Annotated in this window: 55 protein-coding genes (1 of these 55 cut by a window edge); 29 read left to right on the top strand and 26 right to left on the bottom strand. The window is 61.1% G+C overall.

From position 1 onward, the window contains the following. The 6 genes from AC3WKX_RS19175 to AC3WKX_RS19150 form a co-directional block, all read left to right on the top strand. Positions 1-751: the 3' portion of a UDP-glucose dehydrogenase family protein gene (locus tag AC3WKX_RS19175; protein ID WP_003211357.1), read on the top strand. 593 nt of this gene lie to the left of the window's left edge; only the last 751 of its 1,344 coding nucleotides appear in the window; its start codon lies beyond the left edge, outside the window; its stop codon occupies positions 749-751. A 179-nt stretch (positions 752-930) separates the two neighbouring features. Further along, positions 931-1,215, top strand: a complete 285-nt coding sequence (locus AC3WKX_RS19170; protein ID WP_102605791.1) for a hypothetical protein — start codon at positions 931-933, stop codon at positions 1,213-1,215. 85 nt (positions 1,216-1,300) lie between these two features. Next, entirely contained in the window at positions 1,301-2,413 is a 1,113-nt protein-coding gene (locus AC3WKX_RS19165; RefSeq protein ID WP_143495494.1) for a polysaccharide export protein, read from the top strand. A 14-nt stretch (positions 2,414-2,427) separates the two neighbouring features. Then, a complete protein-coding gene (locus AC3WKX_RS19160; RefSeq protein ID WP_032899416.1) occupies positions 2,428-3,087 on the top strand; it encodes a YjbF family lipoprotein in 660 nt (219 codons plus the stop codon). Continuing rightward, a complete protein-coding gene (locus tag AC3WKX_RS19155; protein WP_102605792.1) occupies positions 3,084-3,851 on the top strand; it encodes a capsule biosynthesis GfcC family protein in 768 nt (255 codons plus the stop codon). Before AC3WKX_RS19160 ends, AC3WKX_RS19155 begins: the two co-directional genes overlap by 4 nt. Beyond that, positions 3,848-5,938 carry a YjbH domain-containing protein gene (locus tag AC3WKX_RS19150; protein WP_102605793.1) on the top strand — a complete coding sequence of 697 codons (2,091 nt, stop codon included), beginning with the start codon at positions 3,848-3,850 and terminating at the stop codon, positions 5,936-5,938. The genes AC3WKX_RS19155 and AC3WKX_RS19150 overlap by 4 nt, the downstream gene beginning before the upstream one ends. A gap of 262 nt (positions 5,939-6,200) precedes the next feature. On the opposite strand, the gene AC3WKX_RS19145 is transcribed toward AC3WKX_RS19150, so the two are convergent. The 5 genes from AC3WKX_RS19145 to AC3WKX_RS19125 form a co-directional block, all read right to left on the bottom strand. Continuing rightward, entirely contained in the window at positions 6,201-7,595 is a 1,395-nt protein-coding gene (locus AC3WKX_RS19145; protein WP_087694227.1) for an undecaprenyl-phosphate glucose phosphotransferase, read from the bottom strand. A 220-nt stretch (positions 7,596-7,815) separates the two neighbouring features. Next, a complete protein-coding gene (locus AC3WKX_RS19140; RefSeq protein ID WP_008435430.1) occupies positions 7,816-8,505 on the bottom strand; it encodes a winged helix-turn-helix domain-containing protein in 690 nt (229 codons plus the stop codon). Between the two features lie 32 nt (positions 8,506-8,537). Further along, complete coding sequence (locus AC3WKX_RS19135) at positions 8,538-9,293, bottom strand: YuxH family protein (protein WP_102605794.1); 756 nt, start codon at positions 9,291-9,293, stop codon at positions 8,538-8,540. Further along, positions 9,286-10,014 (bottom strand): winged helix-turn-helix domain-containing protein, encoded by a 729-nt coding sequence (locus tag AC3WKX_RS19130; protein WP_003211381.1) that lies wholly within the window; start codon positions 10,012-10,014, stop codon positions 9,286-9,288. Before AC3WKX_RS19130 ends, AC3WKX_RS19135 begins: the two co-directional genes overlap by 8 nt. A gap of 291 nt (positions 10,015-10,305) precedes the next feature. Further along, a complete protein-coding gene (locus AC3WKX_RS19125) occupies positions 10,306-11,157 on the bottom strand; it encodes an AraC family transcriptional regulator (RefSeq protein ID WP_008435424.1) in 852 nt (283 codons plus the stop codon). Positions 11,158-11,266: 109 nt separating this feature from the next. Here AC3WKX_RS19125 and AC3WKX_RS19120 point away from each other — a divergent pair, with 109 nt between their 5' ends. Then, positions 11,267-11,677 carry a hypothetical protein gene (locus AC3WKX_RS19120; protein WP_003211385.1) on the top strand — a complete coding sequence of 137 codons (411 nt, stop codon included), beginning with the start codon at positions 11,267-11,269 and terminating at the stop codon, positions 11,675-11,677. On the opposite strand, the gene AC3WKX_RS19115 is transcribed toward AC3WKX_RS19120, so the two are convergent. Next, complete coding sequence (locus tag AC3WKX_RS19115) at positions 11,671-12,666, bottom strand: LacI family DNA-binding transcriptional regulator (RefSeq protein WP_102605795.1); 996 nt, start codon at positions 12,664-12,666, stop codon at positions 11,671-11,673. The genes AC3WKX_RS19120 and AC3WKX_RS19115 overlap by 7 nt on opposite strands. A 167-nt stretch (positions 12,667-12,833) precedes the next feature. Here AC3WKX_RS19115 and AC3WKX_RS19110 point away from each other — a divergent pair, with 167 nt between their 5' ends. From AC3WKX_RS19110 to glsB, 5 genes are all read left to right on the top strand, one after another. Further along, entirely contained in the window at positions 12,834-13,964 is a 1,131-nt protein-coding gene (locus AC3WKX_RS19110) for a Gfo/Idh/MocA family protein (protein WP_173883054.1), read from the top strand. A 14-nt stretch (positions 13,965-13,978) separates the two neighbouring features. Beyond that, on the top strand, positions 13,979-15,031 hold the full coding sequence (locus tag AC3WKX_RS19105) for a sugar phosphate isomerase/epimerase family protein (RefSeq protein WP_102605796.1): 1,053 nt from the start codon (positions 13,979-13,981) through the stop codon (positions 15,029-15,031). Positions 15,032-15,073: 42 nt separating this feature from the next. Next, complete coding sequence (locus AC3WKX_RS19100) at positions 15,074-16,300, top strand: nucleoside permease (protein ID WP_102605797.1); 1,227 nt, start codon at positions 15,074-15,076, stop codon at positions 16,298-16,300. Positions 16,301-16,404: 104 nt separating this feature from the next. Then, positions 16,405-16,890 (top strand): DUF2199 domain-containing protein, encoded by a 486-nt coding sequence (locus AC3WKX_RS19095; RefSeq protein WP_102605798.1) that lies wholly within the window; start codon positions 16,405-16,407, stop codon positions 16,888-16,890. Between the two features lie 187 nt (positions 16,891-17,077). After that, positions 17,078-17,986 (top strand): glutaminase B, encoded by a 909-nt coding sequence (glsB, locus tag AC3WKX_RS19090; RefSeq protein WP_003211397.1) that lies wholly within the window; start codon positions 17,078-17,080, stop codon positions 17,984-17,986. A gap of 115 nt (positions 17,987-18,101) precedes the next feature. Here glsB and AC3WKX_RS19085 read toward each other — a convergent pair whose 3' ends face one another. After that, entirely contained in the window at positions 18,102-18,449 is a 348-nt protein-coding gene (locus AC3WKX_RS19085; RefSeq protein WP_003211399.1) for a DUF6124 family protein, read from the bottom strand. Between the two features lie 562 nt (positions 18,450-19,011). Between AC3WKX_RS19085 and AC3WKX_RS19080 the strand changes: the two genes are divergently transcribed. Continuing rightward, positions 19,012-19,698 carry a M24 family metallopeptidase gene (locus tag AC3WKX_RS19080; RefSeq protein ID WP_102605799.1) on the top strand — a complete coding sequence of 229 codons (687 nt, stop codon included), beginning with the start codon at positions 19,012-19,014 and terminating at the stop codon, positions 19,696-19,698. 62 nt (positions 19,699-19,760) lie between these two features. Here the strand turns inward: AC3WKX_RS19080 and AC3WKX_RS19075 are convergent, their stop codons facing one another. The 4 genes from AC3WKX_RS19075 to AC3WKX_RS19060 are packed head-to-tail and all read right to left on the bottom strand — an operon-like array spanning position 19,761 to position 23,219. Continuing rightward, complete coding sequence (locus AC3WKX_RS19075) at positions 19,761-21,026, bottom strand: NAD(P)/FAD-dependent oxidoreductase (protein ID WP_102605800.1); 1,266 nt, start codon at positions 21,024-21,026, stop codon at positions 19,761-19,763. Continuing rightward, entirely contained in the window at positions 21,023-21,775 is a 753-nt protein-coding gene (locus AC3WKX_RS19070; protein WP_102605801.1) for an amino acid ABC transporter ATP-binding protein, read from the bottom strand. Before AC3WKX_RS19070 ends, AC3WKX_RS19075 begins: the two co-directional genes overlap by 4 nt. Beyond that, entirely contained in the window at positions 21,772-22,440 is a 669-nt protein-coding gene (ehuD, locus tag AC3WKX_RS19065) for an ectoine/hydroxyectoine ABC transporter permease subunit EhuD (RefSeq protein WP_003211406.1), read from the bottom strand. The genes AC3WKX_RS19070 and ehuD overlap by 4 nt, the downstream gene beginning before the upstream one ends. Next, the gene (locus AC3WKX_RS19060; protein ID WP_102605802.1) at positions 22,437-23,219 is read right to left on the bottom strand and encodes an ABC transporter substrate-binding protein; all 783 of its coding nucleotides are present in this window, start codon (positions 23,217-23,219) and stop codon (positions 22,437-22,439) included. The genes ehuD and AC3WKX_RS19060 overlap by 4 nt, the downstream gene beginning before the upstream one ends. Before the next feature lie 215 nt (positions 23,220-23,434). Between AC3WKX_RS19060 and AC3WKX_RS19055 the strand changes: the two genes are divergently transcribed. Beyond that, on the top strand, positions 23,435-24,214 hold the full coding sequence (locus tag AC3WKX_RS19055) for an IclR family transcriptional regulator (RefSeq protein ID WP_008435411.1): 780 nt from the start codon (positions 23,435-23,437) through the stop codon (positions 24,212-24,214). A 213-nt stretch (positions 24,215-24,427) separates the two neighbouring features. Here AC3WKX_RS19055 and AC3WKX_RS19050 read toward each other — a convergent pair whose 3' ends face one another. Both AC3WKX_RS19050 and AC3WKX_RS19045 read right to left on the bottom strand, forming a co-directional pair. Then, on the bottom strand, positions 24,428-25,672 hold the full coding sequence (locus AC3WKX_RS19050) for a saccharopine dehydrogenase family protein (protein ID WP_003211412.1): 1,245 nt from the start codon (positions 25,670-25,672) through the stop codon (positions 24,428-24,430). A 29-nt stretch (positions 25,673-25,701) separates the two neighbouring features. Then, entirely contained in the window at positions 25,702-26,799 is a 1,098-nt protein-coding gene (locus AC3WKX_RS19045; RefSeq protein WP_102606000.1) for a carboxynorspermidine decarboxylase, read from the bottom strand. A gap of 184 nt (positions 26,800-26,983) precedes the next feature. Between AC3WKX_RS19045 and AC3WKX_RS19040 the strand changes: the two genes are divergently transcribed. Continuing rightward, positions 26,984-27,646, top strand: a complete 663-nt coding sequence (locus AC3WKX_RS19040) for a DUF2268 domain-containing putative Zn-dependent protease (RefSeq protein ID WP_102605999.1) — start codon at positions 26,984-26,986, stop codon at positions 27,644-27,646. Between the two features lie 218 nt (positions 27,647-27,864). Here the strand turns inward: AC3WKX_RS19040 and AC3WKX_RS19035 are convergent, their stop codons facing one another. The 4 genes from AC3WKX_RS19035 to AC3WKX_RS19020 all read right to left on the bottom strand — a co-directional run bounded on the left by AC3WKX_RS19035 (position 27,865) and on the right by AC3WKX_RS19020 (position 31,218). After that, positions 27,865-28,338, bottom strand: a complete 474-nt coding sequence (locus AC3WKX_RS19035) for a GNAT family N-acetyltransferase (RefSeq protein WP_102605998.1) — start codon at positions 28,336-28,338, stop codon at positions 27,865-27,867. Beyond that, positions 28,331-28,723: a GFA family protein gene (locus AC3WKX_RS19030; protein WP_003210231.1), complete on the bottom strand. Its 393-nt coding sequence runs from the start codon at positions 28,721-28,723 to the stop codon at positions 28,331-28,333. The genes AC3WKX_RS19035 and AC3WKX_RS19030 overlap by 8 nt, the downstream gene beginning before the upstream one ends. A gap of 75 nt (positions 28,724-28,798) precedes the next feature. After that, positions 28,799-29,887 (bottom strand): polyamine ABC transporter substrate-binding protein, encoded by a 1,089-nt coding sequence (locus AC3WKX_RS19025; protein ID WP_102605997.1) that lies wholly within the window; start codon positions 29,885-29,887, stop codon positions 28,799-28,801. 29 nt (positions 29,888-29,916) lie between these two features. Further along, positions 29,917-31,218 carry an NAD(P)/FAD-dependent oxidoreductase gene (locus AC3WKX_RS19020; RefSeq protein ID WP_003210227.1) on the bottom strand — a complete coding sequence of 434 codons (1,302 nt, stop codon included), beginning with the start codon at positions 31,216-31,218 and terminating at the stop codon, positions 29,917-29,919. A 117-nt stretch (positions 31,219-31,335) separates the two neighbouring features. Here AC3WKX_RS19020 and AC3WKX_RS19015 point away from each other — a divergent pair, with 117 nt between their 5' ends. The 6 genes from AC3WKX_RS19015 (at position 31,336) to AC3WKX_RS18990 (ending at position 39,990) form a co-directional block, all read left to right on the top strand. Then, entirely contained in the window at positions 31,336-32,226 is an 891-nt protein-coding gene (locus AC3WKX_RS19015) for a LysR substrate-binding domain-containing protein (RefSeq protein WP_003210225.1), read from the top strand. A gap of 21 nt (positions 32,227-32,247) precedes the next feature. Continuing rightward, on the top strand, positions 32,248-33,093 hold the full coding sequence (locus tag AC3WKX_RS19010; protein ID WP_256579837.1) for a LysR family transcriptional regulator: 846 nt from the start codon (positions 32,248-32,250) through the stop codon (positions 33,091-33,093). A gap of 389 nt (positions 33,094-33,482) precedes the next feature. After that, complete coding sequence (gene metE / locus AC3WKX_RS19005) at positions 33,483-35,771, top strand: 5-methyltetrahydropteroyltriglutamate--homocysteine S-methyltransferase (RefSeq protein ID WP_102605995.1); 2,289 nt, start codon at positions 33,483-33,485, stop codon at positions 35,769-35,771. A 247-nt stretch (positions 35,772-36,018) separates the two neighbouring features. Then, positions 36,019-36,516 (top strand): sigma-70 family RNA polymerase sigma factor, encoded by a 498-nt coding sequence (locus tag AC3WKX_RS19000; protein WP_102606001.1) that lies wholly within the window; start codon positions 36,019-36,021, stop codon positions 36,514-36,516. After that, the gene (locus tag AC3WKX_RS18995; protein WP_102605994.1) at positions 36,513-37,460 is read left to right on the top strand and encodes a FecR domain-containing protein; all 948 of its coding nucleotides are present in this window, start codon (positions 36,513-36,515) and stop codon (positions 37,458-37,460) included. Before AC3WKX_RS19000 ends, AC3WKX_RS18995 begins: the two co-directional genes overlap by 4 nt. 88 nt (positions 37,461-37,548) lie before the next feature. Beyond that, entirely contained in the window at positions 37,549-39,990 is a 2,442-nt protein-coding gene (locus AC3WKX_RS18990; RefSeq protein ID WP_102605993.1) for a TonB-dependent receptor, read from the top strand. A gap of 187 nt (positions 39,991-40,177) precedes the next feature. On the opposite strand, the gene AC3WKX_RS18985 is transcribed toward AC3WKX_RS18990, so the two are convergent. Beyond that, entirely contained in the window at positions 40,178-41,236 is a 1,059-nt protein-coding gene (locus AC3WKX_RS18985) for a HoxN/HupN/NixA family nickel/cobalt transporter (RefSeq protein WP_102605992.1), read from the bottom strand. Between the two features lie 127 nt (positions 41,237-41,363). Here AC3WKX_RS18985 and AC3WKX_RS18980 point away from each other — a divergent pair, with 127 nt between their 5' ends. Further along, positions 41,364-41,888 (top strand): DUF924 family protein, encoded by a 525-nt coding sequence (locus AC3WKX_RS18980; RefSeq protein WP_102605991.1) that lies wholly within the window; start codon positions 41,364-41,366, stop codon positions 41,886-41,888. Here AC3WKX_RS18980 and AC3WKX_RS18975 read toward each other — a convergent pair. Next, positions 41,885-43,315 (bottom strand): alpha/beta hydrolase family protein, encoded by a 1,431-nt coding sequence (locus AC3WKX_RS18975; RefSeq protein WP_102605990.1) that lies wholly within the window; start codon positions 43,313-43,315, stop codon positions 41,885-41,887. The two genes, AC3WKX_RS18980 and AC3WKX_RS18975, sit on opposite strands and share 4 nt — an antisense overlap. Positions 43,316-43,485: 170 nt before the next feature. On the opposite strand from AC3WKX_RS18975, the gene yfcF reads away from it, so the two are divergent. Then, positions 43,486-44,118 carry a glutathione transferase gene (gene yfcF, locus AC3WKX_RS18970; RefSeq protein ID WP_102605989.1) on the top strand — a complete coding sequence of 211 codons (633 nt, stop codon included), beginning with the start codon at positions 43,486-43,488 and terminating at the stop codon, positions 44,116-44,118. 33 nt (positions 44,119-44,151) lie between these two features. Continuing rightward, positions 44,152-44,883, top strand: a complete 732-nt coding sequence (locus AC3WKX_RS18965; RefSeq protein ID WP_003210205.1) for a GntR family transcriptional regulator — start codon at positions 44,152-44,154, stop codon at positions 44,881-44,883. A 15-nt stretch (positions 44,884-44,898) separates the two neighbouring features. Here AC3WKX_RS18965 and AC3WKX_RS18960 read toward each other — a convergent pair whose 3' ends face one another. Beyond that, positions 44,899-45,162: a hypothetical protein gene (locus AC3WKX_RS18960; protein WP_008435390.1), complete on the bottom strand. Its 264-nt coding sequence runs from the start codon at positions 45,160-45,162 to the stop codon at positions 44,899-44,901. A 143-nt stretch (positions 45,163-45,305) separates the two neighbouring features. Here AC3WKX_RS18960 and AC3WKX_RS18955 point away from each other — a divergent pair, with 143 nt between their 5' ends. Next, complete coding sequence (locus AC3WKX_RS18955; RefSeq protein ID WP_023658765.1) at positions 45,306-45,944, top strand: hypothetical protein; 639 nt, start codon at positions 45,306-45,308, stop codon at positions 45,942-45,944. Between the two features lie 29 nt (positions 45,945-45,973). Beyond that, positions 45,974-46,315, top strand: coding sequence for a hypothetical protein (locus tag AC3WKX_RS18950; RefSeq protein WP_003210199.1), 342 nt, complete (start codon positions 45,974-45,976; stop codon positions 46,313-46,315). Positions 46,316-46,470: 155 nt separating this feature from the next. On the opposite strand, the gene AC3WKX_RS18945 is transcribed toward AC3WKX_RS18950, so the two are convergent. Continuing rightward, positions 46,471-47,220 carry a creatininase family protein gene (locus AC3WKX_RS18945; protein ID WP_102368837.1) on the bottom strand — a complete coding sequence of 250 codons (750 nt, stop codon included), beginning with the start codon at positions 47,218-47,220 and terminating at the stop codon, positions 46,471-46,473. 86 nt (positions 47,221-47,306) lie between these two features. Then, the gene (locus AC3WKX_RS18940; protein WP_023658766.1) at positions 47,307-48,020 is read right to left on the bottom strand and encodes a murein L,D-transpeptidase catalytic domain family protein; all 714 of its coding nucleotides are present in this window, start codon (positions 48,018-48,020) and stop codon (positions 47,307-47,309) included. Positions 48,021-48,057: 37 nt separating this feature from the next. Here AC3WKX_RS18940 and AC3WKX_RS18935 point away from each other — a divergent pair, with 37 nt between their 5' ends. Continuing rightward, on the top strand, positions 48,058-49,620 hold the full coding sequence (locus AC3WKX_RS18935) for a L,D-transpeptidase family protein (RefSeq protein WP_102605988.1): 1,563 nt from the start codon (positions 48,058-48,060) through the stop codon (positions 49,618-49,620). Here the strand turns inward: AC3WKX_RS18935 and AC3WKX_RS18930 are convergent. Together AC3WKX_RS18930 and AC3WKX_RS18925 are read right to left on the bottom strand one after the other, a co-directional pair. After that, positions 49,617-50,117, bottom strand: coding sequence for a P-loop nucleotide/nucleoside kinase family protein (locus AC3WKX_RS18930; protein WP_102605987.1), 501 nt, complete (start codon positions 50,115-50,117; stop codon positions 49,617-49,619). The genes AC3WKX_RS18935 and AC3WKX_RS18930 overlap by 4 nt on opposite strands. Positions 50,118-50,162: 45 nt before the next feature. Beyond that, positions 50,163-51,221 carry an alginate lyase family protein gene (locus AC3WKX_RS18925; protein WP_008435376.1) on the bottom strand — a complete coding sequence of 353 codons (1,059 nt, stop codon included), beginning with the start codon at positions 51,219-51,221 and terminating at the stop codon, positions 50,163-50,165. A gap of 130 nt (positions 51,222-51,351) precedes the next feature. Between AC3WKX_RS18925 and dapF the strand changes: the two genes are divergently transcribed. Then, positions 51,352-52,185 (top strand): diaminopimelate epimerase, encoded by an 834-nt coding sequence (dapF, locus tag AC3WKX_RS18920; RefSeq protein WP_102605986.1) that lies wholly within the window; start codon positions 51,352-51,354, stop codon positions 52,183-52,185. On the opposite strand, the gene AC3WKX_RS18915 is transcribed toward dapF, so the two are convergent. Together AC3WKX_RS18915 and AC3WKX_RS18910 are read right to left on the bottom strand one after the other, a co-directional pair. Continuing rightward, entirely contained in the window at positions 52,154-53,329 is a 1,176-nt protein-coding gene (locus AC3WKX_RS18915) for a PAS domain-containing sensor histidine kinase (protein ID WP_102605985.1), read from the bottom strand. The genes dapF and AC3WKX_RS18915 overlap by 32 nt on opposite strands. Continuing rightward, a complete protein-coding gene (locus AC3WKX_RS18910; protein WP_102605984.1) occupies positions 53,316-54,134 on the bottom strand; it encodes an alpha/beta fold hydrolase in 819 nt (272 codons plus the stop codon). Before AC3WKX_RS18910 ends, AC3WKX_RS18915 begins: the two co-directional genes overlap by 14 nt. 127 nt (positions 54,135-54,261) lie before the next feature. On the opposite strand from AC3WKX_RS18910, the gene AC3WKX_RS18905 reads away from it, so the two are divergent. After that, a partial coding sequence (locus AC3WKX_RS18905; RefSeq protein ID WP_102605983.1) for a TPM domain-containing protein occupies positions 54,262-55,357 on the top strand: 1,096 nt, incomplete at its 3' end.

Raw genomic sequence — 55,357 nt, 5'->3', positions numbered from 1 at the left:
CATCACGATGGACATCAGGAGTGCCGAGCTGACCAAGTACGCGGCCAACTGCCTGCTGGCCACCAAGATTTCCTTCATGAATGAAATGGCCAATTTCGCCGAACGCTTGGGCGCCGACATTGAGGCGGTTCGTAAAGGCATTGGCTCCGATCCACGGATCGGCTACGACTTTATCTACCCAGGCTGCGGTTATGGCGGCTCGTGCTTCCCGAAAGATGTGCAGGCGCTGGAGCGCACCGCGTCGTCGATCGGCTATCAGGCAACGCTGTTGTCTGCCGTCGAGGAAGTCAACAAGCGCCAGAAGCAGCACCTGTTCGGGCATATTCACCACCACTTCGGCGGCCAGCTGGAGGGCAAGACCTTCGCCATCTGGGGCCTGGCCTTCAAGCCCAATACGGATGACATGCGCGAAGCCTCGAGCCGCGTGTTGATCGAACAACTGCGCAGCGTGGGTGCCCGGGTCCAGGCATTCGACCCCGAAGCGATGGCCGAGACCCAGCGCATTTACGGGATGAACGAAGACCTGTTGCTGATGGGCACCAAGGAAGCGGCGTTGCAAGGTGCCGATGCGCTGGTGATCGTGACCGAATGGCGGGAGTTCAAGGCCCCGGACCTGGACTTGATAAAAGAAAAACTGAGCACGCCGGTGATCTTTGACGGCCGCAATATATTTGATCCGCAGCGTATGAAAGCCAATGGTTTCGAGTATTACGGTATTGGTCGCGGGTTATCGGTACGCCCCGTTGTTTAATCCTGACGATTATTAACATTGGTGGTTTGAGCTATCCACAAGTGAGATGATTTCGAGGAGGTTAAGTGCGTGATCCAACAGGATCTTTGCGCAGTTTGCATAGCCTGTTTATCTCCGTTCCATCACTACGCCCTTATTGCATTATTTGATAAGGGGTAAATATCGAGAAGGAGTCTGATATGAGGAAAATACTGTTGGCCGGCGTGCTGGCCTTTAGCAGTACTGCGGCATTGGCGGCAGGTGAAATCGCGAGCGAGGCCTTGAGCGATGCGGCCGGCGCGAGCGAGCCCCTGTCGTTGAGCACCCCGCTCGTGGGCGGCGTGACGCTCGGTGAAACCGTCGGGGTCGGTACCGCGGTAGTCGGCGCTGCGGCGGCGGCTTCCAACTCGGGCGGCAGTTCCAATGGCGGTACTTCCGGCACCGGCGGCACCACCGGTACAGGCGGTACCACCGGTACCAACTAATAACCCGCAATGTGTGTTGTTCAAGATCACCCGGAACTTCTGGGTGATCTTTTTTAGACTCGCCCTCGACTAGCGTAGTGCCATTATGATTCGTAGGTTACCTGTTCTTTTGCTGGCAAGTTTCAGCTTGCACGGCTGCATGTTTTCGCCTGGTCAACATATGGACACCAGTCAAATGTCCAGTGAGGGTTCTTCCGAAAGTACTCGGGTAGAGTTGATTCCCATCACCCCCAAATTGATTGCCATGGATGCCGCCACGCATGTTCGTGAATCGGTGCCGGCGGAACTGTTGTCTTATGTGCCCGGTGGCTATCGCGTCGGTGCCAATGACCTGTTGTTCATCACGGTTTGGGACCATCCCGAGTTGACGGCACCGTCCGGGCCGCAACAGCAGATCGACGCCAACGGGCGCCTGGTTCGCCCCGATGGCACGTTGTTTTATCCGTATATCGGCAACGTCCCGGTGGCCGGCAAGACCATCGAAGAGCTGCGGGCCTTTATCGCCGGGCGCTTGTCGCAATTTATTGAAAGCCCACAGGTCGACGTCAGCGTCCTGCGGTTTGCCAGCCAGACAGTGGTGGTGACCGGGGCGGTGATCAAGGCCGGGCAACAGCCGATCACCACCACGCCATTGAGCGCCGTCGAGGCCATTGGGGCCGCCGGTGTCGACCCCACGAATGCCGACCTCTCGAGCCTGACCCTGACGCGCGACGGCCGTGAGTACACGCTTGACCTGGACAGCCTCAATCGCCAGGGCTCGCAACTGCAGGGCATCTACCTCAAGGGCGGCGACCGGTTGTACCTGCCCTATAACGACCAGAAACGTGTCTACCTGATGGGCGAAGTCAATCAGCCCCGGGCCCTGAGCTTCAAGGGCAAGTCGATCAACCTGACCGATGCCCTGGGTACCGTAGGCGGCTTGAACCAGACCACTTCCAATGGCAATGCGGTCTATGTGATTCGCGGCGTGGACAACCTGGAAGCCGAACCGGCCAAGGTGTTCCAGCTCGATGCCCAGTCACCGTCCGCGCTGGTGCTGGCCACCCGGTTCGACTTGCAACCCCAGGACATCGTGTACGTCGGGCCGGCCGGCGTGACGCGCTGGAACCGCCTGATCAGCCAGTTGCTGCCGACCGCCAGTGCCATTGGGATTGGTGCCCGATCGGCCAATGACCTCAGTGAAGTCAACAGCAGATAAGGCGTTATCCCGTGGTGAAAATGTTGCCTACCAGCGCCTGCCTGTCGATGGCGCTCTTGTTGTGCGGGTGTAACCCGTTGATGAGGGCGTCGTGGTACACCCTCGAAACTTCTGTGACGGGCCCGGCCCCGATCAACGTGACCCGCGCCCAGGTCGACGCGGTGCCATACCCGCAGATCCTGGTGACCACCGCCGTCAGCGAGGGCGTGATGGCCATGGCCCGGCGCCGGGGCGACCTGCAGTTCTGGGTCGCTTCCGGCAAGCAAGTGGTGATGATGCGTGACGGCCTGGTGGTACGCACTGTCGGGCTGGGTGTTTCCCTGGATGGCACGCGTTTCAGTGGCGAATCGCCGTTCAAGCGCGGGCTCCAGCATCTGCCCGACGGTTACACCGGCACACGCTGGATCGACCTCTACGACGGCAACCGAATCGGTATCGCGGTCAACAGCCGTTTCAGCAGCCACGGTATCGAGACCCTCCGCATTCTGGACAAGGATTACGCCTTGCTGCGCATCGACGAGCAGGTGGACGCTCCCACCTTGAATTTCCGCGCCACCAACCATTATTGGGTCGACCCGCAGGATGGTTTCATCTGGCGCAGCGAGCAGCATTTGACGCCCCGGTTGGCCCTGAAAATCGTGCAATTGCGTCCCGACCGGGAGGCAGCCCGATGAAGTGTTCGAAGCTTTTATGGCTGGGCCTGTTGCTGATCGGCCCCGGCACTGGCCAGGCGGCCGTTACAGTCAGTGGCGATGTGCGCAGCCCTGGCGCCTTCGAAGTCAAGCCGGGTGCGCGTTTGCTGGACGTTATTCGTGTGGCCCAACCCAATGCAGAAAGCTACTGGTTGGGCGCCGCGTGGCTGCACCAGTCGTTGGTGAGCACGCAGGAACGCTTGAAGGCAGGGGTTTTGTTCGATCTGAAACTGCTGCAACGAGGGGCCTTGCTGGATGACCGTGGCTCCCGGGCGGACTTGAGTGCGCGTCTGTATCGACAGGTCGAACAGTTGCCGGTCACCGGCCGCCAGGTGCAAGTGCTGGACCCGATCGCCGTGGAGACGGGGTTCGCGCGCAACGCATTGCTGGATGACGGGGACCGGCTTGTCTACCCGCTGAGGCCGTCCACCGTGCACGTGCTCGGCGCGGTCGCGCAGTCCTGTGATGTGCCGTACCGGGCCATGCGCGAGGTGCGGGATTATGTTGGCGACTGCACGGTCCTCGATGACGCCGAGCGCGATGACCTGTGGCTGATCCAGCCCGACGGCCAGGTACGGCGCGTGGGCGTGGCGGCGTGGAATCGCGAGGACGGCGTGGTGGCGGCCCCCGGCAGCAGGATCCTGGTGCCGATCCGCAGCGACGACCTTGAGACGCCGACCCCTGATCTCAACCAACAACTGGCCGAGTTTTTCGCCACTCAACCGTTGGCTGAGGTGAACCCTTGAATTTACGTTTTGCGGCTGTACTGCTGTTGCCTTGCGGGTTGGCTCACGGTGACCCCCGTTACACCCAAAATGATTTCGGCGGCGTGGGCCTGCTACAGACCCCCACCGCACGCATGGCCCCGGCGGGAGAGTTGAGCGCCAACGCCAACCGCACCGATCCCTACTCGCGCTACAGTTTTTCCCTGCAACCGTTTGATTGGCTGGAGGGTTCGTTTCGTTATACCGCCATCAGCAACCGCAGGTACGGCGCCGAGGCGTTGAGCGGAAGCCAGAGCTTCAAGGACAAGGCCATCGACTTCAAGGCGCGGCTCTGGGAGGAAAGCCGGTGGGCACCGCAGGTGGCTTTCGGTGCCCGGGACATCGGCGGTACCGGGCTGTTTTCCAGCGAATACTTTGTCGCCAACAAGCGCCACGGCAACCTGGATTTCAGCCTAGGCATCGCCTGGGGCTACCTGGGAAACCGAGGCGACTTCGGCAACCCGCTGTCGGTGTTCGGCAGCAAGTTCAACGACCGGCCCAAGAGCACTGCGGTCGTCGCCAGGGCAGGGGACGTGAACTCCAACGCCTATTTCAGGGGCCGCCCTTCGTTGTTCGGCGGGATCGCCTATCAAACGCCCTGGGAACCCCTGAGCCTGAAACTCGAATACGAGGGCAATGACTACAAGAACGAGCCGTTGGACAACCCGATCAAGCAGGACTCGCCGGTAAACATTGGCGTGGTCTATAAGCTGGCTGACAGCGTCGACCTGAGTGCGGCCTGGGAACGCGGGAATACCGCGATGTTCGGCATCACCCTGCACACCAACTTTGTCAGCCGCAAGGCACCGGTCAAGACCTATGACCCGCCCGCCGAACCGTTGCCGGCGCGCATGCCCACCACCCCGGCCGACCAGGTCAACTGGGCCAACGTCGCCGACAGGCTGCAGCAGAATGCCGGCTACAAGGTGGAGCGCATTGCCCGGCGCGGCTCGGAATTGATGGTGTATGGCGAGCAGCAACGCTACTTCTATTCAGCCAAGGCCGTGGGACGCGCCAGCCGGATTCTCGACAACAGCGCCAATCAGGATATCGACTGGTTCACCCTGGTGAACAAGCGCTATGACATGCCCATCGAAGAAACCAGCGTGCCCCGTGCCACCTTCCGCGCCGTGGTGAACAACCAGCAACCGTTGACGGACCTGCACCGTAATACCGAGGTCAATCCGGCGGTTGCCCATCGGGAAACCACGCTCTACAGCAGACAATCCGAGCCGTTCAACTATGGCCTCGGCCTGGGTTACAAGCAGAACATCGGTGGCCCCGACGGCTTGCTTTATCAGTTCACTGCCGACGCCGACGCGGAGTACCGTTTTACCCGCAATACCTGGTGGAGCGGCTTGCTCAGCGCCAACCTGCTGAACAACTACGACAAGTTCACCTACGACGCACCCAGCGGGTTGCCGCGAGTACGCACCGACCTGCGCCAATACATGACCACGTCCGATGTGACGATGCCGAACTTCCAGGTCAACCATACGCAGCGCCTGGACCGCGACCTGTATGGCATGGTCTACGGCGGCTACCTGGAGTCCATGTACGCCGGGGTGGGCGGCGAGGTGTTGTTCCGGCCGGCGGGCAAGCACTGGTCAGTGGGCGCAGACCTGAACTTCGTGCGCCAGCGTGATTTCAACCAGGGCTTCGGCCTGCGGGATTACCAGACCATCACCGGCCATGTCACCAGCTATACCGAGCTGCCCTATGACACCCTGGCCGCCGTCAGTGTGGGGCGTTACCTGGCGCGGGACTGGGGCACCACCGTCGACATCTCGCGCCAGTTCAAGAACGGCGTGAAGTTTGGCGGCTGGGTGACGCTGACCACCGCCTCGAAGGAAGAATATGGCGAAGGCAGCTTCGACAAGGGTATCTATATTTCCGTCCCCTTCGACGAATTGATGAGCACCTCGACGATGCGTCGGGCCAACGTCGTATGGGCGCCACTGACCCGTGACGGCGGCGCACGCCTGAACCGCGGCTATTCGCTGCAGACCATGACCGACGGGCGTGACAGCGAGTTGTTCTACAACAACTTCGAGAAGATCACTGAGTGACGGTGCGGCATCTGCCGACCAGGTTGTCGACTGCCCGGCGTTGAATGCGCCGGGCAGTCGCCACGCCGAACGCTACAGCGCCAGGTGCAATGCCGGCGCGCAACACTTGCCTGACTTTCCTCTTTGATGACTATGCGAATGGCCCGGGCCGGGCGTTGCTGTGGGCGCTATCGTTGCGCCTTGCGGGGAGTGGTGGCGGGGAGGGCGCAAAGCGCGCCTGGTGCCCCGCGCCGCCGATGCAGCGGCACGGGGAAGGGCGGGGTCAGTAGATGTCTTTGGACAGCAGGGTAAACGGCGTCTTGAACAGGATCTTGATGTCCAGCCACAGCGACCAGTTGTTGATATAGCGCAGGTCGATATCGACGCGTTGCTGCATCTTCTCCAGGGTCTCGGTTTCACCCCGGCAGCCATTGACCTGCGCCAGGCCGGTGATGCCGGGCTTGATGCGATGCCGCGCCATGTACGCGCGAATCTTGCCCGAGTAGTAGTCATTGTGGGCGACGGCATGCGGGCGTGGGCCGACCAGTGCCATATGCCCTTGCAGCACGTTGAACAGCTGGGGCAGCTCGTCGATGGAGGTGCGGCGGATAAAGCGCCCTACGGGGGTAATGCGTGAGTCGTTGCGGCTCGCCTGGCGCACTTCGTGGTCGTCATGCACGCGCATCGAGCGGAACTTCCAGACCTTGATCACCTCGCCGTTCCAGCCGTGACGATCCTGCTTGAAAATTACCGGGCCGGGAGAGGTGAGTTTGATCAGCAGGGCGAACAGCAGCAGCAACGGGCTGAGCAGGATGATCGCCAACAGGGCCAGGCTCTTGTCCAGCAGCGACTTGCTCAGTGCGGCGGTCGGCCGGCTGGTCAGCGGGCTTTCATTGAGGAAGATCGCGGGCAATCCATCCACCTCGGCCACGCTGTGGTTGAGCAGCAGCATGTTGTTGAGGTCGGGCACCCAGATCACGTCCACGCTGATCTCCAGCAGGTTGAGGTACAGCGCCTCGATGTGGGTCGCTTCCTGGAGAGAGTGAGTGATGTACAGGCGGCGGATACCGTGCTGGCGGATCAGCGCGGGAAGATCGGGCAAGTCACCGAGGATCTGAGGCTGGGTGCCGGCCTGGGGGGAGGTGGTGCGGGGACCTACGAGACCGACCAGAGGGGAGCGTTTTTGCCTGGCGAGAGTATTGGCCAAGTCGGTTGCAAGTTTTCCCGTACCAATAATCAGCGATTTCTGGCGCTCATGTAGTTGCCGGTGGTAGTACCTGGATAGACTGTGAATGGGAATGTAGCAAAGGGCTAGTATTGGATAGCTGACAGCAGCCCAGAGTAGCAGGATCTCGAAGGGAAACAGCGAACTGGCATTACAGGCTATGCCGACCGCGAACAATATGCCCAGGGTCAATAACCAGCCGGTGAATAATCGTCCCAGCCCAACAAAAAAGTCATCTTTTTTGCTATAGACGTCACATAACATGTAGGCCGGTATAGAGGCCAGTATTGTAATGGCTGCCAATATCCGGTAATGGGATTCCAATTGCCCGGTCTTGAAAAGTACCAGTGAAAACAAAAGTACAACGACCACACTCAGGGCAATTGCCCACTGTCCCCAAAAGGTCAGGCCTTTGGGTGTAAGGTTACGATGCATTCTTCTGTTGTTAAGCATACTTCTGCTCCCTGTGGTATCCACTCACGTGCTGGCAGGTTAAAGCGAGGCGTGGTTTTAATGACTATCAAATGGCAGGCGCACGCGTAGGCGTGCGTATTGATAGTAATAAATGGCAGGGAGCAATGGCTGACGACTTATAACGCGGTCATGTTGTTATAAAATGGCAGATAGAAAGGCGTTCTAATAGGCAGGGTGAATTGTAATTTTTATGAAATAATTATTGTTCTGTGACGTTTGCGCGACTGCTCAGCGGGCTTTTTATTTTTTGTGTCAGGCAGTAGCCACGGTTACGCACCGCGCGGAACAGGCGTTCGCCATCATTCACGCGCTTGAACTTGTCCTGCAATCGGCTAAGGCACATTTCAAGCCCGCGATAGAGGTCGGGCTCACGTCCGATGTTGCGGATAAGTTCTTCCTTGCTGACCACACGTTCTTCATGGTTCAGCATTTTCTTGATCAATGCCGACTCAATAGTGGTCAAGGAAATGCGTAGCCCACCTTTCACCAGCGCACGATCTTGCTGGGTAAGTAGCCAGACATCGGGGCCGCGTAATGCAGAGGATGAGTTAACTGTTTCCGTGGTGGTGTTATTCAGGTCCGGGTGTGTGACGTCTGATTTTAGAGCCGTGATGTTAGGTTTTTTTGATGCGTCGTAAAGTTGTCGGGTCAGTCGATTACTGGCTTCGTAAAGTCTTTTGGCGGCGACATAGTTACTGAGCCACAGATTGAAATTCTGCTCTTTGGTAACGGCGTAGGAACTGGTCGAAGCGTCCGATGTTTTTTCCACGGTTTCGATCAGCGGCCCGCTGTCGACGTCGTAATGTAAAAATGCCACATTTGGCGTGAAATCGTGCAGTGCGATTGACGGGTACGTCGATGTAAATGTGTGTTTCTTGAGAGAACTCATGGCATTCACCGATTCCAGGAAAGTACGGGGGTTCATAAACTATCAGCAGGGGAGAAGTAGGGGCCCTGAAAATAGTCAAAAGGCAAGCGTCTGGCGAGAAGTGCGCTGTCGGCGTGCTCGACGTTGTCGGCGATGAAGGAGACCCGGGTGGTGCTCATCAGCCCCAGCATCTGGTCGTAAAGCCGGTCGAACAGGCCCGAGCGGGTGTTCAGACTGAGCCTGAGGGCCGAGTCTGGAAAAGGCATTTTTATATAGTCATAAAGACTCAAGTCGATCAGCAGGTCGGTGTCTTTTGTATTTAATGTGTAATTGTTATAGGCAAGCTTCAGGTTGCTCCGGTCTTTCAGGCTATACAGTTGACGGATCATGCTCCGGCGTTCCAGCGGGCCCGGAAGGGTGTCCAGTGTGTTTTCAACGCTGACAATGAGTTGTTGTCTGTTTTTTTCCAGCGTGTGTGAAGTATCGATAATTTCCTTGAGCAGGTCCTCATTCATCAACAGCGATTGCTCAATTCGGAAAAACTTGTGGAGGCCCGGGCTTTTATCCGCGCGCAAACGTTTACTTGTGCGGGCAAATGAACTCGGCCTGGCATGTTGCAGGGCTTCGCTGTAGGCGTCTTTAAGTTGTTCGGAATAAAACGGGCAGGCGTCATCACGCGGGCTGTCGAGCGCAGGCTCGGCGTGGACGCGGATCTCACTGCCCCACAGCGTGCAACTTCGTTCAAGTATCGCTTGCCGCGAAAAGGTGAAGCAGGCTGACGCCTCACGTAATAAGGTTCCGCTATTCACGGTTCGACCGCTCCCTGACGGGGTGGATATGATTAACCGAAGCCAGCCCTCTGCTTAGTTTGTAGCCGTAACCGCGAATGCTCTGAATTATATTGCTTCCGTAATGTGATTTTATTTTGCCACGTAACCGGCTAATCGATTTTTCGAGGGCCCTTGAATCATAAAATCGGGGATTCAGCCCCATTACCACGGCGATTTCATCATGGCTGAGCAATCGATTATGAATGAGCGCTTCCAGTACTTTCATTTCGACAAAGGACACTTCGAGCTTTTTGCCACCCCCGTAGATGCACATGCGATCCTGATCGAGTAGCAAATCAGTATTACTTAGCCAGTATGTCTCGCTGAGGAACGCGGCAAACAGGGCAAGTTTTTTCTCGGGCGAGCTCTCGACGACCTTTATGCAGTAATCGGCGCCTGCGAGATAATATTTGGTTTTGCTTAGTGTAGTGGCGAAGGTGACAACCAGGAAAATGGTGCTGCCAGGATTTTCCGATCTGGTTTTTTTAATGATGTCCAGCGTTTGGGTGCTGGCAGAGGGGGTGTCGATCTCTATGATGATGGCACGGTAATGTCCATGGCTTGCATAGGGACCGATTAGTTGGCCGTAGGAGCGTGTATCGACTTTTAGATTTTTCGGTACAGTACGAACTATAAGCTCGCTGAAGTCCTCGGATTTCGATGGGGTCCGTGCAATAGCGAGGACGTTGGAAAAATGCATCACGTTGCTCCCTTTTCCGGCATGCGAGGCCGTCAATTCAATCGCTGCAGGCGTTTAGATGTTAATCGAATTGAATACGCCAAAACGTGACAAATTTTAACATTCGGCACTTTATTTGCGGGGGGTAAGGCGGATTTCAGGCGGGTGTTGAGAGCGGGTTTGTGGACCGGAGTACTCATATGCTAGTGCAAATTTTTTAGTGTGCGATAAGTATTTTAGGCGGGTTGATTTTTTTTGGCTGGAATGATTTAAGCCTTCTAGTCCCTTAGCTCTAAAAATGCTTATACGTGACTATTTATAATAATCCAGCAAGGCGATAGCGGGCGTCGTGTGCTGGGGGATGCTCGCGCGGTCGGCCAGGTAGCGCGCCGGCGGTTGGCCGATGGCCTTGCGGAACATGGTGATAAAGCCGCTGGCGTTTTCATAGCCGAGGTCCAGCGCCACCGTCTGCACACTTTCGCCTTTCGCCAGGCGCTGCAGTGACAGGATCACATGCAGTTGCCTGCGCCAGCGGCCGAAACTCAGGCCGATCTCCTCCAGCAACAAGCGCGTCATGCTGCGTTCGCTCATGCCGATGCGTACGGCCCATTCGCCCAGGGTGGCCTTGTCGCTGGGGTTGGCCAGCAAACTGTCGGCCAGGCGCCGCAGCCGAGTGTCCCGGGGCATGGGCAGGTGCAGGGCCTCCACCGGTGCCAGTGCCAGTTCGTCCAGCAGCGTGGCCACCAACCGGCCCTGGGCGCCCTCGGTGTCGTACAGCGGCGGGAAGCTGACGGCCTTGCTGATCAATTCGTGTAACAACGGCGATACCGCCAGGGTGCAGCATTGCCGGGGCAGGGCGCCGGCAGCGTCGGGGTCGACCAACAGACAGTAGACATCCGCTGCCCCCGACCCGCGCGCGGCATGGGAAAGGCCGCCCGGAATCCACAACGCGCACTGGGGGGGCACGATCCAGATACCTTCTTCGATGACGCAATGAATCACCCCGCGCAATGTGTACATCAACTGGCCCTTGCGGTGCTGGTGCGGTGCGTGCTCCCAACTCGCAGAGGTGCTTGAAGCGCTCACTGCAACCACCGCACGGGGAATTGCATCGGCGAGGGCCGGGCGCAAGGGGTCACGGGTTTCGAGGCGGTGGTTGTACATGGCGGCGCGGCGTCTTGGCTGGAATGCGAAACATTCTGGCCATTCTGTGCAATGGCGTCCAGTGATGGCATGGCTATCATGAGAAACATTCTCGTTAAAGGAGCTTCCCATGCAACTCGACAGTTCAACATTCCCCGTGGTGAAAATCGTGTTTGACGCCCCCAGCGACACTCCCCCGCAAGATACCTTTGGCGCGTTCGAGGCCTTGTTGCAGCGCGAGGAACCCTTCGTCCTGCTGCACGAGAAAGCCGTGGATGAAAGCACTCACGAGCATTCACACGAAGAACGCAAACAGGCCTCGATCTGGATGAAGAAGCACAAGGTGGCCCTGCGTACTTTCGTCAAAGGCATGATCCAGGTGGAGCCCAGCGCAGCCAAGCGCCTGGCGCTCAAGCCGTTTGCCGTGATGTTCGGCAAGGCGTGGGGCTACCCGTTGCTGGTGGTGGAATCCACGGATCAGGCCTGGGCATTGGCGCGGGACGTGCTGGATACCCAGGTGTCGGATGTGGCGCACTATTGAGTGTGGGGCGCTGCCGTGCTGCCGCGTACTGTGAGTTCGAACGGCACTACAACCTGACGCTCCGACAGCGGCGTTTTCTCGATCAGTGCGATGAGCATCTCGACCGCCTTGCGGCCGAAGATTTCGGCAGGCTGGGCAATGGTGGTCAGGGGCGGGTCGCAGTAGGCCGCGAAGGGGATGTCATCAAAGCCCACCAGGGAAATATCCTGGGGCACGCGCAGGCCCTGTTGCTTGATGCGCTTCAAGGCGCCGATGGCCATTTCGTCGTTCTCGCAGAACAGCGCAGTGGGCCGCTTGGGCAGGGCGAGCATGTTGCCTGCGCCCTCGAAACCGGCGTGCAGGGTGAAGTCGCCGTGGCAGATAAGCGCCGGGTCGCGGGGGATGCCCGCCGCGAGCAAGGCATCTTCATAACCGGCCACGCGGTCACGGGTCAGTGGGCTGCTTTTCGGGCCTTTGATCAAGCCGATGCGGCGGTGGCCGAGGTCGATCAAGTGCTGGGTCATGGCCCGGGCGGCGCCACGGTTGTCGAGGCTGATGGTGGGGTGGCGACCGTCCTGGATCACCTCGCAGGCGTTCACCAGTGGCGGTGAGTCGCTGCAGTCGCTGAATGGGTCTGAGGCCCGCAACTGAATCACACCGTCGGCCTGATGGGCGTGGACCAGTTCGGCGAACTGTTTTTCGATTTCTGCCTGGCCCTGGGTGTCGCACAACAGCAACCGATAACCCGATGCCTGCGCCGCTTGCTGTGCACCGCTGATGACCCGAGCGAAAAACGTGTTGGCAATCGCCGGCACCAGGATCACCAGGTTGCCGGTGCGCCGCGAACGGAATTGCACCGCCATGCGGTTCGGCCGGTAGCCGGTCTGTTCCACGGCGGCGTTGACCTTGTCGCGGGTCTCGGGCAACACGCGTTCAGGGCTGGCCAGGGTCCTGGACACGGTGGCCACCGAGACCCCGGCCAGCCGGGCGACTTCACGAATATTGGACAAGACCACCTCGTTATCAGAACAGCAGCCTGCAAGTTTACCGCAGTCGGGGTTTGACACCGCGAGCAACCAGGCCTAAATTTCCGGCACGATGTAACCGGTTACATCATGATCGGTAATTGCCCATAAAGAGAAGACTTGCGATGACGGTTGCTGTGCAAAAAATAAGAATGGGCTTTGTTGGCGGCGGCGAAGGCGCCTTCATCGGCCAGGCTCACCGCCAGGCGGCGGGGCTGGATGGGTGTTATGAACTGGTGTGCGGTGCCTTCAGCCGTGAGCCCGAGAACAACCGGAGCACCGGCAATGCGCTGGGCCTGCCCGCGTCCCGCTGTTACAGCGAATGGCAGCAGATGCTCGCCGCCGAACAGGCACTCCCGGCCGAGCAGCGCATGCAGCTGCTGGTGATCGTCACCCCCAATCATCTGCATGCACCGATTGCGACCCAGGCGCTGCAGGCGGGCTTCCACGTGTTCAGCGAGAAGCCGGCCGCGCTCAATCTTGCTGAAGTGCAGGCGCTGGCAGACGTTGTCAAAAACAGTTCCGGGCTTTATGGGCTGGCACACACCTACCTGGGTTACCCGATGGTGTGGCAGGCCCGCGACATGGTGCGCAATGGCCTGATCGGCGCGTTGCGCAAAGTGATCGTCGAGTACCCACAAGGCTGGCTCAGCCAGGACGTGGCCGGGCAGGGCAACAAACAGGCGGACTGGCGCAGCCGGCCCGAGCTGTCGGGACTGGGCGGCTGCATCGGCGACATCGGCACCCACGCCTTTTCCCTGGCCGAGTTCATCGCCGACCAACCGATCGAACAGCTTTGCGCGAACCTGGGCATCCATGTACCCGGCCGGCAACTGGATGACGATGCCGCCATGCTGTTCAAGATGGCCTCCGGCGCGAGCGGCGTGCTGATCGCCAGCCAAGTGTGTGCCGGTGAAGAGAACCCGCTGAAGATCCGCCTCTATGGCGACAAGGGCGGCCTGGAATGGCGCCAGGAAGAACCCGCCAGTCTGATCCATCGTTCCCTCGACCAACCGCTGCGCATCCTGCGTTCCGGCGTCGGCCAGCCCTGGCTGTGCGACGCGGCATTGCAGCGCATGCGCCTGCCCGCCGGGCATCCCGAGGGTTACCTGGAAGCCATGGCCAACCTCTACCGCGACTTCGCCAAGGCCATTCGCCAGGGCACCGAGGCCGAAGGTGTACCCGGCATCGAAGTCGGCGTGCGCGGCATGGCCTTTATCGAAGCGGTGATCGCCAACCATCGCGGCGAGGCGAAGTGGACCACCCTGGCGAACCACCCATGAAGGAGACTACAGACATGCGCGGCCCAGGCATTTTTCTCGCCCAGTTCATCTCGGACGAAGCGCCTTTCGACACCCTGGCCAACATCGCCCAATGGGCGGCGTCCCAGGGCTACAAGGCGATCCAGTTGCCCACACTCGGCACCCGCTACATTGACCTGGCCCGCGCTGCAGAAAGCCAGGCCTACTGCGATGAACTCAAGGCGACCTGCGCCCATGCCGGCGTCGAAATCAGCGAGCTATCGACCCACCTGCAGGGCCAACTTGTGGCCGTGCACCCGGCATTCGACACGCTGTTCGACGACTTCGCCCCGGCCCATCTGCGCGGCCAGCCCCAGGCACGGACCGAGTGGGCCATCGACCAATTGAAACTCGCCGCCCGCGCCAGCCAGCGCCTTGGCTTGACGGCCCACGCGACCTTCTCCGGCGCGCTGCTCTGGCCGTACATCTACCCCTGGCCACAACGCCCCAGCGGCCTGGTGGAGCAAGGCTTTGCCGAGTTGGCCAAGCGCTGGCTGCCGATTCTCGATTGCTTCGAGGCGGCCGGCGTCGACCTGTGCTACGAAATCCACCCCGGCGAAGACCTTCACGACGGCGCCTCTTTCGAGCGCTTCCTCGAAGCCGTCGACCACCATCCCCGGGCCAACATTCTCTACGACCCCAGCCACCTCCTGCTGCAGCAAATGGATTACCTGGGCTTCATCGACCGCTACCACGCGCGCATCCGCATGTTCCACGTCAAGGACGCCGAGTTTCGCCCCGACGCGCGCTCCGGCGTGTATGGCGGCTACCAAGGATGGGTCGACCGCCCTGGCCGTTTTCGCTCATTGGGCGATGGCCAGATCGACTTCAAATCGATCTTCAGCAAGCTCACCCAATACGACTTCCACGGCTGGGCCGTGCTGGAGTGGGAGTGCTGCCTGAAGGACGCGCAACAAGGCGCGGCAGAAGGGGCGGAGTTCATCCGCCAGCACATGATCCGCAAGACCAGCAAGGCATTCGATGACTTCGCCGGCGTGACATCCGACGAGCGATCCAACCGACGGCTGCTGGGCCTTCCCGACGCCTGAACAGCGCCTCTGCCCCAAAATAACAATAAAACGGTGACCACAATGAAAGCGCGACTGAGCGTCATGATGTTCCTGCAATTCTTCATCTGGGGCGGCTGGTTCGTCACCCTCGGCACCTTCCTCGCCAGCAACCTGGGGGCCAGCGGCGGGCAGATCGGCATGGCGTTTTCCACCCAGTCGTGGGGGGCGATCATCGCCCCGTTTATCATCGGCCTGATCGCCGACCGCTACTTCAACGCCGAGCGCATCCTGGCGGTGCTGCACCTGATCGGCGCGGTGCTGCTGTACCAGCTGTACCGCGCGCCGGACTTCGTCGGCTTTTATCCCTACGTGCTGGCATACATGGTCATCTACATGCCGACCCTGGCACTGGTGAACTCGGTGGCCTTCCGGCAAATGAGCGACCCGGCCCAGGAGTTTTCGCGCATCCGTGTGTGGGGCACCCTGGGCTGGATTGTTGCGGGGCTGGTGATCAGCTTTGTGTTCGCCTGGGATTCGCAGCAGTCGATCACCACGGGCGCGTTGCGCAACACCTTCCTGATGTCTGCCATCGCGTCAGTGGTGCTGGGTTTCTACAGCTTCACCTTGCCGCGTACCGCGCCCTTGAAAGCCGAGGCGGGCAAGGGTGATATCAAGCAACTGCTCGGGCTGGATGCGCTGGGGTTGCTCAAGGATCGCAGCTACCTGGTGTTCTTCATCGCCTCGATCCTGATCTGCATTCCCCTGGCGTTCTACTACCAGAACGCCAACCCGTTTCTCGCGGAAATCGGCGTGACCAACCCCACGGCAAAAATGGCCATTGGGCAAGTGTCCGAGGTGCTGTTCATGCTGCTATTGCCGCTGTTCATCCAGCGTTTTGGCATCAAGGTCGCCCTGTTGGTGGGCATGCTGGCGTGGGCGCTGCGCTATGCGCTGTTCGCCTACGGCAATAATGGCGAGCTGGTCTTCATGCTGTTTACCGGGATTGCGCTGCATGGCATCTGCTATGACTTCTTCTTTGTCTCGGGGCAGATCTACACCGACGCGAAAGCGCCGGAGCGCTTCAGGAGTTCGGCGCAGGGGCTGATTACCCTGGCTACGTACGGTGTGGGCATGTTGATTGGGTTCTGGGTGGCGGGGCAGGTGACCGACCACTATGTGGCGGCGGGTGGCAGCCATGACTGGCGCAGCATCTGGTTGTTTCCGGCGGGGTTTGCGCTGGTGATCTTTTTTTGTTTTTCGCTGGCGTTCAAGGGGCGGGAGCGTGTGGCAGCAGAGCCGGCTGATTGACGCATGGCGCCCGCAAAGCGGCGTTGCGCAGCGTTGGTATCGCGCTAGAATGGCCCGGCGCAGCGAGTCGACTGTGCGGCCAGAACGTTTGAAGGAGACGCTAATTGCTGTGCAACCAGTGCGAAGAAGAACACCGGATTGACGAGATGGAGCTGGCGTTTCGACGTCCTGATGCCGTTATGGCGCTATCGCAAGACGACAGAGAGAGTGGGGTCCAGGAGAACAATGACCTGGCCATCATCGGCGGTAAGCAATTTTTCATTCGTGCGTTGCTGCCATTGCCGGTGCTGGGTCGCGAGGAGGTTTTTCACATCGGTATTTGGGTCAGGATCGAGCAGTTGGATTTTGAGCGGGTTTACGAACTCTGGGATGACCCGCAGCAATCAAGCGAACCACCGTTTTCGGTGACGATTGCCAATGACATCCCGGATCTGCCTGCAACATGTGGGCTCCCCGCCATGCTGAACCTGACTGACCCGGCTAACCGGCCAAAGGTGACGCTGATCGCGAGTAACCATCCGCTGTCGCTTGAGCAATGCCGAGGCATTACGGCGCATCGTGCACACGAATATGTGGTGTGGACACGTTGACGCCACTGCCAGTAGAGACCATAAGAAACGCTGCGACCGAATGCCCGACTCTTCATGGATCGACCAACAGTTAAAGTCTGAATAAACGAAGACCTCGTTGTGCGCGCCTGCGCGTTTCTACCCCCTGGGTTTCAGGTATCCTCCGCGCCCGCCAATCACTATTTTCCAAACCATGCCAGAACACAACATGCAGGCCCTGTTGGAGTCGATCCTCGACGAAGTCCGTCCACTGATCGGCCTCGGCAAGGTCGCCGACTACATCCCCGCGCTCGCCGACGTGCCGGCCCAGCAACTGGGCATTGCCGTGTATGGCAATGACGGCTCGTCCTACTGCGCGGGCGATGCCCACACCTTGTTCTCCGTACAGAGCATCTCCAAGGTATTCAGCCTGGTGCAGGCCATCGACCATGGCGGCGAAAGCATCTGGGAACGCCTGGGCCACGAACCTTCGGGGCAGCCGTTCAACTCCATGGTGCAGCTGGAGTTCGAGCGTGGGCGGCCACGTAACCCGTTTATCAACGCCGGTGCGCTGGTGATCTGCGACATCAACCAATCGCGCTTTGCCGTGCCTATTTTGTCCATGCGTGATTTTGTGCGGCGGCTGTCGGGCAACCCACAGATCCTGGTCAACAGCGTGGTGGCCGAATCCGAAGCCCAGCACGGTGCGCGTAATGCGGCCATGGCGTACCTGATGAAGTCCTTCGGCAACTTCCACAATGACGTGGATGCAGTGCTGCACAGCTACTTCAACTATTGCGCATTGCAGATGAGCTGCCTGGACCTGGCCAAGGCATTTTGCTTCCTGGCGAATGAGGGGGTGTGCACCCACAGCGGCGAGCAGATTCTGACGGCGCGCCAGACCAAGCAAGTGAACTCGATCATGGCCACCAGCGGGCTGTATGACGAGGCGGGGAATTTTGCGTATCGCGTTGGCTTGCCGGGCAAGAGCGGGGTAGGCGGCGGGATTCTCGCGGTGGTGCCGGGGCAGTTTACGGTGTGCGTGTGGTCGCCGGAGTTGAATGCGGCGGGCAATTCCCTGGCGGGGATGAAGGCGTTGGAGTTGTTGAGCGAGCGTATCGGATGGTCGGTTTTTTGAAGAGACTTGATCGCTCCCACGCTCTGCGTGGGAGCGCTGCCCTGGACGCTCTGCGTCTGCCTTTGTGACGCGGAGCGTCACAGTCTGCATTCCCACGCGGAGCGTGGGAACGAGCTCAGCGCGGGCTGGTTTGCGCGCATCGATCCAGCGCTTTGTCGACCAGCATCTGCACACCTTCCAGCATCCGGCAAATGCCCAGCGCCACGTTGCGCTGGGTACCATCGACTTCGAAGGCCAGGTGAGCGGCGATGACATTGATCGACGCCAGGTCTTGCGAGGCATTGGCCAGCAAGGTTTCCGTGTCCAGGTCCGTACGCACGGTAAATAATCCATCGAACGGTAGCTCGGTGGGTTCAGGCGGTTGGGGTTGGGCGTCAGGTTTCAGATAGTGGTGAATGGCGCGGTAAGCGGCTTCTTGAAGCCGGTCGGTGTGCGGTGGGGGATTGGGGCTGTCTTTAATCATGGTGAAGCTCCTTTGTGAATGGAGCTGCCACGATTCGCGGTCAAACGATTAGGGTGGCAGCTATACGCGGGTTGACCGACCGGCCCAAAGAACAAAACCGGCATACCCGAAGGTATCCCGCGCACAGCTGCCGCGACACAATACATCAGGCGTAAAAAAAACGCCCAAGATCGGTTTTGGCGCAGTTGTTCTATGGTTGCGGACGGTCAAATCCGGTCGCTGAATTGGCAGCGACTGCGGGAGGTTAGTCAGCCCGGGTCCGACCGACAACCTGAAACAGTTGTCGGAAAAATCCGAGCATGTCTCCCTCAGTCAGAGACGGTCCATGTTGCCCAATCGTGTCGTCCAGGCCCCGCCAAGTCGGTGCTCCGGCTATTGATCGCTCCCACGCTCTGCGTGGGAGCGCAGCCCTGGACGCTCTGCGTCTGCCTTTGTGACGCGGAGCGTCACCGTAGGCATTCCCACGCGGAGCGTGGGAACGAGCTTAAAATCCGAGTGCGTCTCCCTGTCGAGGAGAGTGCTGCTACCATCGACGCAATCCCTCATCAGTCAGAGACAATCCATGTTGCCTAATCGCGTGGTCCAGGCCGCCGCCAAGTCGGTGCTGCAGCAGCTCGTTACGCGGATCACGCCACAGTCCACCGAAGCCTCCATCGCCGAAATGGCGACGCAGATGCTCGCGTATTCCGGCTATCCGCAGACCTGGTATTACGACTGCCCGGCCTTTGTATTGCTGGGTTCGCGCAGTGCGCTTTCGGTGTCGGGACGCGACTATCGGCCCAGTGATGAAGCCGTTGGTTTACACAATCTGATCACGGTGGATTTGAGCCCGAGAGCAGGCAATGTGTGGGGCGACTGTGCCCGCTCTTTCTATGTGGAGGAGGGCGTGTGCCGGGCGGTGCCGGTGGGGGCCGAGTTCAGCAGGGGTCATGAAGTCGAGCACCTGCTACACGCGATGATGCGCACATTCGCCCGGCCTGAAACCACGTTCAACGATCTCCACGCGTTCGCCAATGACCTGATCGCATCCGAGGGTTTCGAGAATCTCGATTTCGCCGGCAACGTCGGCCACAGCATCTGCGAGCAGCGTGACCAAAGGCTCTACATCGAGGCGGGCAATCATCGGCGCCTGGAGGAGGTGACGTGCTTTACCTTCGAGCCGCATGCTCGCGAGCGAGGCGGTCGCTGGGGCTACAAGCATGAAAATATCTATTTCTTCAGTGATGAGGGAAAGGTCTGCGAGCTTTGACGAAGGCGCCGGTCTCCTGAGGACACGCGGCGCCTTCGGTTTTTTCGCGAGCAAGCTCGCTCCTACAGGGAGAGGCGATCCAGCAGGCTGTACCACGCCACGCCCGCGCCGATGTAGAAGCGTTGCAAGCCATGCAGTGGCAACCGCTGCAAAGGCGTTACCGGGTAAGCGAAGTCGGAGCGGCTGTCACACAGGCGTCCGGCCAATTGCTGGCCGAGGCTGGTGCACAAGGCGATCCCGCGTCCGTTACAGCCCAATGCCAGGGTCAGGCCGGGTGCGGGCTCGTGGACGTGGGGCATAAAGTCCCGGGTGATCGCGATCCGGCCCGCCCAGCGGTACTCGAAGTCCAGCTTGCCCAGCTGGGGAAACAACAGTGCCAGCGAGCGCTCCAGGTGCGCAAAATCCGCGGGCCCGGTGGGATCTTCGAACAACCCGCGCCCGCCCATCAGCAGGCGGCCATGGGCATCCTTGCGAAAGTAAAGCAACAGGCGCTGTGCGGTTGAGACGGTTTCCTGCCCCGGCAAAATGCTCTCGGCCGCAGGCCCGCTCAAGGGCCGGGTGGCGACGATAAAACTGTTGGCCGCCAGCACACTCTGGGCCATGCCGGGCCACAAGTCGCCGCTGTAGCCGTTGGTGGCCAGTACCACCTGGCCGGCCGACACCTGCGCGCCGCTCGCGGACTGCAACTTCCAGCCCGCGCCCGCCTGTTGCATCGCGGTCACTGCGCTCTGCCCATGAATGCGCACGCCCGCCGCCTGGGCTGCACGCACCAGGCCCCGAGCATAGGCCAAGGGTTGGATGGCACCCGCGCGACCGTCCAGCCAGCCACCGGCAAACGCCTGGCTGCCCATGCGGGCGGACACCGCGCCGGCATCCAGGCGCTGCACCGGCACCCCGCGACGCGCCCACTGTTCGGCCCGGGCGTGCAGGCCCGCCACGCCTTTTTCGGAATAGGAAACCTGCATCCAGCCCTTGCGTGTGGGCGCACAGTCAATGCCATGGCGCTCGATCAGGTTGAACACCAGGTCTGCCGAGTTGGACACGGTGTTGATCAGTGGCTCGGCGCGCTCGGCACCGTACATCTGCACCAGTTGATCCGGGTCGTATTTGAGTGTCGGGTTGACCTGCCCGCCATTGCGCCCCGACGCGCCCCAGCCAGGTTCGTTGGCCTCCAGCACGCACACGCTGACGCCGCGCTCCGCCAGGTGCAGCGCCGTGGACAAACCGGTATACCCGGCGCCGACGATGGCCACGTCCACCTTCAATGACTCAGCCAACGCGGGTGTTTGCGGTGCAGCGGGCGCCGTCGCGGCCCAGAGTGACTTCATGGCAGGCTCCGGGTGTTGGCCGTCGGGTGCAGCACGCGGCGCAGGAAGTCCTGGGTGCGCGGTTGTTGCGGGTTGCCCAGCACCTGCTCGGCCGGCCCGCTCTCCACGATGTAGCCGCCGTGCAGGAAGCACACGCGGTCGGCCACTTCCCGGGCAAAGCCCATTTCGTGGGTCACCACGATCATGGTCATGCCTTCGTCCGCGAGGGTGCGCATCACCTCCAGCACATCGCCCACCAGTTCCGGATCGAGGGCCGAAGTGGGTTCGTCGAACAGCATGGCGTCGGGTTTCATCGCCAGTGCGCGGGCGATGGCAACCCGCTGTTGCTGGCCGCCGGAGAGTTGTTCCGGGTAGGCATCGGCCTTGACCGACAGGCCGACTTTATCCAGCAGCGCCAAGGCTTCTTCCCGGGCCTGTTGCAGCGGTTCGCCCTTAACGTACACCGGGCCTTCCATCACGTTTTCCAGCACGGTGCGATGGGGGAACAGGTTGAAGCGCTGGAACACCATGCCCATGCGGCTGCGCAGGGCGTGTACGGTCTTGCTGCCACGTTGCACGGTTTCGCCGCACACGTTGATGGTGCCGCCGTCGTAGGCTTCCAGGGCATTGATGCAGCGCAGCAGGGTGGATTTGCCCGAGCCGGACGGGCCGATCAGGCACACCACTTCGCCCTTGGCCACGTCCAGGTCGACGCCGTGCAGCACGCGATGGGTGCCGTAGTGCTTTTGCAGTTGGCGAATCTCGATCATGCTTTTTTCCTCCTGCCCAGGTGCTGTTCCATGCGGCGCAGGCCATACACCAGCGGCAGGCTCATCAGCAGGTAGAGCAGGGCGACCAGGGTGTAGACGGTCATGTTCTGGAAGGTGGACGAGGCGATCAGTTGGCCCTGGCGCGTCATCTCGGCCACGGTGATGGTCGACACCAGCGATGAGTCCTTGAGCATCATCACCAGGGTGTTGCCGTAGGGCGGCAAGGCGATGCGAAACGCCTGGGGCAGGATCACCCGGCGCATCATCAGCACCGAGCGCATGCCCAGGGCTTCGGCGGCTTCACGCTGGCCCTGTTCGACGGCGATGATGCCGGTACGGAAGTTCTCCGCCTGGTACGCCGAGTAGGCGATGCCCATGCCGATCACACCCGCCTGGAATGCACTGAGGTGCACGCCCATGTCCGGCAACACGAAGTAGATGTAGAACAGCTGCACGATGATCGGCAGGCCGCGAATCACATTGATCACGGTGCTCGCCGCCCACGACAGCGCCTTGATCGGCGACAGTTTGAGCAGCGCCAGCACCAGGCCGATCGCGCTGCTGAGCAGGAACGACAGCACGGTGATCTGGATCGTCACCCAGGCGCCTTGCAGCAGGATCGGCAGGAAGTCCCGGGCGTTTTGCAGGAATTCAGCCGGGTTCATGGCTGCACCTGGGCATCAAGCCCCCACTTCTTCAGGATCGCGTCCAGGGTGCCGTCGGCCTTGATGCTGGCGATGGCCTGGTTCAGGCGTTCGAGGGTTTCGCTGTCGCCTTTGCGCACCACCAGGCACACCTCGCCGACGTTGACCGGCTTGTAGTCGGCGGCGAGCTTCACGCCCTTGAACAGCTTCTGGCGGATCTGGTACGCCACCACCGGCTGGTCACCCACGGCGGCCTTGATGCGGCCCAGGCTCAGGTCGCGGACCATTTCGCCGATGGAGTCGTAGGTGCGGATTTCCTTGAAGATTCCCAGCTTGTTGAGCATGTCGTAGAAGATCGTGCCGGCTTGTACACCCACTACCTGGTCCTTCAAGGAGCTGAGGTCGGTATAGGTCGCGTTGTCGTCGGCACTCACGATCAGGCCTTCACCGTAGGCGTACACCGGCGCGCTGAAGTCCACCACCTGGGCACGCTCCGGGGTCTTGAGCATGCCGGCGGCGATGAAGTCGAGCTTGCCCGAGGTGAGGGACGGGATCAGCGCGGCAAAGTTGGTCTGCTCGATCTCGCTGGTGAAGCCACCGGCCTTGCCTACGGCATTGGCGACGTCGACCATCACGCCCTGGATGCTGTTGCTCTTGATATCGAGGAAGGTGAACGGCGAACCGCTGGCCGTTGCACCGACTTTGTACGAGGCTGCACCGGCGGCGTGCACGGTGGCCACGCAAAAGGTGGCGCAAAGACCGAAGGCGAGGCGGCGAAACAAGGGCGAAAGACTGTTCATCGGGTTACTCCAGAAGGAAAACGGATCGTCAGTACCGCGAGCGGTTACCGAGCAAACCGCAAGCTCTGTGCCATTTCGATTAAACAAAATCGTTTTACGCTATGGAAATTGAAGAAAATGAACCATTCGTATCGGTATGCGATTTTTAGTGGTCGAATTTCGCGATTTCGTGTAGAAATATCGCCACGCTTGATCGACCTGACCGCGAGTTCGCCATGTCCGAAGAACGCAACAGCTTGCACAACCAATCCCTGGAAAAGGGCCTGTCGGTGCTCAAGGCATTCAGCGCACAGCGCCGCAGCATGAGCCTTGCAGAGGTGGCCGAGGCCGCCGGCATGACCAAAAGCTCGGCCCAGCGCATGGTGTTTACCCTCGAGAGCCTGGGTTACCTTCGGAAACACTCGCGCACCCGTCATTACCAACTCACACCACGGGTGCTGGAGTTGGGCTTCAGTTATCTGGATGCGCATTCGCTGATTGAAGTGGCCAACCCGTTCCTCTCGGAATTGACCCGCCTGACGGGAGAAACCTCGTGCCTGACCGAGCCTGCGGGTTACGACATGACGTATATCGCGCGGTTTGTCAGCTCGGGCTTCGTGCCGGTACACATGCCGATTGGCTCGCGGGTGCCGATGTATTGCACGGCGTCGGGGCGCGCGTATCTGAGTGCGTTGCCGCAGGATGAGGCGCTGGCATTGATCGAGCACAGCCAGCGGGTGGCGCACACCAGCCAGACGTTGACTGAGGTCGACAGGATCATGGAGTCGTTGCAGCAGGTGCGCGAGCAGGGCTATGCGGTGAATGGCCAGGAACTGTTCCTGGGGGACATGACCATCGGCGCGCCGGTGCTGGGGGCGAACGGCCGGCCGGTGGCGGCGGTGCATGTGGTGGCGCCGACCAGTCGCTGGAGCCGGGCGGATGCAGAGAAGCAGTTGGCGCCGGCGTTGTTGCAGTGCTCAAGGGCGTTGAGCAATTCGGCCCGTAACCTGGAGTAACCCGCTCTCAAGAACACAGCAAATCCAAAATGTGGGAGCGGGCTTGCTCGCGAATGCGGTGTATCAGTCGCCAGATGCAGTGACTGGCACACCGCATTCGCGAGCAAGCCCGCTCCCACATTTTGATCTTCATTGTTCTTTGATATTTATGTGAGCCCCAACAAAAAATGCGCCCCTGAGGGCGCATTTTTTTGTTCGGTCAACTATCGCCTGTCAGGCAATCGCATCCCAGGCACGGTCACCGTTCTCGTCTTTGATCCGAGTCGGCAAGCCCATCACGTCCAGCGCCTTCAGGAACGGCTCAGCCGGCAGTTCCTCGACGTTGGCCATGTGCTTCACGTCCCACTCGCCACGGGCAACCAGCAGCGCTGCGGCTACCGGCGGTACGCCGGCGGTGTAGGAAATGCCCTGGCTGTCGGTCTCGGCGAAGGCTTCTTCGTGGCAGGCCACGTTGTAGATGAACAGCTCGCGTGGCTGGCCATCCTTGGTGCCCTTGACCAGGTCGCCGATGCAGGTCTTGCCGGTGTAGCCAGGCGCCAGCGACGACGGGTCGGGCAGCACGGCCTTGACCAGTTTCAGCGGCACGACTTCCAGGCCTTCGGCGGTGGTGACCGGTTTTTCGGAGAGCAGGCCGAGGTTTTTCAGCACGGTGAACACGTTGATGTAGTGTTCGCCGAAGCTCATCCAGAAACGCACATTGGGCACGTCGAGGTTTTTCGACAGCGAGTGCACTTCATCGTGGCCGGTCAGGTACAGGTTCTGCGAACCGACCACAGGCAGGTCGTCGGTGCGTTTGACTTCGAACATGGTGTTGCTGGTCCACTGGCTGTTCTGCCAGCTCCACACCTGTCCGGTGAATTCGCGGAAGTTGATTTCCGGGTCGAAATTGGTGGCGAAATATTTGCCATGGGAGCCGGCATTGACGTCGAGAATGTCGATCGAATCAATGCGGTCGAAATGCTTTTGTTGCGCCAGCGCTGCATAAGCGTTGACCACACCCGGGTCGAAGCCCACGCCAAGGATGGCCGTGATGTTCTTCTGTTTGCACTCTTCCAGGTGGTTCCATTCGTAGTTGCCGTACCACGGCGGGGTCTCGCAGACCTTGCCCGGCTCTTCGTGGATGGCGGTGTCGAGGTACGCAACGCCGGTGTCGATGCAGGCACGCAATACCGACATGTTGAGGAACGCGGAACCGACGTTGATGACGATCTGCGATTCAGTCTCGCGGATCAGTGCCTTGGTCGCTTCCACGTCCAAAGCGTTCAGCGCGAAGGCCTGGATGTCGGCGGGTACCTTGAGGCTACCCTTGGCCTTGACGCTGTCGATGATGGCCTGGCATTTGGAGATGTTGCGCGACGCGATAGCAATACGACCGAGTTCGTCGTTGTGCTGCGCGCACTTGTGGGCCACCACCTTGGCGACACCTCCTGCACCAATGATAAGAACGTTCTTTTTCAATTGCTTTATCTCTCCTTTATCTGTCCGCTTTACGAAAGGCTGGACAGGTAGTCGTCGTAACCAAATTCACGAACCACTTCGACTGTACCGTCGAGTTGTTTCACTACGATGGACGGCATTTTCAGGCCGTTGAACCAGTTTTTCTTGACCATGGTGTAGCCTGCCGTGTCGATGAACGACAGTCGATCGCCGATGGCCAGCGGCTGATCAAATGGGTACTCACCGAAGATGTCCCCGGCCAGGCACGACTTGCCGCACACCATGTAGGTGTGTTCGCCATTGCTTGGCGCCAGCTTGGCGTTGAGGCGATAGATCAGCAGGTCCAGCAGGTGGGCTTCGATGGAGCTGTCTACCACGGCGAGGTTCTTGCCGTTGTAGAGGGTGTCGAGCACGGTCACTTCCAGGGAGGCGCTGTTGGTGATCGCCGCTTCGCCGGGTTCCAGGTACACCTGCACGTCGTACTTCTGCGAGAACGCCTTGAGGCGCTGGCAGAAGGCGTCGATGGCATAGCCTTCACCGGTGAAGTGGATGCCGCCGCCGAGGCTGACCCAGTTGACCTTGTGCAGCAGCGCGCCGAAGCGTTCTTCGATGGTGTTGAGCATCTGGTCGAACAGGTTGAAATCACCGTTCTCGCAGTTGTTGTGGAACATGAAACCGGAGATTTGCTCGATCACACCTTCGATCTTCACCGGGTCCCACTCGCCCAGGCGGCTGAACGGGCGCGCCGGGTCGGCCAGCAGGTAGTCGGAGCTGCTCACTTGCGGGTTGACGCGCAGGCCGCGGGTCTTGCCTTCGCTGCGCTCGGCAAAGCGCTGCAGCTGGCTGATGGAGTTGAAGATGATCTTGTCGCAGTTGTCGAGCATCTCTTCGATTTCATCGTCGGCCCAGGCCACGCTGTAGGCGTGGGCTTCACCTTCGAACTTCTGCCGACCCAGCTTGAGCTCGTACAGCGACGACGAGGTGGTGCCGTCCATGTATTCCTGCATCAGGTCGAACACCGACCAGGTGGCGAAGCATTTGAGGGCCAGCAGAGCCTTGGCGCCGGACTGTTCGCGCACGTAGGCGATCTTCTGCATGTTGACCAGAAGCTTCTGTTTGTCGATGAGGTAGTACGGCGTTTTGATCATTTTCAGAGCCTGCGGCGGTGCCTGCCAAAAAAGGACACGCATTGTGCCCGCACTTGGGACAGATCGAAAGGTTAGTCAGCGGAATTTGCTGGCCCGGTTATAAGCTGGCCTGTGAATATGACAGCCCGTAGGTATGATGAGCCGCTTTGATAACGGACCACGGCTTGGGCGACGAGAGGTGAGAATGGACGCATGGACGCTGCATTGGCTGGAAGCTTCGGGGAGCCTGGCGCAGTTTCGCCCGCAGCTGATCCGAGAGTTTGAGGTCGCCTACGAGGCAATCGCGCAACTGCTGCCGCCGCCGCGGCTGGACATTCTGATCCAGCGGTTGCCGGGGGAGACCCTTCCGGAACTCGGCCTGGTGGGCCGTGCTTATCGCAGCACGATGTTCAGCATGACCCTTGATCCCGATAACCCGAATTTCCTCACCAGCCTGCAAAGCGGTGCATTGCGTCGACACGTGGTGCATGAGGTGCACCATTGCCTGCGCATGGCGGGCCCCGGTTATGGCTGGACGCTGGGGGAGGCGATGGTCAGTGAGGGCCTGGCCGGGCAGTTTGTGCGGCAGGTGCTGGGCAGTGAGCCGGAGTTGTGGGAGCGGGCGCTTGCCCCCCAGGAACTGCTGAGTGCCCCGGTAGACCGCCAGCTTCTAGACGCCACGTATTACGATCACAGTGAATGGTTCTTTGGTACCGGCGCGCGGCCAAAGTGGCTGGGGTACACGCTGGGTTACCAGATGGTGGAGGCCTGGCTGGCAAAACAGGGCGAGGTGGACGCCGCCACATGGGTCAATGTACCCGCCCAAGACATACTCGCCAACGCCGCCAAAGCGGGGTTGGTGGCCTGACTTTGAAATACAAGCCCACCAAACAACCCCTATCCCCTGTGGGAGCTGTCGAGCCTCAGCGAGGCTGCGAAGGCGGCGGCACAGCCGATAAATAAGCTGCCTGACACACCGCTATCGCAGCCTCGCTAAAGCTCGACAGCTCCCACATGACAAAAACGCACCCACACTGACATTAAACCGTCATCTCCCCCGAACGTATTCGGGCCGGTTGTCGTTGATCACCTGCATGAAGCCTCCTGATCAATTAATGATTTAGCGTGGGTTGCATGTTCGTCCTGTACCGGCTCAAACCCGCAGCGCAGATAAAAGCTTGCGCCCTCGTGGGTGTCGGTAGACAGGCGCACGACATGGAAGGATTGCGCAGCGCGTGCCAAAAGCTGGCCCACCAACGCTTTGCCCACCTGGCGTCCCCTTGATGCCCGTGCGACGTACACCCGGCGCAGCCTGCCAACCTCCGGACCGGCGTAAGGGTCATGGGACAAACCGCCAACGGCGATCAACTGCCCGTTGCTGAATACACCCAAAAGACATTCGCCTGGCTGGTCAAAACGGTTGGCGCCGCTGGACCACTCTGCAACGAGTCGCGTGAGAAACCTGAATCCTTCGGCGACGGCTTCTGCTTCCAATACCAGGATCTCTTCGGGCAACGCCGAGAGGGTGCGTATCGACAAACCGTCCTCTGATTCAGCCACTGCGATTCTCCAGATCCAGCCAAGCGGCCTTGGAGTCAACGCAGGAGTGCTCCTGCTTACCAGGCAAGAGCGGCGTATCGAGTGTAGCGATTGCTATCGAGACCCAGTCTGGGTAAACACCATTGATATCGGACCAGAACATCGACGAGCCGCAGCGTGAGCAAAACTCACGAAACACACCCTCGGAAGATTCATAAGCCTTGAGCGTTTGCAGCGAAGACTCGATGTGCACCGACGATTTCGGAGCACTCGCGTATGTCGCGAAGGCGGAGCCATGACTCTTTTGGCATTTTTTGCAGTGGCAATGCGTCACAGCTTTCAGCGGTGTCGATACTCGGTAGCTGACCGCGCCGCACAGGCAGCTACCCTGGTGAAGTCCTTCCATGTTGATTCAATCCCAAGCTCAATGGAGTGACTATACCGCTCTCCCATGAGCCTTGAGCAAGTCCGGTTTTCGGTATCACGTATTGGTCTTCAACTTGGTCCACAACCGAGTGGCCAGCCGCGCAATCGCTGGCGGCAGGTCCTCCACGATAAACAGCTTGTCCATCACGCTTTTCGGCGGGTAGATCGCCAGGTCTTGCTTCACCTCAGGGGTCACCAGCTCATCCGCCGCGCTGTTGGGGTTGGCGTAGTGGATGCTGTTGCTAATGTTGGCAATCACCTTGGGCTCCAGCAGGTAATTCATATAGGCATAGCTGTTTTTCTCGTGCGGTGCACCCTTGGGCATCACCACCATGTCCAGCCACAATGTCGAGCCTTCGTCCGGGATCGAGTAGGCGATGCTGATACCGTTTTTCGCTTCCCTGGCGCTGGCGGCAGCCTGTACCACGTCGCCGTTAAAGCCGATCACTGCGCAGATATTGCCGTTCGCCAGGTCGCTGATGTACTTGGAGGCATGGAAGTACTGGATGTAGGGGCGGATTTTCAACAGCGCCTGCTCGGCCTTTTTGTAGTCGGCCGGTTCGTGGCTGTGGTGCGGCAGGCCCAGGTAGTTGAGGGTGATCGGCAGGATCTGCGTGGGGTTGTCGATAATCGCCACGCCGCAGGCGCTGAGTTTCTTGATGTTGTTTTCATCAAAGAACAGGCTCCAGGAATGGGTGACGTCGGTGGTGCCGAAGATCGCCTTGATCTTCTCGACGTTGTAGCCAATCCCCGCCGTGCCCCACATATACGGGAAGCCGTACTGGTTGCCCGGGTCGTTGGTCTCCAGCTTTTTCATCAGCAACGGGTCGAGGTTTTTCCAGTTGGGCAGTTGGCTTCGGTCGAGCTTCTGGATCGCCCCGGCCTTGATCAGCCGCGAGAGGAAGTGGTTGGACGGGCTCACCACGTCATAACCGGTATTGCCGGTCATCAGCTTGGATTCCAGCACTTCATTGCTGTCGTGAATGTCGTAGGTCGCCTTGATCCCGGTCGCTTTGGTAAAACTGGTCAAGGTGTCATCGGCGATGTAGCCGTTCCAGTTGGAAATGTTCACTTCTTCGGCGGCGTACACAGCCGCCGGGAGCGCGCTGAGGATGACCGCCAGGGACAGACTGTTGATGTGCATGTGAATCACCTTTATCGAGGTTTCTTGTTCTAGATTTCTGTCCGTGCTCGAACCGTTTCCACGCCCATACGCAGCATGGCACCGATGTCGAACAACGGCCGGGGTGGCAGCCAGCCGGGCTGTGCCCTGTGCATCACAGAGTGCAGGAGCGAGGAAGTCTGGCCCGACGCCCACTCGGCCAGCAGTCGACCCCACAGCGTGCCGCGGGCCACGCCTGAACCGTTGCAGCCCGCGACGGCATACAGGTTGCTTTCGACCCGCGCGAAATACGGTTGACCGCTGCGGGAGGCGCTCAAGTGGCCGGTCCAGGTGTAGTGGATGTCTTGTTCGGTCAGCCACGGGAAGCGTCGCTGCATGCCCTTTACATGGTGTTGGCGCCGGTGCAACAGGTCGCCGTTGGACAAGTCCCGGGTGCGGTACTCCGCTGTGTTGCGGATCATCACCCGATGGTCCGGTGTCAGGCGCACCGTGGCACCCAGTGGCCGCGTGGACAGCACGCCCCACGGTTCCACTGCGCCGATCCGGCGGTATTCCTCATCGCTGAGAGGGCGGGTGAGGCTGGCGCTGAGTTCCATCGGGAACGTCGCACTGGCCTCAAGGCCCACCCGTGGAATAAAGGCGTTGAGGCACACCAGCACCTGGCCGGCTTCAATGCAGGCGTCCAGGCCGTTGGCGCGAATGCCGCCATTGGCCATGCGCTCAAGGCCGGTGATGTCGGTGTTCTCATAAAGCGTCACGTTGTCCGGCAGCGCTTCGAGCAAACCCTTCACATACTTCGCCGGTTGCAGCAAGGCGTTGCCGTGGCCGCACCAGATGGCGGCCTGGTAATGCTCGGTGCCGAGTGTCTGCGCGAGTGCGGCACCTTGCAGGAACTGCGCTGAAGCACCCGCGGCACGCAAGGTCGCCAACTTGGCATCCACATGCGCAAGCTTGTCGCGATCGTGCACGGCGAAGTAGTAGCCGCTGTCCCGAAAGTCGCAGTCGATGGCATGGCGGGCGATGCGCTCGCGCACTTCATCGCTGGCTGCGCGGGAGATCGCGGTGTCCACCTCAAAGTCAGCGAAGCCTGCGTTGCCCATCAGTTCACTTGCAGCGGGATGCTCATGGGCCACCACAAAACCGGAATTACGCGCTGAGGCACCTTGGGCGGCGCGCTGGCGGTCGACGATCACGATGCGCGCCTCGGGGTGCATCTCGGCCAGGTTGTGCGCCGCACACAAACCGGTGATGCCGGCGCCGATCACCAGCCAGTCGGCTTTTTGTAGGCCGGTGAGTCGGTCCCGGGCGGGGAGGCTTTCAGTCTGGGCAATCCAGCCACATGTGTTTTCCATGAAGATCCTCGGCTGTATGCGTTGCTGGCATAAATAAGTTCGGGCTGCAGCTGGAATCTATAGGGCCTGCGGTGATACAACCAACGTTATAAAATCATCCAGCCATTCGGAAAACGCATGGATAACATCCGTCACGTGCCTTCGCTGCAGGGCCTTCAGGCGTTGGTTGAAGTCAGCGACTGCGCGAGCTTCACCGTGGCTGCGCAGAAGCTGTGCCTGACCCAAAGCGCGGTGAGCCGCAAAATCCAGCAACTGGAAAGCCATTTCGGCGTGCCGATGTTCACCCGGACCAGCCGCAGCCTGCGCCTGACCTCCGAAGGTGAGCAGGTGCTGGCCAGTGCCCGGAGCATCCTGGCGCAACTGAAGGGGCTGGAGGATCGGCTCTCGCCTCGTAAACGTCCGTTTCGCATCCGCCTGCATGTGTCGCTGGCGGTGCGCTGGCTGCTGCCCAAGCTCAGCGATTTCTATCGCAACCATCCCGATATTTCCCTGGCAATCGAGACCGTCGCCACCGAGGTGGTCGAGCCGGCGAGTGACAGCGATGCCTACATCCTTTACCTGCCCAAGCCCGACAACGATCCTGCGCGGCTGACCTTGTTCCACGAATCATTGGTGCCGGTCTGCGCGCCGGGTTTGGGGCCACTGGCTTCCGTGGAACAGCTCGAACACTTTGCGCTGCTGCATCGTTCAGCCGACAAGCAGGACTGGATGACCTGGCTGGCGGCCAATGGCGCGCGGTCGCTGGACGACTACCGGCATATCCCGTTCAACCTTGACGAATTGGCGCTGGATGCCGCCGCGCGCGGGCTTGGGGTGGCGATGACGGATCTGACGCTGGCGGCCGAGTCGATCGAACGGGGTGTGTTGGTGGTGCCGTTTGGTCAGCCGCTGGTGACCGGCGGGGTGTATGCATTGTGCTTGCAGTCATCGGCGGCGTCACACCCAGGCTGCGTGCTGATCATGCAGTGGTTTGGTCAGCAGGCGCGGCATGCTAACGTCACGTCTTGACTCTCTATCGCCAGCCCATCCATGAAAATGCCCGATATCGACGCCATCCAGGCGTTCGTCCTGGTCGCCGAACTCAAGAGCTTTACCCGCGCTGCCGATGCTATCGGCGGCACCCAGGCGGCTATCAGCCTCAAGATAAAACGCCTCGAAGAAAGCCTTGGCCGCAAGCTGCTGGAACGCACGCCGCGACGGGTCACGCTGTCGGCCCATGGCCAGATGTTTTTGGCCAGTGCCCGCCGCTTGCTGGACAACTACCAGGAAGCGATGAACTGTTTTGGCCCGCAGAAACGCACCTTGCGCGTGGGCGTCAGCCACCACATTGTCGGCGCCGATCTCAGCCTGTGGCTGCGACGTTTGGCGACCACCGACCCGGACGTGATCGTGGCGTTCAGCCTCGGCACCTCGCGGGATATGTTGATGAACTACGAGCAGGGCAAGCTGGATGTGGCGATGATCCTGCGGCACGACAACCGTCGCCAGGACGGCGAAGTGGTGGGCATCGAACGCTTTGGCTGGATGGCTTCCCACGACTTCGAATTGCGCCAGGGCGGGGCGTTGCCCCTGGCGATCCAGCCGGAACCCTGTGGCATGCGCAGCATGGTGATGGCGGCGCTGGCCGAGCAGAACCGTGCCTGGGAAGAGGCGTTCGTGGGCAGCGGGATCCTGGCGATCGGCGCTGCAGTGGTGGCGGGAATTGGCATCGGCGCGATGGTTGGGCGGATGGCGCCCAGTGGCTGCGTCGACGTGGAGCAGCGTTTCGACCTGCCGCCGCTGCCCAGTCGTGAAGTGGTGCTGTATACGGCGCAGCGGGACTCTCAGGCGCAAGCGTTGATCCGCACGTTGAGCGCCGATATTCCCGCCGATTGAACTAGAAAATCAGACGCCCGGCCCAGGCCATCAGCAGCGCCAGGCTGCCGATGCCGAGGAGTGTGAGCCCAAGGGCTACGAAGTGAACGAGGAGGGTGGTCAGTGGCGGCTGCTGTTCCATGTGGGGGCTTCCTTGGGGCTTGGGAAGCAAAAGTATGCTGAGCGGCCGTGCACCGAAACAGACGCTGCCAGCTATTTCAGTGATAAGCAAAACGAAGCCCCACCCACTCCCGTGCCCCATGGAGCGTGAGCGCCGCGCGATCACTCAAGCCCGGGCGGTGCATTTCATCATGAGTGGAACTTGTGATCATCTCAAATAAAATGAGTTTGTCTCACTATCACTCGATCCCGACAATGGCTCCCATACAAACACATTGGAGCTTTACGTCATGGCTGTTGCCCATTCCCTTGGATTCCCGCGCATTGGTCGCGATCGTGAACTGAAAAAAGCGCAGGAAGCGTTTTGGAAGGGCGAGCTCGACGAAGCCGGCCTGCGCGCCGTAGGTCGTGAACTGCGCAAGACGCACTGGGACCTGCAAAAGAAAGCCGGCATCGAACTGTTGCCCGCCGGTGACTTCGCCTGGTACGACCAGGTACTGACTCACTCGCTGATGTTCGGTGTGATCCCCGAGCGTTTCCGCCCGGCCGACGGCAAAGCCACCCTGCACACCCTGTTCGGCATGGCCCGTGGCGTCAGTGACAACTGCTGCGGCGGTGCCCACGCCCAGGAAATGACCAAGTGGTTCGACACCAACTATCACTACCTGGTCCCTGAATTCAGCGCCGACCAGCAATTCCAGCTGGGTTGGGAGCAACTGTTCGAAGAGGTCAAGGAAGCCCGCGACCTCGGCCACACCGTCAAGCCGGTGGTCATCGGCCCGCTGACTTATCTGTGGCTGGGCAAGGCCAAGGGTGGTGATTTCGACAAACTCGACCTGCTGGACCGCCTCCTGCCGCTGTACGGCCAGATCTTCCAGCGCCTGGCGGACCTGGGCGTGGAGTGGGTGCAGATCGACGAGCCGATCCTGGTGCTGGACCTGCCGCAGGATTGGAAAAACGCCTTCGAGCGTGCCTACAACCTGATCCAGCGCGACCCGCTGAAGAAGCTGGTGGCCACCTATTTTGGCGGCCTGGAAGAGAACCTCGGGCTGGCAGCCAACCTGCCGGTGGACGGCCTGCACATCGACCTGGTGCGTGCACCGGATCAGTACCCGATCATCCTCGATCGCCTGCCGGCTTATAAGGTGCTGTCCCTGGGCGTGGTCAACGGCCGTAACGTATGGCGCTGCGACCTGGAAAAAGCCCTGGCCACCTTGCAGCATGCTCATGAGCGCCTGGGTGATCGCCTGTGGGTGGCGCCATCCTGCTCGTTGCTGCACAGCCCGGTAGACCTGTGCCGTGAAGACAAGCTGGATGCCGAGCTGAAAAGCTGGCTGGCGTTTGCCGTGCAGAAGTGCGAAGAGGTGGCGGTGCTGGCCCAGGCCGTGAACCAGCCTGAAGCGCCGAACGTGATCGCTGCCCTGGCCGAAAGCCGTGCCGTGCAGGCGGCCCGTGCCGCTTCGCCGCGTATCCACAAGCCGGCGGTGCAAGCCCGTGTGGCGGCGATCACCGCCAAGGACAGCCAGCGTGACTCGCTGTTTGCCCAACGTATCGAGAAACAGCGTGCCGGCCTGAACCTGCCGCTGTTTCCGACCACCACCATCGGTTCGTTCCCGCAAACCGCTTCGATCCGCCTGGCTCGCCAGTCCTACAAGGCCGGCAAGTTGAGCGAAGCCGAATACGTCGAAGCCATGCACAGCGAGATCCGCCACGCTGTCGAAGTGCAGGAAAACCTTGGCCTGGACGTGCTGGTGCATGGTGAAGCCGAGCGTAACGACATGGTCGAATACTTCGCCGAACAGTTGGACGGTTATGTATTTACCCGCTTCGGCTGGGTGCAGAGCTACGGTTCCCGTTGTGTGAAACCGGCGGTGATTTTCGGTGACCTGAGTCGTCCGAAAGCCATGACCGTGGAGTGGATCCGCTACGCCCAGGGCCTCACCAACAAGGTGATGAAGGGCATGCTGACCGGCCCGGTGACCATGCTGATGTGGTCGTTCCCCCGTGAAGACGTGAGCCGCGAAGAACAGGCGCGGCAACTCGCCCTGGCGATTCGTGACGAAGTGGTGGACCTGGAAGCCGCCGGGATCAAGATCGTGCAGATCGACGAAGCCGCGTTCCGCGAAGGCTTGCCGTTGCGCCGGGCGCAGTGGAAGGAATACCTGGACTGGGCCACCGAAGTCTTCCGCCTGTGCGCCTCCGGTGTGCGCGACGAAACCCAGATCCACACCCACATGTGCTACAGCGAATTCAACGATGTGATCGAGTCCATCGCGGCGATGGATGCCGACGTGATCACCATCGAAACCTCGCGCTCGGACATGGAACTGCTGGAGGCATTCGAAGCCTTCGCTTACCCGAACGACATTGGCCCAGGTGTGTATGACATCCACTCGCCACGGGTGCCGGATGCCTCGGAAATGGCCAACCTGCTGCGCAAGGCAGCCAAACGCATCCCGGCCGAACGCCTGTGGGTCAACCCGGATTGCGGCCTGAAAACCCGTAGCTGGCCGGAGACTGAAGCGGCGCTGATTCACATGGTGACAGCGGCGCGTCAACTGCGGGCCGAACTGGCCTGATCCAACACCCGGAATCACACGCCGGGTGAAGCTCAAAAATGTGGGAGCGGGCTTGCTCGCGAATATGGAGTATCAGCCGCTGGAGATGTCGACTGACCCACCGCATTCGCGAGCAAGCCCGCTCCCACATTGGGTCGCCGGCGTTATCAAAATCATGAAATTGCCAGCATTACCCTGCGCAGACTAGAATGCGATCAATTCTTAATTACGCTTGGGCCCCACCGCCCGGCGCGCCCCGGTGATCGGCATGTCGTCTCCCCTCAATCTGCATATCCAGGACCTGTACTGCGAACACCATGGATGGTTGCACCGTTGGCTGGACCGCAAGCTGGGCAACGCCAGCGATGCCGCCGACCTGGCCCATGACACGTTCATGCGCCTGCTCACCCGGCAAACCACCGGCAACCTGGGCGCCGAGCCACGGGCATTGCTGACCCATATCGCCAAGGGCCTGATGATCGACAGCTGGCGCCGCCAGGAAGTGGAACGCGCCTACCTGGAAACCATCGCCCACCTGCCCGAACAGCATGTACCTTCGCCGGAAACCCGCTGGCTGATCCTCGAAGCGCTGTACCGCATTGAGGCGATGCTGCGGGATCTGCCGGAAAAAACCCGCCAGGCCTTCCTGATGTCGCAGATCGACGGCCTGACCTATCAGCAGATCGCCGATGCCCTGGGTGTGTCGCTGATTTCGGTCAAACGCTACATGCGCGATGCCTTCCTGGCCTGCCTGAGCGTGGCATGAGCCAGTCGATTGATCCGCTGATCCTCGGTGAAGCCGCCGACTGGATGGTGCAGTTGCAGTCCGGCAGCGCCACCGATGAGGACCGCCGCGCCATCGCCCAGTGGCAGGGCCGCAGCGCCCAGCATGCCCAGGCCTGGCAACGGGCGCAGGCTATTCTGGGGGACTTCAACAGCGTGCCGGCGGCGATTGCCGGCGATACCTTGAAGCGCATCGGGCGCAAAAAATCCCTCGGCCGACGCCAGGCGCTCGGGTTGTTGCTGGCGGCCGGCCCGGCGGCCTGGCTGGCGTATCGGCAGGTGCCGTGGCAGCAGTGGACCGCCGACCAGCACACGGCCATCGGCGAACAAAGGACCCTCACCTTGCCCGACGGCACACGCTTGCTGATCAACACCGGCAGCTCGCTGAATATCGCGTTCTCCGAGCAGGTGCGGCGTATCGAGCTGCTCAAAGGCGAAGTGCTGATCACCACCGCCAAGGATTCGGCCCATCGCCCGTTCATCGTCCAGACCCGCCACGGTACCGCCAGGGCCTTGGGCACCCGATTCAGCGTGCGGGTGGGTGAGCAGGCAAGCCGAGTGGCCGTGACCGAAGGCGCGGTGGAGTTGCTGGCGGCGCATGCCGGCCAGGGGGTGATCGTCAAGGCGGGCGAGCAGGGCGCCTTCAGTGTTGACCGGGTAGCCGCCGTCGAGCCGCTGGACGTCAGCACCCTGACCTGGGAGAACGGCATGCTGCTGGCCCAGCATATGCGCCTGGCGGACCTGCTGGATGAGCTGGGGCGTTATCGCGCCGGCGTATTGCGCTGCCATGCCTCGGTTGCCGACCTCACGGTGTCGGGTGCGTTTCCCCTGCGCGACACCGATGCCAGCCTGCACCTGTTGCAGGAAACCTTGCCGGTCAAGGTCAGCAGCCTGACGGGGTATTGGGTGACGGTCGAGCCGCGCTGATCTTTTTCAACTTTCGCTGATACCTTTTTCGTTGTCGCCCGGTGTAGGGGAGAACCCTCAACATTGCTCCGCGCCGACAGGAATGCCCATGACCGCCAGACCGCTCCCGTATTGCCCCCGTCCGTTGAAGGCACTGAGCCTGGCGGTCGCCCTTGCCGCCGTCGCACCGTTGCAGAACGCCCAGGCAGAAGACGCTGCGCCAAGCAGTGCGGCGCGCAGCTATAACATCGCGGCGGGGCCGCTGGGGAATGTGCTGGCGCAGTTTGCGGCGTTGTCCGGGGTGCCGTTGTCGTTCGATTCCACGTTGCTCAACGATCAACAAAGCCCGGGGCTGCAAGGCAGCTACAGCGCACAATCGGGTTTTGCCCAGTTGCTGCAAGGCAGCGGCTACACCCTGCAAGGCACCGGCACCAACGGTTATACCGTGGTGCCCCAGGCCAGCGGCGGTGCGTTGGAGTTGGGCGCCACCACCATCAGCGGTGAAGCGAGCGGGGCGCAGGCAGACACGTATGCCGGTGGCCAGGTGGCACGTTCTGCACGCCTCGGCGTGTTGGGCAATCGGTCCATCAACGACGTGCCATTCAGCGTGGTCAGCTACACGTCGAAAACCATCGCCGACCAACAAGCGCGAACCGTCGGCGACGTATTGCTCAACGACGCGTCGGTGCGCCAGTCGTCCGGGTTTGGCAACTTCTCCCAGGTGTTCACCATTCGCGGGCTGCCGCTGAGCACCGATGACATCGCATTCAACGGCCTGTACGGCGTGCTGCCCCGGCAGATCATCACTACCGAAGCCCTGGAACGGGTGGAGTTGTTCAAGGGCCCGAATGCCTTCGTCAACGGCGTGTCGCCCTCGGGCAGCGGGATCGGCGGCAGCGTCAACCTGGTGCTCAAGCGCGCTGAAGACACGCCCACCCGCAGCGTCACCCTCGATTACGCCAGCGACAGCCAGGCCGGCGGCCACATCGACCTCGGCCAACGCTTTGGCGAAGACAACCGCTTTGGCGCCCGGGTCAACCTGGCGCGGCACGGCGGCGAAACCGCTGTGGATGACGAAAACAAAAGCTCGCAGTTGATCGCCGTCGCCCTGGATTATCGCGGCGAGCGCTTGCGGGTCTCCACCGACTTTGGCTACCAGAAAGAACGCATCAATAACGGCCGCTCGGTGGTCTACCTGACCGGCACCAAAGTGCCCAGCCCGCCGTCGGCCAAGGACAACTACGCCCAGGACTGGAGCTGGTCGCAGCTGGAAGACACCTACGGCATGGTCAACGCCGAATATGACTTGAACGATAACTGGACGGCCTACGCGGCAGGTGGCGCCAAGCACACTCGGGAGAACGGCCAGTATTCGTCGCTGTATGTCGCCAACGATGGCAGCGCCAAGGTGGGCTTCCTCTATTCACCCCATGACGAAGACAACAAAAGCGCCATGGCCGGCTTGAACGGGCACTTTGCGACGGGGCCGGTGACCCATCAGATGAACTTCGGGCTGTCGGGGATCTGGGGCGAGCAGCGCTCGTCCTACGAGGCGATCCTGCAAGCCAACCGCCAGCCCGGCAACCTGTACGACCCGACGCAAACGCCGCGACCTACCAACACCTATTTCGGCAGTGATATTCACGACCCGCGGGTTGTCGGCAAGAACCGCATCAAGAGTGCGGCGGTGTCCGACACCCTGGGCTTTTTGGATGATCGGGTGCTGTTGACCCTGGGCGTGCGGCGCCAGACCATCGAGGTGGACAGTTGGAACACGGCCACGGGGGCACGGGGTACACCGTACTCCGAGTCCATCACCACACCGGTCTATGGCCTGGTGATCAAGCCATGGGAGCACGTATCGTTCTACGCCAACCGTATCGAAGGCCTGGCCCAGGGCCCGACGGCGCCACTCACGAACGTGACCAACCCCGGCGAAGTCTTCCCGCCCAAGCGCAGCAAGCAGACGGAAGCCGGGGTGAAGCTGGACTGGGAAAACTATGGCGCCACGCTGGGTGTGTACCGCATCGAACAGCCGAACAACGCGACCACCCGGTTCCCGGGCCAGAAGTTCGACACCTTCACTGTCGACGGTGAACAGATCAACAAAGGCGTGGAACTCAACGTGTTCGGCGAGCCCATCGACGGCCTGCGCCTGCTGGCCGGTGCCACCTGGATGGACACCGAACAGAAGAGCACTTCCAACGGCGCCACCGACGGCAACCGCGCCGCGGGTGTGCCGCGCTTCCAGTACAACATCGGTGCGGATTGGGATGTGCCGGGCATCCAGGGTGCGGCGGTCAGCGCACGGATGCTGCGCACCGGTGGCGAATACGTCAACGCCACCAACAGCCTGAGCATCCCGGCCTGGACCCGCGTCGACCTGGGGGCGCGGTATGGTTTCAAAGCGGATGACAAATACATCACCCTGCGCGCCAACGTCGAAAACGTGGCGAACAAGGCGTACTGGTCGTCGGCGTCGACGGCCAATAACTACCTGACCCAGGGTGAGCCGCGGACAGTGAAATTGTCGGCGACGGTGGATTTCTGAGCCTGGGAAAACCTATCGGGTGAATGAACAACCCGTGGCGAGGGAGCTTGCTCCCGCTGGGCTGCGAAGCAGCCCCAAAAAAAGGACACGGTGTTCTTTCAGGTGGCTCTCGATTGCCTTATTGGGGCCGCTTCGCGACCCAGCGGGAGCAAGCTCCCTCGCCACAACAAGGCTGAATGTCCCTCGGTCAACCCGCGTTCACTTCAATCCGGTCAAAGCCCTTGAGGCGATACAGCATCACCGAGATCGCCCAACTGGCCACGAAGATCCCGATGATCATGTAGCCCAGCATCCCGAAACTGTCGTTCAGCGAGCCGATAAAACTCCAGAACGATCCCTTCAGGTCCAACTGGTCACCCATCAACCCCAACGCCTCGATACTGCCGATCACCACCGCAACCACCACCGATACCAGGGTGATGGTCATGTTGTAGTAGATCTTGCGGATCGGCTTCATGTACGCCCAGCCGTATGCCCCCAGCATCAGGTGGCCGTCCAGCGTGTCCACCAGGGACATGCCGGCGCTGAACAGCAGCGGGAACACCATGATCGCCCACGGCGACAGCCCTTGAGAGGCTTGGGTCGCAGAAATCCCCAGCAGGCCGATCTCGGTGGCCGTATCAAAGCCCAGGCCGAACAGGAAACCCAACGGGTACATGTGCCAGCTGCGGCTGATCAGGCGAAACACCGGGCGGAAAATCCGCGCCATGAAACCCCGGTCCGCCAGCAGCAGGTCGAAGTCGTCCTCCACATACGCACCGCCCTGGCGCACATGGCGCCAGGCCTTGTAGATCGCGTGCAGGATCACCAGGTTCATCAAGGCGATGACCAACAGAAACGAGGCCGAGACCGACGTGCCGATCACCCCGCCGATGGCCTTGAACCCTTCAAACCGCGCCTGCATCACCGAGGCCGCAAACGCGACGCCAATGGATGCCAGGACCACCACCGAAGAATGTCCCAGGGAGAAAAAGAAGCCCACCGTCACCGGACGTTTCTTTTCCTGCATCAGCTTGCGGGTCACGTTGTCGATGGCGGCGATATGGTCGGCATCCACCGCATGCCGCAGCCCGAAACCGTAGGCCAGGAGCGCGGTGCCGAGCAACACCGGGTGCTCATGGAACGCCACCAGCGCCCAGATCCAGGCGAACACGTTAATGCCGATCAACAACCCGTAGATGCCAAACAGCTTGGCGCGAACCTGGGTGCTGGAGTCACTGAAAATCTGGGCAAGGCGTAGGATCATCAACAAGACCTGTGTGCGGTGGAAACATTCAGACACGTTCCGAAACTTTATAGATTTTGTTTAGAGTGATGATGAAATTTGTGGAGTGAGTGAGGAGAGGATTGTGACGACGATCGAAAATGCAGCAATGGCGGTTATTGAGTTCTGGAAACAGGCGGGGCCCAAGCTCTGGTTTGCCAAGGATGAAGGGTTTGACCGGCGTTTTCGCGAGGCTTTCTACACTACGCATTTGCAGGCGGCCCGGCGCGAACTGGAGAGCTGGATGCAAACGCCGGAAGGCGCGCTGGCGTTGCTGTTACTGCTGGACCAGTTCCCGCGCAATACCTTCCGTGGCACGGCGCATATGTTCGCCACCGACCCGCTGGCGCGTTTGTACGCGCGGCAGATGGTCGAGGCGGGGATGGACAAGTCGATCGAAACCCCGTTGCGGGCGTTTTGTTATTTGCCCTTCGAGCATTCTGAAGATCCCGGGGATCAACAGCTGTCGCTGGCCCTGAACAAGGACCTTGATGCCAATACCTACCGCTGGGCCAAGGAGCACGCCCGCATCATCGAGCGGTTCGGACGCTTTCCTCATCGTAATGAGGTGTTGGCCAGGGTCACGACAGAGGAGGAGCGGGCGTTCCTGGAGGACGGTGGCTTTTCGGGCTAGGCCTCGGGTTCAGCCACTAAGTCTCTGACGCCCGCCTGGCGAAAACGCCGCACCCCCTTGAGATCAATCGCCCAACGCAACGCTTCAGTCGCCGACGGACGTTCGCCTTGGGTAATCGCCGCGTCATCGGTGGTCAGTTTATTCAGGTAGCCCTTGGCGCCGCCGCGTTCGCTCCAGTAATGGGTGTGGCTGAGCCAGGACCTGGCGAGCCAGCCTTTCCATTTGCCCACGCTGACCGGCAGGTCCAGTACGCCGGGGCCCATCACCGGGCTGACCGGGCCGCCGACGATGTCGCCAAACAGGCCCAGGGGCGCGGGGAAGTAGAGGTTGGTCCAACGGGTCACGGCGAAGGCCGCGGCATGGTGCAAGTACAGGGGTGAAAATGGGCGACCGCCCACGGTGACGGGCAGCCGGCCGCTGTAGCCGTAGCCCTTATCGTCGAGCGTCGGCGGGCAGGCGGGGGCTTCGCGGCGTTCGATGCGGCGCTTGAAGTCGCTCACGCTGCGGCCCAGCAACAGGCTGGCGTGGGCCATCGGGCTGCCGAGGGTGACGAGGTCGGTGATGCGCCACGGGTTGCCGAGGTTGCGTTGTTCGATAAAGGCTTCGGCTTGCTGTTCGCGGAACCTGAGGAGGCTTTGCAGGCGGCCGTCGAGGGCGTTTCCAGCCTTTGGCAGCGTGTCCTGGACCACCGGTTGCAATCGCTCGTGGTTGGCGTAGCGGGCGGCGAGTTCCGGGCCGCCGGGGCGTAACTGATCGTGATGCTCGTGCCACAGGTAGCCGACGATGTCGTAGGCAATCACGCTGCCCAAACTGTGGCCGACGACGATGATGCGGTCGTAATCACCCTTGTCATGCAGGGCGCGCAGCAGGTCGACGCCATCGGCGCGGATCTGTTCGCGCACCACCACGTTCTGCGGGTTGGGGCTCAGGTAGCGGGCGGCATCGCCAAGGTATGACAGTGCCGAGTACTTCAGGGCCAGGCCGATCACCGCCAGCAGCACCGGGACCAGGGCGAAGGGGTTGTCGCTGTGGGGGAATCGGCCATACAGCGTCGCCAGGGTTCCGCTGACCAGCAGCACGAGCAGGGCCAGCAAGGCCCAGCGCGTGGCGCGCCAGATCGGCACGATGGCCGTCGGGATATCCCGGCGCGGACGCTTGAAAATGTCCCATAGCCAACTGAGCAGGTGCCCGACCTTGGTGCCCTGCATCTTGTGGGCCCAGTAGTACTCGTAGAAATCGGTGGTGTTGCGACCCGCCGACTTCAACACGCGCAAATCGAAGTTGCGCGAAAACCGGTCGGGTTTGCTCCAGTAGAAAGGCGTCGCCTCGGGGGTGTCCGCCGGGATCGCCGCTTCGACGAAGCCACGCAGGGTATCCATCGGGCGCTGCTCGCCGATTCCGTGGATGACGACAACCGCTTGTTTCATCTAGTGATCGTTCCTTGATCCGCTTTTCGGGGCGTTACGGGTGGGTTCAAGGGGCCATAGTATTGCCATTATCGATGGTATTCCAGCCAGGAATGCCCCCATAAAAACCGCGCATTTCATTTGCGCGGCGGGATCTCGTAGTGTGGTGCTCCCACCAAGGAGATGTCGCCGTGAACCATCGCCCGCTGAGCCTGTACGTTGACGCCCATTTCACCAGTCCCTACGCGATGTCGGCGTTTGTGACCCTGCGGGAAAAGGGCCTTGAATTTGAACTGCTCACCTTGAACCTCGACACGGCCGAGAACCAGACTGACGCGTACACGCACTTGTCGCTGACGGGGCGCGTACCGACCCTGGTGCAGGGTGAGTTTGCGCTGTCCGAGTCGTCGGCGATAACCGAGTACCTGGAGGATGTGTTCCCGCAGGTGCCGGTGTACCCGGCCGAACCCCGCCAGCGGGCGAGGGCGCGGCAGGTGCAGGCGTGGTTGCGCAGTGACTTGATGCCGATTCGGCAGGAACGCTCGACCCTGGTGGTGTTTTACGGGCTCAAGGGCGAACCGCTGTCGCCGGTTGCTGAAGCAGCGGCCCACACGCTGATCAACGCGGCGCAGGCGCTGTTGGCCGACGGTCGCGACTACCTGTTCGGCGCGTGGTCGATTGCCGACGTGGACCTGGCCGTGATGCTCAACCGGCTGATCCTCAACGGTGACAGCGTGCCCGCCAACCTGGTGGCGTATGCCCAGCACCAATGGCAACGGCCTTCGGTCCAGGAATGGGTCAAGCAGGCACGACCGTCGCTGTAGTCACCTCCTTAATTACTAAGTGAATCCTGATCCATGAATATACTGTCGAGTGACTCCCGCCTGCCGTTGTACCAGCGTTTTCGGGATCATCTGATTGAGCAGATTGCCAATAATCACTGGCGTGCCGGTGCGGCTATTCCCCCTGAAGCGGTGTTGTCCACCCAGTACCAGCTGTCTACCGGCACCGTGCGTAAAGCGATCGAGGCATTGGTGGGCGAGGGCATTCTGGAGCGCCAGCAGGGCCGTGGTACGTTTGTGCGCCGCCCGAAGTTTCAGTCGTCGTTGTTCCGGTGTTTCCGCTTCCAGGGCCCGGGCGGTGAATGCCAACTGCCGCAGAGCCGGATCCTGTCGGTCAAGCCGGTGAAGGCGCCGTTGTCGGTGAGCGAGGTGCTGGGGCTGGCAGCGGATGCGCCGGTAATCTGCATCGTGCGGGTACACGTGCTGGACACCGGGCCAGTGCTGGCCGAGGAAATCTGGCTGCCGCGCGAGCGGTTCCAGGCGCTGCTGGACGTGGATCTGACCCGGCAGGGATTGCTGTTGTACCCCACTTACGAAGAAGTCTGCGGGCAAGTAGTCGCTTCTGCCGAGGAAGCCCTCACCGCCGAGTCCATCGATGACGTGTGGGCCCGCTGGTTGCAGGTGCCGGTGGGCAGCCCGGTGATGGTGATCGAGCGGCTGGCCCGGGATTACGCCGGCCAACCCCTGGAGTTGCGACGCGGCCGTGGCCACGCCGAACATTTCCGTTATCGCGTGGATATACGCTGAGCTTGAGGCGCGGTGCTATTCGGCTTTGAGCAGCACCAGCCAGCTTTGCACCACCCGGCGGTCAAGGTCTTCCCAGTCGGCCATGCCCAGCACCCGGGTGGTGTTCAAGCCGCGCAAGTAGCCACGCAATTGCTGGGCAATCGCGTAGACCACTTCCGGTTCGGCGGCGTTGTCCAGCAGCACTTCCTCATAGTCGACCAGGTAATCGGCAACCCGCTCGCGAAACTCCGGAAGCACAGCTTCACGGATGCGATCGAAGGTTTTCTGGTGGGGCTTCATAGGCGTTCCTTATCATTTTGTGTGAGGCGGCCTGCACGACACTATTGCTCTAGATAATAGTCACCATCAAGTATTGCGAGTTCTGTTTTTCTGAAAAAGGAGGACAATTGCCATCATTGAACATGATGTGCAAGGACCCTGCGATGAGGACTTTTACCGGTTTGGCCCTGGTGGCGCTGCTGATGAGCACAATGGTTGGCTCTGCGTCGGCCGGGGGGCTTCAAGCCAGCCACCTGGCGCCAATCGTCGCCAGCCCGGTCGGGTTGCAGCATTCGCAATCGGTCGGCGTGCTCTACAGCGACAACACCCTCGACAACCTTGAGTACCTGGCGCGCTACCACGCCATGGCGGTCAATGGTGCCAAGGGCCAGCTGGACGAGCAGATTCGCCAGGCCTTCGTCGACAGTTCCGACCCGGACCTGGCGATTGACTGGCTGATGGCGTCGTTGCGGCACACCTTTGCCTCGGTCACCCGTTACGACAACCTTGATGCGCTGTTGCAGGCGCACCCGGATGTGGTGGTGATGCTCGATACCTACAACCAATTGCTGACCCAGCGTAATGATCGGGTGGAAGCGCGGTTTGTTGCCAAGTTCTATGACCTTGACCTGCAATACATCGCCAAAGCCGAGGGTTCGATGCAAATGCACTTGCCTAATGTGTGGGTACATGACAAAACGGCGCCCCAGATCGCTGCACAGATTGGGCAGCAGCGCGACGTTCAGTTGAACGCATTAAAGCAGTTCGATGCCTCGCTCAAGGCGTTGGTCGCTGCCGGTTAGCCCACTTCGTTTATTTTTCAGGAATTTTTATGCGCGTGTTGTTAGTGCCAGCGATGGCTTCTGCTTCTTTATTGATGACGGGCTGTGCATCCGCCCCCAATGCCCCAACCCTTACCCTGCAAACCGCCAAGGACCCTGAAGCCTACGTGCAGTGCGTGGTGCCCAAGTTCGAGAAAAACGGCATGACCTCCACGGTCACGCAGAATTCGCGGCATGCCCGGATCGTGGTGAGCAGCAAGATCGCCGCGGACAACATCCTCGAAGTCTACAAGTCCCAGGACGGCGGCAAGGTGTTCCTGTACGAGCGCAAGCCGTTGGCATCGACGTTCAAGCCGTCGCGGTTCGAGCATGCGGCGCAGGATTGCCTGTAATCGACGAGCGAGGATCTGATGTGGGAGCTGTCGAGCTTAAGCGAGGCTGCGATGGCATCGCTGCGGTATGACAGTGACACCGAGGTGATCCCATCGCAGCCTCGCTTAAGCTCGACAGCTCCCACAGTTGATCTTCATTGTCTTGAGCGAATGATTCAGCTCGGCTTTGGCTCGCTGCTGAACGTATCGACCGCTTTCACCAACCCCTTGGCCGCCAACGCCACCAACTCACCGCCTTTTTGCGGGGTGGCCAGCGCCGGGTCTGAACCCATGCGCCCATCCGGGAATCGCGCGCGGAAGTCGCGGGCTTCGCGGATCGGGCCGGTGTTGGCGATTTGCGGCGAGTAGTCAGCCGACTTGATCGCGTCCGGGTAGGCCCATTGGGTCACGGCAATCTCCGACGGCGTGGCATGGCTGCCATGGCCCACCGGGAACTGCTGGTGCGCCAGTTCGTTCACGCCTTCCAGGTCCCACCAGTTGCACAGTTTCAGCGCATAACCCGACGGGCGCCCGCTGAAGCTGGCTTCGGCATACAGCTCGGAGAACGCCGCTTCGATCGAGGCAATATTGCCGCCGTGGCCATTGAGAAACAGGATCTTCTCGAAACCATGGCCTGCCAACGAACGTACCCAATCGCCAATCGCCGCGATAAAAGTCGAAGGGCGCAGGGAAATGGTGCCCGGGAAGCCCAGGTGGTGCTGGGCCATGCCGATGTTGAAGGTCGGGCCGATCAGGATGTCGGCGTTCTTCTGCGCTTCATGGGCAATGATTTCCGGGCACATCCAGTCGGTGCCCAACAGGCCGGTGGGGCCGTGTTGTTCGTTGGAGCCGATGGGAATCACGATGCTGCGGCTGCGTTCCAGAAACTGGCCAATCTCGATCCAGGTGGATTGATGTAAAAGCATCTCAGGTTCTCTCTCTCATCAAGCCCAGGAACACGGTGGAGTTCCTGGTGGCGTGAGCCGCATGGTGCACGGCAACAGCGAGAGCATCAACCGCCTTTGACAGTACCGGCACTCGCCATCTGGCGCGGCTTGCAGTTGAGGTAAGCCGAGGACTTCAGCCAGCGCTGGTCGGGGTACCAGGAAAACATGAACTGGCCGTCCTTGAGTTTGTCCACCACCTGGCGCGCTACCTGCGGGCGTACGGCGGGGCAACCCTGGCTGCGGCCGATACGGCCTTCGCGCTTGCTCCACAACGGGCTTACATAGTCGGCGGCATGGATCACGATGGCGCGGTCCCGTGCACGGTCATTGAAACCCGGTTCCAGGCCGTCCATGCGCAGCGAGTAGCCATGGGCGCCTTCGTAGCTCTCCTGGGTGCGGAACAAGCCAATGCTGGACTGGTAACTGCCTTCACGGTTGGAGAACTGGGTGGCGAAGTTTTCCCCGGATTTTTGTCCGTGGGCCACCAAATCCCGCAGCACTAATGTCTTCTTGCGCAGGTCGAAGATCCATAGGCGACGAGCGGTCGAAGGTTGGGAATAGTCGATCACCGCCAGCCGGTCGGACTGTTCGATGCCATTGCCCACCGCGCATTGCATGGCGCTCAAGGCTCTTTTCAGTACATCGGGGTTGAGTTCTGGAGCGGCGTGGGCGAGGCTGCTATACAGAGTAAGAGGTTTACCCGTGTCTGCGAGCGCAACGGTGCTCAGCGAGGCAAAGGTCGAGATGATCAGGCCGAGTCGGCAGCAAAAGGTCAGCATGTATAAAGCATCTCCGCCGTGGATGGGAGCTAAGCGATTGTTCAAAAAACACGCATGTTACTTGAGCATTTGCCTGCTCGTTGCACCGCTGGTCGCGACAGCCGAAGACCTGTTGGTGGTGTCGCCGGCCCCGGTGCAATTGGCGCTCTCGCAATTGTCGACCGTTTGCCCAGGCCCGGCCGGGCAGGTCGATGCGCCTTCCCTGGCGCGTTTGCAGGCGTTTTATCAGCAGCAGGGCGACGTGGTGCTGTGGTCCGAGGGGGATCGCCGCGCCGCATTGCTAGCCCAACTGCAGTTGCTGGCCGACGATGGCCTGGACCCGACTCACTATAGACTGCCCCCGGCGGATGCCACGGGGAACGTGCTGTGCATCGATATCGGTACCAGCCAGCAGTACCTGCAAGCCCTGCAGGACCTGCATTTCGGCCGCTTGCAGCAGTCGCGCTTCGAGCCCGTCTGGCATTCGCAACCGGCCCCGGACCCCGACACCCAATTGCTCGCCATGGCCGAGGCCGGCATGCAGAACGTCGCCCAAGCCTTCGACCAGGCCCGCCCGAGCGCGCCGCTATACCTTGGCCTGCGCAGTGCCTACGCCGCCTTGCGCCAGCAACCGTTGCAGCATTGGGAAGCCGTGGCCAGCGGCCCGTTGCTGCGCCCGGGCATGGACGATTCGCGAGTGCCGCAACTGGCGCGGCGAATGGTCAATGGCGGCTACCTGAGCGCCACCTCCGCGGGGACGCAATACCGTGGCGAGTTGGTCAACGCGGTCAAGACCTTCCAGCAGAGCCATTCCCTGCAAGCCGACGGCGTGATCGGCCCCGGCACGGTCACCGAGCTGAACATCAGCCCGGCGATTCGCCGCGAACAATTGCGCATCAACCTTGAACGGTTTCGCTGGCTGTCCCGGGACCTGGAACCCGAGGGCGTGCTGGTGAACGTGGCCGCGGCGCAACTGAGCTTCTACCAGGGCGGCGTGCCCGTGTGGCAAACCCGCCTGCAAGTCGGCCGCGCCGACCGCCAGACGCCTCTGCTGAAGTCGCGCATCACGCGGCTGACCCTGAACCCCACCTGGACCATCCCGCCCACCATCATGCGCGAGGACAAGCTGCCGGCGATCCGCCTGAACCCCGAATACCTGCGCCAGCAGAACCTGCAAGTGCTCGACAGCCAGGGCAACCCGCTGGCACCGGAACAGGTCGACTGGTCGCACCCCGGCAACATTCTGCTGCGCCAGGGCGCCGGCCCGCGCAACCCGCTGGGCCGGATCGTGCTGCGCTTTCCCAACCCGTATTCGGTGTACTTGCACGACACGCCGAGCCAGCCGCTGTTCTCCAAGGGCCCGCGGGCCTTCAGTTCGGGATGTGTGAGGGTTGAGCAGCCGCTGCTGTTGCGCGACTTCCTGGTGAGCCCGTCGGAGAAGATCCGCACCGAAGAATTGCTGGCGACGGAAACCACCCACGAGTTCCGGCTCGCGACGCCGGTACCGGTGCTGCTGGGGTATTGGACGGTGCAGGTCGATGGCAAGGGCGCGTTGCTCTACGCGCCGGACATTTACGGGCGCGACCCGGTGTTGATGAAGGCGATGGAGAGTGCGCTCTAGGCGCTTAGCTGTGCGTTGATCATCGTCAGCGCCTCATGGGAAGACAAGCGCGCCGTATCGACGGTCAATGGCGACTCGGCCCATGGCTCATATTCATGGGCCAGGACGGACTGCCAGGTGGGCGGCGTGAGCCCCGGAATATCGCTGGTGCGTGATTCCACGCGGCGTTGGTGTTCGTGTGGGTCGGAGCACACCACCTGGATATTCACCAGCGGCATACCGGCGCTTAGCGCAGTGTCGCGCCACGCCTGACGACTTTCAGCCACCGGGTTAACGCAATCGACGACAACCGTGCGGCCCAGCAACAGGTTGCTCAAGGCCAGCGCATTGGCCACCTGGTAACCGCTGCTGCCCACACCTTGCTCCAGGACCCCTGCATCGCGGATGGCCTGCTCGATGGTGTCGATGCGCAGATACACGGCGCCGGATTGGCCGGCAAGGGCCTTGGCAATCGTGGTCTTCCCGGTGCCGGGCAGGCCGCTGAACACAATAAGCATGGTCGATCCTTCGAATGGGTGAGTCGGCTCAGTCTACCGGGCGACTCACTTCAAATAACAGGCGCTGATCCAGTCCGAAGGCTTGGGCGCGAGTTGTTCGGCCACCGGCAGATACCGGGCGTCCAACTGCGCCGCCAGCCAGTACAGCGTGTTGCTGCTTTTCGGGTTCCATTCGCCGCTGTAGCCAGGCTCACCTACGCGGGCCCGGTCCCGGTCGAACTGCACGTGGGTATGCACGAACTCTTCGTGGCTGCGCTGGCCTTTGGCATACGGCGCCAGCCAGTCCAGTGCTTCGCTCAGCGAGCCACCGTGGGGCGCGGTGACGTCCAGCCAGTTGCCGCCAATGCCGTAGGGCTTGGCCGCCAATGCGGCCTGCACCAGCGGCTCCAGGTCGTAGACCACATAGTGCAGGGCGTCACGGTCCTGGAAGTCGCTCACCGAGCCGTCGGGCAGTACGTTGTCGTTGATCTGTTGCCGGAACAGCTGGAAGGCCTGTTCGAGCATCTCGCGGTCGCCCAGTGCGGCGGCGGCCACCGTGACCAGTTTTACGCGGTGGCTCTGCCAGTTATTGGTGTTGGTGGCTTTCTTTTCGCCGTGGAACTGCTTGATGCGCTCGATATAGCCATTGCCCAGGTTGGTCAGCAGCGCGCGGGTGGCGTCGCGGGTCTGGGGGCGAAGGTCGCTGGCGGTGAGGGCGTAGGCGCTGATCAGCATGTCGAGGTTGGTTTCGTCGATCGGGTTGAAGTCCGGCTGGTAGGTGCTGGCCCACGCGCTCAGGTAGTCATCCACTTGCTTGAGGTAGCGCGTGTCGCGGCTCAGGCGCCAGGCCAGGGCCGCCTGGCGCATGACTGGCCAATCCTTCTCGGCGGCGATACTTTGCTCGCGGATGCCGTGGTTCGGCAGGGTACCTTCGGTGTGCAGATGGGGCAGGGCGTCGGGCTGGTCGCCGAGGTGGCGCTGGGCGGCAGCCAGCAGTGATTTGGAGGTCGGATTCGAAGTGGCGGGCTGGCAGGCACTCAGGACCTGGGGCGCGGCAAAGGCGGCGTTGGCGAACGCGGCGAGCAGCGCGGCGAGGGCCACGGTGTGCAGAGGGCGTTGGAGCATGCTGTTCCTCAGGGATGGATTGACCCGATCGGGGCGCAGCCACGCTACCATGCCCGTGATGGGAATTTGATGAAATACCCGCCAGCCCCCTATCCTAGCCCGCCAAGCCCGGTCGAGAACAGGACGCCCCATGACTTTGCAGTTCGTGAAGATGCACGCCCACGGTGATGATTTCATCGTGATCGACCGGCGCGGCCAGGATGACCCGATCACCGCTGAAATCGCCCGCCGCCTGGGTGACCGTCATCGCGGCATCGGCTTCAATCAATTGGCCGTGGTGCTTGATTGCACTGACGCGGCCGCCCGTATCAAATTCTGGAACCCCAACGGCACCCCGCTCGACACCTGCGGCAGCGCCACCCGCGGGGTTGCAGACATGCTGATGCGCGAAGCCGGCACTGCCACCCTCGTGCTGCGAACCAACCGGGGGCTGCTGACCTGCGTGCGCAAATCGGCGCAGCGGGTGTCGGTGGACATGGGGCCGCCGTCATTGGGCTGGGAAGCTATTCCGCTGGCGCAAGCGATGGACACCGAACGCTTGCCGCTGGAGGGCAACCCGGCGGCGTGCAGCATGGGCAACCCGCATTGCACCTTCTTTGTCGATGACCTGGCGACGGTCGATATTGCGGCGGTTGGCCCGTCACTGGAAACCCACCCGTTGTTCTCCAACAAGACCAATGTGCATTTCGTGCAGGTACTCGACCGGGGTCATATCCGCCTGCGCATCTGGGAACGGGGCGGCGGTATCCCGCAAGGCTCGGGCTCGTGCTGTTGTGGCGCGGTGGTCAACGGGATTCGTCGTGGGCTGCTGGATGACACCGTCGACGTGCAATGCGATGGCGGTACCGTGACGGTGCATTGGGATGGACGTGGCGGCGTGGTGTTGACGGGGGCTGTCCAAACCGTTGTTCACGGCACTGTGGCTGCCGCGCTCATGGGTGGCGCAATGGAAAGTGCACACTGAAGGTAGTGCCCCGGTCCGGGCTTGAGCTCACCGAAACACCTCCATCATGGGCCTTGGCAATTTCCCGCACGATAAACAGCCCCAGGCCAACGCTACGCACCTCACTGTCCTGCTCCGTGCCTCGGGTCATGGGCTCAAACAAGCCAGCCATCAACGCTTCGGGAATGGCCGGGCCGTGGTTATGCACCGAGAGCCGGCTCTCTTGCGCGTCCTGGTGCGAGGTGATGGTAATCGGCTGTTGCAGGTCGCCGTACGCCACGCTGTTGGCCACCAGGTTGCCGATGATTTGTTGTATGCGGTCGGCATCCAGGAACGTGCGGGCGCTGCCCGTGGCGTGATGTTCGAGGGTCGCCGTGGGGAACGCCACTTGCAACTCGTCGAGACTGTCACGGGTGACGGCGTGCAGGTCGAGTGCTATGGGATTGATGCTGATGCCCTGGCCGACTCTGGCCTGGGTGAAGTCCAGCAAGTCGGCGATCATCCGCTGCGCCCGTTCGGTGGACAGGCCGATATGCCCCAGGAGTTGGCGCTCCTTGGGGCTGCGCTCGCCACGGGCGAGGAACTCCGAGGCCATCTTGATCGCGGTCAGCGGGTTCTTCAGGTCATGGCTGACAATCGCGACCATCTGTTCGGCAAACAGCGCCCGGCGCTGGGCGATTTCATAGGCGCTGCTCAGTTCGGCCTGGGCCTGCTGCAGCGCGACTTCAGTGGCGGTCTTTTCCTGCAACAAGGCTTCAGCCAGTTTGCGGGCATTGAGCAGTTCACGCTCGTACTTGTCGCGGTCGGTGGTGCCGAAGAGGGCCAGTTCGTTATAGGCAATGCCGGCATGTTCGTACCTGACGCCGTTGAGCAATACCGTGACGGTGCGCCGGTCACGGTGCAGCAGGTCGAGTTTTACTTCAGCGATGGAGCCCTGCATTTTCATCAGCGGCCCCAGGTGCGTCTGATGGAAGATCCGCCCGCCCATCGTCAGCAAGTCCTGGAACCGTCGTTCTTTCAACTCATCGATGCTGAAGCCGGTCCAGTCGCTGAAGCACTGGTTGGCCTGCACGATGGTGCCGTCTTCCCGGGTAACCACCAAGGCGCAGGGCGCGCCGTCGAACAAACGTTGAGGATCCGGCAACGACAGGTTATCGACTGGCATCGGCACCTACCCATGGCAACAGGAAACTGTCCATGGCCGCTGAACAGGCGCCGGGTGCGCTCATGTGCGGGCAATGCCCCACGTTATCGACCAGGCAGTACGTGCTGGCGGGCAACGCGGCATGCAGGTACTCACCGACGCACACCGGTGCGATCAAGTCGTCGGTGGATTGCAGAATCAGGGTGGGGGTCATCAGGCCCGCGATGTCCTGGCGGTTGTCCGACAGGAAGGTTACCCGTGCGAAGCGCTTGGCGATGTCCGGCTCGGTGCGGCAGAAACTGTTGGTCAGTTCTTCGCCGAGGGCAGGTTGTCCGGGTGCGCCCATGATTACCGGGGCCATGGTGCTGGACCAGCCGAGGTAATTGCTGTCGAGGGTATCGAGCAACGAATGGATATCGTCGAGGGTGAACCCGCCCGTGTAGTCACCGGAATCGATATAGCACGGCGAAGGACCGATCATCACATGGGCGGCGATTGTTCCGGGCGCCTGGCGATCGGCCAGGGCGCCGATCATCGCGCTGACGGAGTGCCCCACCAGCACCACCGGGCCCACGGCGTATTCATCAACAATCTCGCCCAGGTCATGGGCGTAGCCGGCGAGTGAGCTGTATTTTTCGCCGTCGTACGCGCCCAGGTCGGACTGGCCAGCCCCCACCAGGTCATACAGCACCACACGGAAACGCCCGGTGAAATGAGGAAACAGATAATTCCACATGGTTTGATCACACCCGAAGCCATGGGAGAAAACCAGGGTCGAGGGACCGCTGCCATACACCCTGACATTGTTGCGCTGCTGAAGGTCCATGGCGTTCTCGTGTAGGGCGTGTGTGGGGGTGGCGTAAGTCTAGATAGTCGGTGGCGTCGGGTCACCTGTTTATAGCGTCGATAGGGTAAAGTCGGCCGATTCAGGATGAAACTTCAGGTAACAAAACATGATGGTGTTCCTACGGCAATGTGTCTTGGGCTTGCTACTGATCGTTTCCGGCTCACAGGTGTGGGCCGATACCGTTCCCCCGGCGCCGGTCACGGTTGCGCTGGACCAGCGCGTGATCGACCTGACCCAAACCCTCGACGCTGCCACTCAATCGCGTATGACCACGCAACTCGCCGGTCTGGAACAACGCAAGGGCGCACAGGTGGCAGTGATGCTGCTGCCGAGCACCCAGGGCGTTGGCATCGAGGACTTTGCCAACCAACTGTTCCGTGCCTGGAAACTGGGGCGCAAGGACGTCAACGACGGCATCCTGCTGCTGGTGGCGAAGGACGATCGCAAGGTTAGGATCGAAGTCGGTTACGGCCTGGAGGGCGTGGTCACCGACCTGCTGGCCCACCGCATCATCGAGGAACACATCACCCCGGCGTTTCGCCAGGGCGATTACGCAGGCGGCGTGCAGCAGGCGGTGGACGACCTGACACTGTTGGTGGACGGGGGCAATTTGCCCGAGGTGGCCAAGGCCGGTTTCCCGCCTGAAGCGTATGCGGTACTCCTGGCATTCATGTTTGGCGGGGTGGTCGGGGTATTGATGGGCGCCGAAAAACTCCCTTGGCGCCGGGCCCTGATGGCGGTGGTCGTTGTCACCGTGGTGCTGGTCGCGGTTGCGGGCGGCAAGGACTGGCCGGTCTATTTGCTGTTGCTGCCCCTGTGCATGCTGATCGGTGGCGCTACTTTCGGCGCGTTGTGGCAGGCGAGGGCGGCGTTTTACACCGTGCTGGTGCTGTTGGGCTACATCGCCGGCGTGCTGCTGACCGATAACTTCGTGCGCGAGATATCCCTTATTCATTGGCTGGCTTATCCATTCGCAGGGTTGCTGGTCCTGGGCCTGTATCTGGGCCTGTTCCTGGTGATGAAGAGCATGTGGCAAGAGAGCCAGGTGGGCTTTATCGTGCGGCTGGTGGCGGTGCTGGCGGTGTACGGGATCGTCGGGGCATTGATTGACAAGGGCGCCACGGGATGGCTGTTGGCGTTCCCATTCGCTTCGTTCGCGGCGCTGTTCATCTTTGCCCACGGTATCAGCGGCGGGTCGGGGT

Source organism: Pseudomonas sp. GP01-A4, from assembly GCF_058780865.1.
This window is presented reverse-complemented; position numbering and strand designations above follow the sequence as displayed.

What these genes read in the sequence shown, in the direction of transcription:
- AC3WKX_RS19170 (WP_102605791.1), top strand. Translation starts at nt 931, where the DNA reads ATGAGGAAAATACTGTTGGCCGGCGTGCTGGCCTTTAGCAGTACTGCG.
- AC3WKX_RS19165 (WP_143495494.1), top strand. Translation starts at nt 1,301, where the DNA reads ATGATTCGTAGGTTACCTGTTCTTTTGCTGGCAAGTTTCAGCTTGCAC.
- AC3WKX_RS19155 (WP_102605792.1), top strand. Translation starts at nt 3,084, where the DNA reads ATGAAGTGTTCGAAGCTTTTATGGCTGGGCCTGTTGCTGATCGGCCCC.
- AC3WKX_RS19145 (WP_087694227.1), bottom strand. Translation starts at nt 7,595, where the DNA reads ATGCTTAACAACAGAAGAATGCATCGTAACCTTACACCCAAAGGCCTG.
- AC3WKX_RS19140 (WP_008435430.1), bottom strand. Translation starts at nt 8,505, where the DNA reads ATGAGTTCTCTCAAGAAACACACATTTACATCGACGTACCCGTCAATC.
- AC3WKX_RS19130 (WP_003211381.1), bottom strand. Translation starts at nt 10,014, where the DNA reads ATGCATTTTTCCAACGTCCTCGCTATTGCACGGACCCCATCGAAATCC.
- AC3WKX_RS19125 (WP_008435424.1), bottom strand. Translation starts at nt 11,157, where the DNA reads ATGTACAACCACCGCCTCGAAACCCGTGACCCCTTGCGCCCGGCCCTC.
- AC3WKX_RS19120 (WP_003211385.1), top strand. Translation starts at nt 11,267, where the DNA reads ATGCAACTCGACAGTTCAACATTCCCCGTGGTGAAAATCGTGTTTGAC.
- AC3WKX_RS19110 (WP_173883054.1), top strand. Translation starts at nt 12,834, where the DNA reads ATGGGCTTTGTTGGCGGCGGCGAAGGCGCCTTCATCGGCCAGGCTCAC.
- AC3WKX_RS19105 (WP_102605796.1), top strand. Translation starts at nt 13,979, where the DNA reads ATGCGCGGCCCAGGCATTTTTCTCGCCCAGTTCATCTCGGACGAAGCG.
- AC3WKX_RS19100 (WP_102605797.1), top strand. Translation starts at nt 15,074, where the DNA reads ATGAAAGCGCGACTGAGCGTCATGATGTTCCTGCAATTCTTCATCTGG.
- glsB (WP_003211397.1), top strand. Translation starts at nt 17,078, where the DNA reads ATGCAGGCCCTGTTGGAGTCGATCCTCGACGAAGTCCGTCCACTGATC.
- AC3WKX_RS19085 (WP_003211399.1), bottom strand. Translation starts at nt 18,449, where the DNA reads ATGATTAAAGACAGCCCCAATCCCCCACCGCACACCGACCGGCTTCAA.
- AC3WKX_RS19080 (WP_102605799.1), top strand. Translation starts at nt 19,012, where the DNA reads ATGTTGCCTAATCGCGTGGTCCAGGCCGCCGCCAAGTCGGTGCTGCAG.
- AC3WKX_RS19075 (WP_102605800.1), bottom strand. Translation starts at nt 21,026, where the DNA reads ATGAAGTCACTCTGGGCCGCGACGGCGCCCGCTGCACCGCAAACACCC.
- AC3WKX_RS19070 (WP_102605801.1), bottom strand. Translation starts at nt 21,775, where the DNA reads ATGATCGAGATTCGCCAACTGCAAAAGCACTACGGCACCCATCGCGTG.
- ehuD (WP_003211406.1), bottom strand. Translation starts at nt 22,440, where the DNA reads ATGAACCCGGCTGAATTCCTGCAAAACGCCCGGGACTTCCTGCCGATC.
- AC3WKX_RS19060 (WP_102605802.1), bottom strand. Translation starts at nt 23,219, where the DNA reads ATGAACAGTCTTTCGCCCTTGTTTCGCCGCCTCGCCTTCGGTCTTTGC.
- AC3WKX_RS19055 (WP_008435411.1), top strand. Translation starts at nt 23,435, where the DNA reads ATGTCCGAAGAACGCAACAGCTTGCACAACCAATCCCTGGAAAAGGGC.
- AC3WKX_RS19045 (WP_102606000.1), bottom strand. Translation starts at nt 26,799, where the DNA reads ATGATCAAAACGCCGTACTACCTCATCGACAAACAGAAGCTTCTGGTC.
- AC3WKX_RS19040 (WP_102605999.1), top strand. Translation starts at nt 26,984, where the DNA reads ATGGACGCATGGACGCTGCATTGGCTGGAAGCTTCGGGGAGCCTGGCG.
- AC3WKX_RS19030 (WP_003210231.1), bottom strand. Translation starts at nt 28,723, where the DNA reads ATGGAAGGACTTCACCAGGGTAGCTGCCTGTGCGGCGCGGTCAGCTAC.
- AC3WKX_RS19025 (WP_102605997.1), bottom strand. Translation starts at nt 29,887, where the DNA reads ATGCACATCAACAGTCTGTCCCTGGCGGTCATCCTCAGCGCGCTCCCG.
- AC3WKX_RS19020 (WP_003210227.1), bottom strand. Translation starts at nt 31,218, where the DNA reads ATGGAAAACACATGTGGCTGGATTGCCCAGACTGAAAGCCTCCCCGCC.
- AC3WKX_RS19015 (WP_003210225.1), top strand. Translation starts at nt 31,336, where the DNA reads ATGGATAACATCCGTCACGTGCCTTCGCTGCAGGGCCTTCAGGCGTTG.
- AC3WKX_RS19010 (WP_256579837.1), top strand. Translation starts at nt 32,248, where the DNA reads ATGAAAATGCCCGATATCGACGCCATCCAGGCGTTCGTCCTGGTCGCC.
- metE (WP_102605995.1), top strand. Translation starts at nt 33,483, where the DNA reads ATGGCTGTTGCCCATTCCCTTGGATTCCCGCGCATTGGTCGCGATCGT.
- AC3WKX_RS19000 (WP_102606001.1), top strand. Translation starts at nt 36,019, where the DNA reads ATGTCGTCTCCCCTCAATCTGCATATCCAGGACCTGTACTGCGAACAC.
- AC3WKX_RS18995 (WP_102605994.1), top strand. Translation starts at nt 36,513, where the DNA reads ATGAGCCAGTCGATTGATCCGCTGATCCTCGGTGAAGCCGCCGACTGG.
- AC3WKX_RS18990 (WP_102605993.1), top strand. Translation starts at nt 37,549, where the DNA reads ATGACCGCCAGACCGCTCCCGTATTGCCCCCGTCCGTTGAAGGCACTG.
- AC3WKX_RS18985 (WP_102605992.1), bottom strand. Translation starts at nt 41,236, where the DNA reads ATGATCCTACGCCTTGCCCAGATTTTCAGTGACTCCAGCACCCAGGTT.
- AC3WKX_RS18980 (WP_102605991.1), top strand. Translation starts at nt 41,364, where the DNA reads ATGGCGGTTATTGAGTTCTGGAAACAGGCGGGGCCCAAGCTCTGGTTT.
- AC3WKX_RS18975 (WP_102605990.1), bottom strand. Translation starts at nt 43,315, where the DNA reads ATGAAACAAGCGGTTGTCGTCATCCACGGAATCGGCGAGCAGCGCCCG.
- AC3WKX_RS18965 (WP_003210205.1), top strand. Translation starts at nt 44,152, where the DNA reads ATGAATATACTGTCGAGTGACTCCCGCCTGCCGTTGTACCAGCGTTTT.
- AC3WKX_RS18960 (WP_008435390.1), bottom strand. Translation starts at nt 45,162, where the DNA reads ATGAAGCCCCACCAGAAAACCTTCGATCGCATCCGTGAAGCTGTGCTT.
- AC3WKX_RS18955 (WP_023658765.1), top strand. Translation starts at nt 45,306, where the DNA reads ATGAGGACTTTTACCGGTTTGGCCCTGGTGGCGCTGCTGATGAGCACA.
- AC3WKX_RS18950 (WP_003210199.1), top strand. Translation starts at nt 45,974, where the DNA reads ATGCGCGTGTTGTTAGTGCCAGCGATGGCTTCTGCTTCTTTATTGATG.
- AC3WKX_RS18945 (WP_102368837.1), bottom strand. Translation starts at nt 47,220, where the DNA reads ATGCTTTTACATCAATCCACCTGGATCGAGATTGGCCAGTTTCTGGAA.
- AC3WKX_RS18940 (WP_023658766.1), bottom strand. Translation starts at nt 48,020, where the DNA reads ATGCTGACCTTTTGCTGCCGACTCGGCCTGATCATCTCGACCTTTGCC.
- AC3WKX_RS18930 (WP_102605987.1), bottom strand. Translation starts at nt 50,117, where the DNA reads ATGCTTATTGTGTTCAGCGGCCTGCCCGGCACCGGGAAGACCACGATT.
- AC3WKX_RS18925 (WP_008435376.1), bottom strand. Translation starts at nt 51,221, where the DNA reads ATGCTCCAACGCCCTCTGCACACCGTGGCCCTCGCCGCGCTGCTCGCC.
- dapF (WP_102605986.1), top strand. Translation starts at nt 51,352, where the DNA reads ATGACTTTGCAGTTCGTGAAGATGCACGCCCACGGTGATGATTTCATC.
- AC3WKX_RS18915 (WP_102605985.1), bottom strand. Translation starts at nt 53,329, where the DNA reads ATGCCAGTCGATAACCTGTCGTTGCCGGATCCTCAACGTTTGTTCGAC.
- AC3WKX_RS18910 (WP_102605984.1), bottom strand. Translation starts at nt 54,134, where the DNA reads ATGGACCTTCAGCAGCGCAACAATGTCAGGGTGTATGGCAGCGGTCCC.